Genomic DNA, 57,671 nt, shown 5'->3' with positions numbered 1-57,671 from the left:
AGAACCGTTGCCACTTCGCTACTCTTAATCAAAGGTTTAAAGAAACAGGTATCAGGATCGGGATTGCGGTAACCGGCAGATGCCACCCCATAAATATCAATCCTAAACGATTCCCTAAAGAATGGATCATTCAGCTCACGAATGGCCTTATATATCAAATCTAATCCTTCTGGCTGTCCCCCCAACAGCGATCCAAAATAGACCAGTTTTAGTTGCTTGTCATTTCGTCCAGCCTGCTGCCAATCTACTTTATAATCGTCAGCATCATACCCATTATGAATGGTGATATACTTTGATGCACACGTTTTGTAAATGGATGAAAAATTATGCCTGATGGTATTGGTTGTTACAATAATCTTATCCGCCATCAACATGGTTTGGAGTTCCATCTGAACCGATTTCTCCTTCCGCTTAAACGATTTAATAGCTGTGCCATAAGCATACTGCGGTTCATCGTTCCATTTATCCCTGAAATCAACAATAAAGTTAATCTCCGGATTCTCGACCTTAATAATGCTGGTCATATACGCCACCGAACATGGCGCGGCTGTTACCACCACATTTCTAATCCCATTTTTCCTGATTAGGTTCCGCACATAAGGAATCAGCTCTTTCTCCCAACCTTGCGCATTATCCATCCAATTACTGGTGTTTCGGTAATAAAGATTCACCAGTTCGAACCACTTTTTTGCTATAAACCCACGCTTACGATGACGCAATAACCAGTTAGGATAAGCACTCTTCAGGCGATGCACCACAATATTTGGATGGTCCACATCGTGGCTCCAGTTAACCGTGTCTTTGTATTTATAATCGATGGTAATAACATGTACCAAATAGCCTTTATTGGCCAGGTATTTGGCAAACTTACTCCATCGTCGGGTACCAACACCTCCCAAAGGCGGGAAGTTGCGGGAGATAACAATTATTTCCTTCTGTTGATTAGTCACTATGCAGGTTTTGTTATTTTGTAGTTGCCGGTTTGATAAGGTTCTGTTCTTTCGCAATAGACAGCATATACACTTGGATAGAAATAGCGCAATAAGGGCCTGATGCCAAGAGGCACTCGTGGAGCCGACTTCCATTTCTCATCGTAAATAATCTTCCACCCGGTTTTATCCAGCACCATATGCAGTTGCTCTATCACAAATTCATGAAAATGACCATATGCCACGTGTCCGCCATCCTTAATTGGAACATGCATGTAGGGTTTACTAAACCATAATTGCAGAGGCACGGTTAGTATGAGTTTATCGGTTGGTATTTTATTCAGGAAGTTCATCGGATCAAACAGATGCTCCAACACTTCAAAGGCTGTGGTCACTTCCTTCTGTTCATATGCTTTGAGCTCATCATTCAGCATATCAAAATCAATTCCTTCATGGGTGCTTTCCACCTTAAAGTCTTTGCTAAGCAGGTATTCCGACATACGGTTTCTGGCGCCTATATCTAATATTTCACAACTGGCATTCCCCAGTGTTTTATGTAAGAATTGTTCGGTTAGTCTGAACCTGTCCTCAATCCGGTGAATCATCATAGTTTCTTTCTGAATAAGGTTAAAATCCAATAGGGCGATTTTGGTGCAATCACTCTATTGAGTCCATTGCAAACCTTCGAAATCAGGTTTCCTTTTTTAAGCGGAAAGCTGTCGTTGTTGCAGTGAGGGCACATGGTATAATTGGGTGGATTAAAGTATCGGTTGCCGTAATTCTGGCGGATGTGCATCAGCGCCGGATGATAACCTCGATGGAGATTACCTCCCAAATCATGATGGACCAGTTCATACTCATCACCAAACAGTTGTTTCAATCTATGAATATCAAAAGTTTGATAATGCCCGTTAGTATTGAATACGTGGCCACAAGAAGGGCATTTCGCTTCGCAGATTTTTAAAAACTCCTTATGTGGCACCGTGATGAGCAGATATTTTGCAGCCAAACGCTTAAATTCCTTAACAGTGCCCGTCAATTGTTCATTGGTCAAGTGCTCCAGCAGTTGGCTCGAAAACACCATATCGGCACTCTCCGATTCCAAAGGAATATTGTCTGAACTACTCTGTACTGTTGGACAATTCACCTGCTTCAGTGCTGCCTCTGACAAGTCGACACCTTTCACCTGGTAACTTTCATTCAGAACATTGGTGATGATGCCATTGCCACAGCCTACATCCAATATACTTTTTACATCCGGCGGAATGTTACGAAGCACCCATGGAATCTTCTTATCTGCAATAGTACCGGTACTATCGTAATCGTTCCATAATTGGTCTTTCGAAAAATGTATATTGGAATTTAAACTCATCAATTTTTGATTTACAAGGGTGCAATATAAGGATTAAACAATTTCCTTGAACTTAACCCTTTTAAATAATCCCGTAACTTTTAAAGCCAAGCCCCACACAGCCAGCGTAATTACTGTTCGGATGATAATATTAATGCCGCCATTAACAAACTTCTGTTCAACAAATTGGCCAACTGGCAGGTAAAGAGCTCCAGCAATAACCAGTGATGAAATAAGTACTACCAACGCACTATCGGCAAACAACACCCTGAAATGAAAACGCTTATGAAGCACAAAAAGGAATAAAATAACCAACAGCACCTTTGAGGCAAGCGTTGCCGAAGCTGCACCCGTAATGCCCCAGATTGGTATAAACAACGCATTGAGTACAACCACTGCGATACCTGCAATTAGATTAAAATAGGTGATTAACTTATAATGCTTTGATAACTGTATAACCTGAATGCCTATGCCCAAAAAGCACGTTACCAAAAACGAGAGCGAGATGTAAAAGACAACCATCTTTCCTTCGAGGTACGATGGTGGTAACAATGCCAGAAAAATATCAATATTAATCCAGATGGGAATAAATATCAGCAGCCCAACAATGACCTGCGACAGCACCGATAGCCGGAAAAACTTCTCAAGAGATTTATAATCGCCATCGTTTAACGCCTGTGCAATAATAGGTGTCGAAATCTTGCCCATGGCCAAACGCGGAATTCGCACCACGGTACCGATAAAGTTGGTGATGGAATAAATACCTGTTTCTTTTAGGCCCAGGTAGTATGTAATCATAAGTTTATCGATGTAGATAGCCAATGAATTACTCAAGCCATTTAAAATAAAGAAAATACCAATACTCGCCATTGTTTTTAGGTGTGGCAGATACTTGGTTTTCGATGGCCAACATAATGATATTTCACGCTTTCTGAAAAGATGTACGGTTATGGCGACAACAGGTATAGCAAAGTTGGCAACATACAACCACATAAAAAGTCGGAAATCAATCAGCTCAAAATAAAATAGTACAATCAAAGCCGTATTGACCAGACGCATCACCAATTCTTTGTAGAATGAGCCGATGGTAGCATTAAGCGTTGAAGATGCAAACGTATCCACCAGCAAAAACGCGAGGGTGAAAAAGGTAAGCGGAAACAGCATCACGCTGTATTCCCTCAATGTCTGAGCATCGGCCGATTTACCAGCTAACAAATGATCACCAAACAACAAAAATAAGCTATAGAACACTGCAAAACCAAGCATGGAATAAATCCACACAAACGAAAAGAAATCCTTTTGCACGCTGGCTTTATCGTGAAAACGCGGAAAGAAATAGCTAATGATGCCGTTACCGCCCAAACAGCTGATTTGTGCTAAAATGGCGGAGACGGAAACCAGGATGTTAACCAATCCAATCTGGGCTTCAGAAAATAACAGCGGCAGTAAAATCGCTACATTAACGCCTCCAATAATTACCCCCAGATAGGCGTAAAACGATCCTTTAATTGTTTGTTTAATGACTATGCCCAAAGCCTGATTTACTATGATTTCATAACAAAGAAACGTAATTTCTCTTAATGGTTAATTGATTTTGCATATTTTTGGAATCAGGTCAATCAAATCTATCATCAAACCAAAACAGCAATGGAACTTGCTCCCGTCATTCTTTTTTGTTTCAACCGTCCCAAACACACCACTGCAACCATTGAAGCCCTGAAAGCTTGTCGCCTGGCATCAGAGACTAACTTATACGTTTTTAGCGATGGCCCCAGAAACGAAGAAGAAGCCTGCCTGGTAAATGAGGTGCGTTCGGTACTACAAGGGGTGAAAGGTTTTAAATCAGTCACTATCTCTCAGCGGAAATTTAACATGGGGCTGGCCAGTTCCATCATCTCGGGTGTAACGGAGGTTATTCAGAAGCATGGTAAAGTCATCGTTTTGGAAGATGATCTGGTTTGCGCCGATAGTTTTCTGGAGAACCAAAACAAAATGCTGGACTATTTCGAGGACCATCAACAAATATTCTCAACCAGTGCCTATAGTCCGCCCATTAAATACCCGGCACACTTTGCAGACGATCTGTATCTGTTTCCCCGAACCAGTTCCTATGGCTGGGGCACCTGGCGCGATCGCTGGGAAAGTGTAGACTGGTCGATGGAAGGTTTTAACGAGTTTATCCAATCCAAACCACAACGCAAGCATTTTAACAAAGGTGGCATAGATTTAACACCCATGCTTCTGCATCAGAAAGTGGGCAAAATCGACTCATGGTCTATCAGGTTTTCCTACGCGGCCTCTTTACAGAACAGTTTATGCGTTTATCCGAAAGAATCGATGTTGCAACACATCGGCACTGACGGCTCAGGAACACATTCTACCTCCTCTTCCTATTACGGGCATACCAGCAATAACAAAGTCATTCACATTGAGCATTTTCCTAAAGAGCATGAAGCAATCGCCAAACGCGTGAGGAAATTTTGGGCCAACTCGCTCATCCGCCAGCTGATTAATTTTTACAAACGGATGGCATACATCTCACTACTTAAACTATAAGCTCTTTGAGGTGACTGGCCTATTAATTTTTGTTAATTCAAAGATTAATTGCCATCTTTTCTCACTCATCCAAAGGCATTTTATATTTTTGCACTAATTCAAGCAAATGGCAAATACAAATCACATAACAAGCGGACGTAAGCTGCGAAGTTCGTATATCACAACAACCATTAGTATAGCCTTGGTTCTATTTCTGCTGGGCATCATTGGTTTGTTGCTGCTCAACGCCCAGCGCCTGTCTACATACGTAAAAGAAAACATTGGCTTTACAGTACTCATTAAAGACAATGCCCGTGAGGCTGAAGTCAAACGTCTGGAGAAATTACTTAGCACCTCCCCTTTTATCAAACAAACACAATACATTGATAAAGATCGTGCAGCTGATGAGTTAAAAAACGAGCTGGGTGAGGATTTTGTGGAGTTTTTAGGTTACAACCCACTTCTATCCTCTATTGACGTTAAGCTTTTTGCCGAATATGCCAACCCCGACAGCCTGGTGAAAGTGGAAGAGGTAATTATGGAGTTTCCGCAAGTGAAGGAAGTCATCTACCAGAAAAACCTTATCCACCTGGTACATCAGAATGTGCGACGCATTGCACTGATTCTTTCAGGTTTTGCCCTGATGCTTTTATTAATAGCCGTTGCTCTTATCAACAACACCATCCGACTATCAGTCTATTCCAAACGTTTTATTATAAGGACGATGCAACTGGTTGGCGCTACTAAGAGTTTTATCAGGCGACCTATCCTCTGGGGAAGTGTATTGCACGGGTTTGTTGGTGCTGTACTGGCCATATCTCTATTAGCCATACTCATCTATTTTAGCAGTCAGGAATTGGCCGGTGTCATTGGCTTCAATAACATGGATCTTATCCTCGTTCTATTTGGAATAGTTATTGCATTGGGCATTTTCATAACACTTATTTCAACATTTTTTGCCGTTAACAAGTATTTAAATTTACGTACCGATGATTTGTATTTTTAGCATTCCAGAGGTCAAAGACATTTTATATTAAACACATTAGCATGTCACAAAAAGAACAGGATAAGAAATTTCAATTTGCCTTGGCAAAAGAAAATTACATACTACTGGCCATTGGTTTTGGCATTATCATTTTAGGTTTTGTATTAATGATTGGAGGCAGAAGTGAAGATCCAACCGTTTTTAATGAAGAAATCTTCAGCTTCAGACGCATCACACTGGCACCAATTGTTGTGCTATTTGGTTTTCTGTTTGAGATCTATGCCATCATGAAAAAACCTAAAACCGACAACTAATATTACTGATTGATTTATGGGAATTTTTGAAGCTTTAATCCTTGGAATCATCCAAGGGCTTACTGAGTTTTTGCCGGTAAGCAGCAGCGGCCACCTCGAAATAGCCAAGGCCATATTTGGAGCCAATGCCGTAGCCAAAGAGAGTATGTTTATGACAGTTATGCTGCATGGCGCCACTGCCATCAGTACCATTGTTGTTTTTCGAAAAGAAATTGCAGAGATTTTGAAGGGATTGTTCCAGTTTAAGTGGAATGAACAAACGATTTTCTCACTCAAGATTATTGTATCAATGATTCCGGCAGCTTTTGTTGGAGTTGCTTTTAACGATCAAATTGAAGCCCTTTTTGAAAGCCAGATCCTTTTAGTGGGTATGATGTTATTGGTTACCTCTGCCCTTTTATTTTTGGCCGATAAAGCCAAAACAACCGAAAAGGGCGTTTCTTATATGCACGCTATCATTATCGGTATTGCTCAAGCCATTGCTATTCTGCCAGGTATATCACGCTCAGGAGCCACCATCTCCACTTCGGTTATTCTGGGTATTGACCGTACCAGGGCTACCCGCTTTTCATTCTTGATGGTGGTGCCATTAATTTTGGGCAAAATGGCTAAAGATTTGCTTTCAAGTGACTTTACCACGTCCGATGTATCAGTTATCCCCGTCATAGTTGGTTTTATAGCGGCATTTATAACTGGACTGTTAGCTTGCACATGGATGATTAAGTTGGTGAGAAACAGCAAACTTAGTTACTTCTCTATCTACTGTGCCATAGTTGGCCTAATTGCCATTGTGCACCAATTATTCTTTTAATAATATTTTTAGCTGATTACAATGCATATCGAATATAGTGAAGAGCGATTTCGTGAAGGACAGGTTTTATTAATCAATAAACCTTTAGAATGGACATCATTTGACATTGTTAATAAAATCAGACTCTCATTAAAGCGTTACCTGGGCATCAAGAAAATAAAAGTAGGCCATGCCGGCACGCTTGATCCCCTGGCAACAGGATTAGTGATTGTTTGTACCGGTAAAGCCACTAAACAAATTGACCAGTTTCTCGGCATGGATAAGCAATACACTGCCGACGTGCGCCTTGGAGCAACAACCCCTTCTTTCGATTTGGAGATGGAGCCCGACAAGCATTATCCTTACGAGCATATTACAGATGAGATGGTGCATGAAACCATCGCCAGGTTTACTGGTGAGATTGAGCAAATCCCGCCCATGTTCTCGGCGTTGAAGGTAAACGGACAAAAAGCCTATGAGCTGGCCCGTAAAGGTAAAGAAATAGAGCTGAAAGCCCGAAAAATTAATATTAGTGAACTAAACATACTGAGCTGGAGTAATCCGGATTTAAAGCTGGACGTCTCGTGCAGCAAGGGCACCTACATACGCTCCTTAGCCAGAGATATTGGTTTTGATTTAAATTCCGGCGCTCACCTGACCGGCCTCATCCGAACGCGTATTGGCCCTTATCAACTTGTTGATTCTATCACAATTGAGGATTTTGAAAAAAATCTTGCTACTTTTGCAACAAAATGAAAAATGCCTCGTATAAGGTAGGCCTGATTGGCATTAATTTTCTACTATTGCATTACAAAGAACAAACAATAATTAATTATCATCTTGCGTAAGCGTGAGGTGATTTTCTTTGTGTTTATTTATTAGCGTACAGCAAATTAGTAAAACGAACATATATGAAGTTATCAAAGTTTAAGTATAAACTACCGGAAGAGCTAATTGCACTGCATCCTGCAGAAAACCGTGATGAATCACGTTTAATGGTGCTTAACACCCAAACCAAAGAGGTTGAGCATCGCATTTTTAAAGATGTTATTGACTATTTCGACGATCAGGACGTAATGGTTTTTAATAACACCAAAGTGTTTCCGGCCAGATTATATGGTAACAAAGAAAAAACCGGCGCTGAAATCGAGGTATTCCTGTTACGCGAACTTAACCGTGAGCAACGCTTATGGGATGTACTGGTAGATCCGGCCCGTAAAATTCGAATTGGTAACAAACTGTATTTTGGCGATGATGATAATCTGGTAGCCGAAGTAATTGATAATACTACATCTCGCGGTCGTACCCTGCGTTTCCTATACGACGGTTCATACGAAGAATTCAAAGAAACACTCTATGGTATGGGTGAAACACCACTGCCAAAGATTATTAATCGCGAAGTAGTTCCTGAGGACAAAGAGCGCTATCAGACCATTTATGCCAAGCACGAAGGAGCTGTAGCTGCACCAACAGCAGGTATGCACTTTAGCCGCGAGCTGATGAAGCGACTTGAAATCAAAGGCATCGACTTCTCTGAAATTACATTACATGTTGGCTTAGGTAACTTCCGCCAGGTGGATGTTGAGGATCTGACCAAGCACAAAATGGACTCAGAGCAAATTTTCATTACCGAAAAAGCTACAGAAATAATCAACCAGGGTAAAGACCGTAAAAAGCGTGTTTGCGCCGTTGGAACAACGGTTATGCGCACACTGGAAAGCTCTGTATCAACTTATGGACATGTGAAGCCATTTGAGGGCTGGACCAATAAATTTATCTTCCCGCCTTACGAATTTCAGGTGGCCAATGCCATGATAACCAATCTTCACCTGCCTCTCTCCACTTTACTAATGATGGTGGCAGCATTTGGTGGTTATGATTTTGTAATGGATGCCTACAACATTGCTGTGAAAGAGAAGTACCGCTTCGGAACCTATGGTGATGCCATGTTAATCATCTAATTAACTCATATATTACTAATAAAGCCGGTTGCAATACCGGCTTTTTGTTTTTATAGCCTTTCATTCGTAACTTGTGATATGCACATTTAAAAACTCGTTACAATGGTACGCATTTTTGTTCCGGTCAATTTCTCAGACTATTCGCTCAACGCCGTTGACTACGCTATTAATCTGGGGCAAAAAATTCCTTCGGTCATCAGTCTGGTCAGCTGCCAACCGCCTCTAAATGATTCGTCTGAAACACCAACAAAAATAAGCGAACAGGCCCTTCAGGAATTAGGCGCAAAAGTATCATCGCAATTTAATGAGGAACAAAAAAACAACATTACAATTACAACAAGGCTGGAGGCCGGATACCCTGAAGATGTACTTATAAACATCAGCACAAAAGAAGAACCTGATGCTATAATAATGGGCACCTGCAGCAAGGGCGATACCATTAAGGAGCTACTGGGCAGTGTTACCAGCGATGTCATTAAAAATGCTAAAGTGCCTGTTTTGGCTGTTCCTTCTACCTCAACGGTTGATATCAACCGCTTGAGTAACATTTTATTTGTTAGTGACTTTGGCGACAGCGATTACCGCTCGTTACATAAACTCATCAGATTAATTACACCATTTCAAACACAAATATTCGCCGTACACTTTAAGGCATCAGCTCCCGACAAATGGGATAAGAAACGACTTGAAGAGATGCGCTTATACTGCTACCAAACCTATCGAAATTACCAAATCAATTTTAGCTTTATTACTGGTGAAGATTTTATCAAAGAACTGGATGAGTTTATCAACTCAAATGCCATCGATTTAATAGCTATGACGAGGCACAAAAGAAATATGATATCAAAATTATTACACCCAAGTATCACACGTAAAATACTGTTTCACACCGATGTTCCATTATTGGTATTTCACGAATAAGGCAGACACCTGTCATTAACAAATGGATATTCTATATAAAAACTGTAATTTAAGAGCTTGCAAGCAAATATTTGGATACTAACTGGCTGGTCTTTAAAGACGGCAGAAAACATCATTTAAACTATGGGAACAGGTAAAAAAAGGATTGGCATATTAACTGCTGGTGGCGACTGCCCTGGTATTAATGCTGCCATTAGAGGTGTTGGCAAAACCGCCATTGTTAAATATGGCATGGAAGTAGTCGGAATTGCCAATGGATTTAGTGGCCTCATGAACATGGAAGCAACTCCAATGGAAGAAAAAGCCCTATCGGGAATAATTACTGTTGGCGGAACCATCTTGGGCACATCGCGCTTTAAACCCTTCAAGGTTGAGGAAGGCGAATCGGAAAACAAACCTCAAATAATTAAAGAAAACTACGATAAACTTGGACTTGACGCGTTGGTATGCATCGGAGGCAATGGCACCCAAAAAACGGCTAATTTACTTGCCCAGGAGGGGCTTAATATCGTTGGTATACCCAAAACCATCGACAACGATGTGTACGGTACGGATGTAACATTTGGCTTTGACTCGGCAGTTAATATCGCTACAGAAGCCATCGACCGCCTGCACACCACTGCCAACTCACACAAGCGTGTAATGGTGATAGAGCTTATGGGACATAATGCTGGATGGATTGCTCTCCATTCGGGCATTGCAGCGGGTGGTGATGTGATTCTTTTACCGGAACTTGAGTTTGATCTGGATAATGTGTGCAATTGCCTTATGGAGCGAAGTAACGTTGGAAAACCCTATTCCATTGTAGCCGTTGCCGAAGGCATTGACAAGCCTAAAAAGAAATCGGCTGCCAGCTATATTGGTAAAAAAATACAGAAAATGACCGGCCTGGAAACCCGTGAAACCATTTTAGGATACATCCAGCGCGGAGGCACCCCTAGTCCGCAAGACCGCATTTTGGCCACTCGGTATGGTGCGCATGCCGCTGAGTTAATCCACCATGGTCAATATGGCACCATGGTTTCTTTAAAGAACGATGTCATCACATCTGTGCCGCTGGAAGAAGTGGGCGGCAAGCTGAGACTGGTGAATCCCGATCACTACCTCATTGATCAAGGCAAGAGCATGGGGGTTTGTTTTGGTTAAGTAAACAAGAGATATTTCTTCATAGAGGTGACTGATATAATAACTCAGCTCACCTCTTTTTTATGGACATTTTTATCACAGAAAAGCCCGTAACTGTTTAATTTAGCGCTATAATTATAGCCTAAAAACGATATTACTATCTTTGCACAAAACATTGGATTATGCAAGCAGAAGAAATCAAACAACTGAATGAGCAATTAGCCAATTCAACACCTCAAGAAATATTGACTTATTTTATCGAACGTTATGGCGAGAAGATAGGTTTAGCCTCAAGCCTGGGTGCTGAAGACCAGGTGCTCACCGAGATGGTGGTTAATATTAATCCCGCAACCAAAATTTTCACGCTGGATACTGGCCGTCTGTTTCCCGAAACATATGATTTGATTGACCGTACATCGCGCAAATACAAAAAGAACCTGGAAATTTACTTCCCTAAGAAGAAGAAAGTTCAGAAGATGGTCAACGCCAAAGGCATCAACCTGTTTTTTGAAAGCGTTGAAAACCGCAAAGAGTGCTGTTTTGTAAGAAAGATTGAACCACTTCAGCGTGCCTTTAAAGGTTTGGACGTTTGGATTTGTGGCTTAAGAGCTGAACAATCAGTTACACGTACAGACATTTCTAAGGTTGAGTGGGATGCCAATAATAATCTTTTAAAGATTAACCCACTTGCAGACTGGAGCGAAGAGCAGGTGTGGGCCTACATCAACGAAAAAGGCATACCGTACAACACCCTGCACGATAAAGATTACCCAAGCATTGGTTGTCAGCCATGTACACGGGCCATTATGGAAGGCGAAGATGTTAGAGCCGGCCGTTGGTGGTGGGAAAACCCGGACACAAAAGAATGTGGACTACACAAACGATAACAACTGTTACAACAAAAAAACCGCCCGGTACACTAGATGTATCGGGCGGTTATATTTTAATACCCGTACCGTGGCTAGAAACGCACAATAAGACCGCCTGAGAAATCCCCCTGAACAGTCAATACGCCCGTACTAATACCAACACCAGTACTTGGTCCACCTGAGCCTATACCCAGAAACAATCCGCCGCCGGAGAAGTACATCGGTAATAATAAGCGCCCCTGCAGGCGTATACCAACTCTATCGCTGAAGAAGAATTTTACACCTCCACCGAGGGCAGCAGAAAATGATACATGATCAGACACGCCATGCGTTTGCATATTAAACCAGGTTACACCAAGTGAGGCCATACCAAAAGGCACAACCGGCCCTTGCTTTAAAGCCTTAAGAGCTCCCAGCTGAAAATAGTCAATGGCCATATCGTAATTGGTACGGTCACCCGCAACAAAATCATCATACCTGGCAGTTGTTTTAGAGCGCGTATAGGAAAACTCACCCATTAATCCGGGCATTACTTCAACTGATAAAATGCCACCATAATGCGCAGCATTATCCATTTTAAATTTTGCCCTGTATAAATTAACATGGCCGTTTAATGAATAACCGGAAATTGGAGTTAATTCAAATCGTGGCCCAGCCGCTGTAGTGCGCTTTACCGGTTCCTCAACTTTATAAGTTTGCTGTACCGTACCCCTTGAACTGGTAGGATTTTGAGCAAATGCACCAGCAGGCAACAACATCACTGTAGCCAGCAACATCATTGCTTTCAGGTTAATTATTCTCATAGCTTTAAGTTTAAGTAGTTATTTGCTTGTGAATATAACAAATAACTACTGGTTTGGTTAAGTCAGAAACTATGACAGTTAAAATAATCCTAGAATCTGCACGCAAATAACAAGCAGCACCATTGCCACCGGATAAACGGTTGCATAAGCAATGGCGGCAGCATTGCTATCTGTCATACTATCGACAGCAGCCAACCCAGGTGTACTGGTCATTGAGCCGGTTATTGTTCCCAACAGAGTAAGAATATTAAGCGACTTCATAAAGTAGGCCGCTACAACAGCCATCACCATGGGAAAAAGCGTTAATATACCACCTACCACAAATAACTGCGCCCCATAGCTTTCATAGGTACTAACCAGCGTAGCACCGGCTTTGGTACCCACAGAGGCCAAAAACAACATTAAACCCAGCTGGCGGAGCAATTGGTTGGCAGCCCCTGACATACTCCAAATAACCGGTCCTGTGCGCCCTAAACGAGCTAATATCATTGCCACTGCCAATACTCCTCCGGTTAATCCTAAACTGAACGAAAAGGAGCCTCCAAATGACAATGACATCTTACCAAATAGTATACCTAAAACAATGCCGGCGGCCACCGGAAAGAAGTCGGTATCCGACAATTTTTTATCGTTATTCCCAAATATACGTATTACCTGCTTCATGTTTTCACGACTGCAGGCCACCATCACCTTATCACCCATCTGTAGCTTGATAGATGGCGTAGGTGTGATATCAATTCCGCTTCGACGAATGCGTGTCACCGTTGCCTGATAGTTCGTCCAGAGGTTAAACACACTCAATGCCTTATTAACCGCTTCGGTATTGGTCACTAATATGGATTGCACCTCATAACCTGCATCCAACGGTATTTTCTCATCCGTTTTTGAACCAATGAGAAGTGTTATTTTATCTAAGGCATCTTTTGTACCTACAGCTCGAACCAAATCACCTTTACTTAATACCGTCATGTTGTTGGGAGTGGTAGCTAATCCATCGTGCATCACACGCGAAATCACCGCCTGTGTCATGGTTCTGACACGAAGATTTCCGATGGTTTTACCAAAAATATTTTCATTCTCCACAACCAGGTTAACATGCGTAATCTCCGGAAAACCAGCTTCTGCATTTTTCTCATAATCCTTTTCAGCTTTTCGGATATCGGCCTTAATCAGCTTAGGGTAAAACTTGGCAAATAATATCACGCCAATTACACCAAACGGATAAGCAACCCCATAACCAATGGAAACCAAGGGTGAGTTGGTCACTTCAATGGCAGCCGCCAAACCTGGCGTAGAAGTAAGAGCTCCAGTTAATAAGCCAGTGATAATAGGCATGTCGAGTCCAAACAATTGATAAAGCAAGAATGCCATAAAACTGGCGGATAAAATCACCACAGTAGCCAACAAGGCCAGATTTCGGCCATTCTTTTGGAAAGAATCAAAAAAACCAGGCCCTGCCTGTACCCCAATGGTATAAATAAACAGAATAAGTCCAATCTTTTCTAATATACCTGGCATAACCACTCCAAAGTGGCCAAACACCAAGGCCACAAAAATGATGGCCGAGATATCGAGCGATACGCCTTTAACTTTGATGTTACCAATAATAAAACCCAGGCAAATAATAACAAAAAGGGCAAAATAGCTGGTCTGTAATAGTTCCATTTCTCTTAAGAATATAACGTTAGTAACGACTCACATGTATTTAATGTTGTCGAAGCTGGAGAATGAGCTGAAAGTGGATTTTTTAATTATTGTTCAAAGATACACTTTCCATCTCAACAATACTTTCCTAATTTTAATCTTTGTAATAGCATTTGATAAGCGCACTATGAAAAGAGTCAGAATTATTGTAGACGGAAGGGTGCAAGGAGTAGGCTTTCGGTACTTTGTGGCCAACGGGGCCAAAACACACAACATTAATGGCTATGTACAAAACCTGCCCGATGGCAAGGTAGAGATTGATGCAGAAGGCGAATCGGAGAATATTTATCATTTTATGTCTGAGTGCAAAAAAGGACCGGCATTATCAAGAGTAGATACTTTTATGGTAAGTGACATTCCGTTTTACGGCTATAAACAATTTAAAATCAGGCAACGCTAAAAAAAATCACATTTTTGCTGTAACATCCGGCGACAACCATGCGTCCTACCAAAGTCATTCAGAAAAAACATGACAGTAGAAGAATTTAACCAAGCCGTCAATCAGTATTCAGATAGTGTCTATCGATTCATCTTAAAGAATATTAAAGATGAAGACAAAGCGAAAGACATTATACAGGATACCTATGAGAAATTGTGGAAAAAGCACGACGAGGTTAACTTTCTGAAAGTGAAAAGCTATTTGTTTTCGGCCGCCTATCATACACTGATTGACCTGACCCGACGCGAAAAGAAACAGGCCCTGTGGGATGATGTTGACTTTAAGAACCACTCGCACACCGATGGCTATACCGATCTTAATGAAGTGTTGCACCAGGCGGTTGAGCGCCTGCCCGAAACTCAGCGAATGGTTGTGATGATGCGCGATTATGAAGGCTATTCTTACAAAGAGATTAGTGAAATAACTAAGCTTTCGGAAGCACAGGTTAAAGTTTATATTTTCAGAGCCAGGAAGTTTTTGAAGGAGTACATTGGTAACATCGAAGTTTTAGTCTGATGAGAATTGATAAAAATAATTACGAAGCATATTTGCTCGATTATCTTGAAGGAAGCATTTCCGAGCAAGATAAGCAGCTGCTGTTTTTATTTTTGGATGAACATCCGGAACTAAAAGGAGATTTAGACACAGATATTAACATCAGCCTTGAGCCAGAACAAGTGGGGATGGCCTGTCATTTCAAAGATGAACTGCTGAAACACGAGGCTCAAAACTATGATTTACCGGTTAAAGATTATTTATTCATCAAAAAGGCCGAGGAAGGGCTCACCGTTTCAGAAGAGGCTGAATTACTATTAGCTGAGCCAGATGAATTGGCCAGAGAAAAGGAGAGCGCCTCATATCAGCAGCTGCGTTTACAATCTGATAGTCAAATCACTTTCGACGAAAAAAACAAACTCCGCCGGTTTACCTTGCTACCTGTACTTAATCAAACTATAGCCAGCAGAGGTATTGCCGCAGTGGCAAGCATTGCTGTTATTCTTACAGTATGGATAAACCTGAACAGAACAGCAATAGTTGAACCAACAACCGCCATTAACGACAAAAACAACACCCAAAAGATAGAAGCGCCAGCCATTGCGCGTAACAAAATCCTGGAAAAGCCTGTTGTCAATCAAACTCAACCATCAAAAGACAGTTTGCTTGAGTTATCTAAAAACCCAATGAATAAGGCCCAAACCAAGGCTGACAGTACCCAAAAAGTGACAATAGTTCCTGAAAGTGCACAATACCTGGCAAGCATTAACCAAATAAAGAGACTTGAAAGCGCACCCATAAATGCCTATGAGCACGGACTGAATGTTATGATGCCCCAGTATATGAATAACAATCTGTTGCGTGCCGAACTGGCATCAATTTATCAACAAATTGAGCAAGAAGAAGCAACTCCCTCGTTATCACTAGCCCTGGTTGAAGGAGGGGTCAAAGTAATGAACTTCTTATCGAAAGAATCGGTTAAAATGAATAAGTATTATAATGCTGATGGAAAAGTAGTTGGATACAAACTAAAAGGCGACAACCTGGAGGTAAACCGACGCGTAAAGTAGCATTTTAGGCCCGAAGCGTATTAATAGGCAGTGAGAAATAAAACTTCGACCCCGCTCCTACTTCTGACTCCAGCCAGATTTGACCACCCAATAACTTCATCATCTCTTTGCAAATCGAAAGGCCAAGCCCTGTGCCTCCGGTACGCTTGGAGAGTTCTATTTCGGCCTGTTTAAAGCGATCGAATATGGATTGATGAAAAGCCGGATCAATGCCAACACCCGTATCTTTTACAAAAAACACCACGTCTTTAGAACCAATCCTGTAGCCAATTTCTATTCGCCCGCGATGCGTAAATTTTATGGCATTATTAACCAGGTTATGAAAAATACGCGTCATCTTTTCCCGATCGGTACAAACCATAAAACTCTCTCCCTCGGTATGAGTTAATAAGCTAACATTATCCTTCATCACAGGAGAAAAATAGGCATGCACATTTTCTATCAGGTTCTGAAGAGTAAACTGCTCGTTTTTCAGCACAACATTGCCCGATTCAAGCAAAGACGTATCCATTACATCATTAACAATAGACAACAACTGTTTGGAACTGTTCAGAATAATGTCAAGGTACTGCCTCATCTCAGGCATAGAAACACCTTCGGTGCGGGCAATTTCGGTAAAACCAACAATCGCATTCATTGGTGTTCGCAACTCATGCGACATATTTTCAATAAATGCCGTTTTAAGCTGCTCGTTTTCCTTGGCCAGGTTTTCGGCATATCTAAGGCGCTTAAGATGCTCTTTAACAAACAGCAGCAGTGCAATAGCAGTTATTAACACGTAAAACCACCCTTTGTAAAGTTGAATAATTCTTAGCGTCTCTTCATCGTTTGACAGTTGACCTGCCAGTTGATCGGAAAACAATATCCAAAGGCAGCCAACTATCAGGTAAATTACTGATAATCTGTATTCAAATGGGATGCGTTTGTAACTCAGTTTAATTTTGATTAGTTTACTCATGGTTATACCGGATTCTAACCGTAAGTATATGACATATTCATAAATATGTCCAAATAATTGCAGGGTATTTTTGATGAATCATGTTCAAATTTACTTAAAAATCATCTGGCACTATGGGAAATATCACCAAGCTTAACAACTCTATAGACTTGCAAATAGCACATTTTGATTAGTCGTCTATAAATCGCACTAAACAAAAAGCAACTAAACATCTTATATTACATTGATATAATGCACCTTTACCATCATCACTTAATGCTATATATTAATTAAGTATACTAAAATCTATTTCATAACCTTCTATCGTAATTTCAGGAGAAGACTCGCCTGGGCCTTTAAATTCATAGTTAAACTCCAGCTTGCTATTGTCGCCAATCTTCTTTCGAATTGTGTAGTCCGATTCATTAATGCTGAAAGAAGGGTATTGCACATTCCCCTTAAAGATATAGGCCGGAGGGTTGGACATGCCAAGTGTAATCTCAAGGTATTTACCATTAAAAATCAATGCTTTAAAGCCAGTTTCCAAGGCATTAATTTCAATTTCATCTTCGTACCCCGAGTGAATGAATCGATCACTTAAATAGCCAATAGTAAACTCATTGTATTTACCATCTTTAGATTCAACGGCGTTCACTTTGCTGAGCTTAATCTCATTCTCGTATGCTTCATTTAAATATAGCACATCGACAAAATCACCTTTTAACTCCATATACTTGGCATTAAGCTTAAGGTTTGAAATCCTGTCAAAGGTTAAACTTCCCTCATAAACCGATAAATCAAGTGCATTGCCTTCCTTAATGGTAATATGAGCATATTTATTGCTTATCTCACCACGCAGCACATTGCCAAAACCAGCAGTTCCCTCATACATATCGAGGTTTAACACCTGTAAATCATTCGTATTGATGGTTGAGTATTTGGCTTTGATAGTGGCCTCTTTCACTTCGCCTGCTTTAAATTTACATTCATATAAGTTCACATCAGCCATAGCTACATCGCCCAATGACAGGCTTGAGTATTTCGCTTCTCCCAACAATGATTTTGATACACTATTTAAGTATACTTTTGAATCATATATATCTATTTTACATATACCATAAACATCTTCATTGATATTAATAGTTGAATACTTTATTTGTAAATCAACATCACTTTGTTTTGGCACCCAGATACGACATTTTTTCACCTTAAATTCTTTCAACTTTATGGTTTCCTTCGTAGCCGACTTAAAAGTGAGCTTACTCCATTTCATTCCCATAATTTCTAACTCAAAGTTGTTTTGAAAAGATAAATCTACGTTTGCAACTTCCTGATGGTCGCTTTGGATGACAGTCTTTTCAAACATATCTTTTAACCTTTGTACCTCTTCTGGCTTGCCATCAACCATATACTCCATTTCAATCTTTAGCTCCTGTTTATCAGTTACTATTACCTCCGCCGACACATCGTATAAACGATAGCTAATGGTTGGATGCCCGCTAAGCTGAATGGTTTTAGTGAATACATTGCTTATGGGTTCAGCCACTGACGCCATACTAGCAAACAAAAGCATCATCAGTATTAAGTATATACTCTTCTTATATCCGGATATGATTTGACTTTTTTTCATCTTTGTTTTGTTTTCGTTTCTCATTAATCAGACGTTCTAACACGCGTAAACGCTTTTCATAGGTATCAAGCATGATTAACACAGCACGCTCATTGTAACCATGCGCTTTAATATCATCTAAACATTTACTATATATATCATCCAATATCTTTATCTCTTCCTGCAACATAGCATCAAAATCAATCTCAACAGATGGCAACGATCTGAATTCATCCCATTTTTGATTCACCCGCATGATGTAATCATGCTCTTTTGCGGCCAGCTCTTTGTTGATGGCTGCCAATGTATCCAGTTGCTGCTGCATCATTAGTTCATGACGAACAAATACACCTACTGCCAGCACAACAGCAATGGCAACAGCTATTCTAAATCCCCAGTGTTTTACTACACTTCCTGACTTCTGACGTTCGGCAATGGCTTGCCACATGCGTTCCTCATCAGGCTGATGAATATCCAGCTGAGCCCTGTTTTCCTTAAAATATTGTTCCCAACTATTCGGCATAAATATTACTTTTCAATTGATTGTTTAAAAGCTTTCTCGAGCGATGAAACTGCACTTTGCAGTTATTTTCAGTCAGTCCTGTCATTTGCGCAATTTCACTAAACTTGTAGCCTTCAATCACTCGTAACGTAAAGACCACCCGTGCGCCCTCTGGCAACTCCATAACAGCTTTCATCACCAGTTCAATCGGCAAATCCGGCGACACATTATCATGCTCGGGTTCTGGTAACTCGTCGTTGAGATGGAGTTTAATTTTTAATCGCTTTTGCTTTCTGATTAAAGAAATAGATTGATTAATAACCATCTGTTTTAACCAGGAACCGAACGCTTTTGGCTCCTTTAATGCCCCAATTTTATCAAAGGCTTTTACGAAAGCATCCTGAATGACATCTTCGGCATCAAACTGATTGCCAACAATACGATACGCCACATTGTACATAGCTTTCACATACTGCTTGTACAAAGCCAGGCTGGCCCGCTCATCGCCACGCACACACCTGGCTACCAGTTGTTCTGTCAGATTAATTGCTTTACTCAAGATTTGGTACTTTCTAACTTAAGGATGCACGAATAAGCAAAAGGTTAAAAGAGAAATAAAAATAATATATGCAGCTCATGAGATAAGCTGTTGATACAGGGAATAGTTTTCTTCATCGAAGCACACAAAAACCACTTGCCTGATGATATTGCTCTGATAGCTTCTGACAGCATCAATGGCTATTTCTGCCGCCAGATGTTTTGGATAGCCATATACACCAGTGCTAATATTAGGAAAAGCTAAAGAGATGATGTTCAATTCATCTGTTAACTTTAACGAATTGATATAACAAGCTTTTAATAATTCAGGCTCTCCATCAGCACCACCTCTCCAAACAGGACCAACCGTATGAATAACATAGCGATACGGCATGTTGCCCGCCGAGGTAACAACAGCCTGACCTGTTGGGCAACCACCCTGTTTGGATCTTATAATTTTACACTCCTCCATAATGGCACTGCCTCCTGCCCTATGAATAGCTCCGTCGACACCTCCTCCGCCCAAGAGGCCTGAATTAGCTGCATTAACAATAGCCTCTGCCTCAACGCGCGTTATATCACCTCTCAATAACTGTATATCCATAGCTAATTATTTTATCTTTTGCTGCAGGTAATCAATCACCTTATTGATTCTGCGCGCTTTAGTTTCATCTTTTTTAGCAGCGTATATCCAATCAATAATTTCCTGCTGCTGATTGGCACTTTGCTTTACAAATTCATCAAACAATTTACTGTTTTCCAAAGCTAAACAATCAATCAAATCTTGCGGTACTTCAACTGGTATGTTATCAGGATACAAAATAATATGCACCCAATCACCAGCTTCCTTGCCTATAGCTTTTCGAATAGCTGCCTTTACCGGCAAAAACAATTGCCCGTTGCCCAAAGGCATTAATCGAGCATGTTTAAGTGAGAAGCCATTAATAGAACCATGCACCTTTACCCAGTTAAACCAGGCATGCTTATCTGGTGCCACTTCCGGGATCTCGGCATAAGTCCAACCTCCCTTCCCGGGAAATTTATTAAGGAGGTACTTTTTATCAACCAACGCTGTTTTATTCGACAAACTCATCATCCAAAGTTCTCAAACAAAAAAGAGAAGCACAACGACTTCTCTAAATAATAAACAACCATTACAATAACCTTACCTTCTCATATTGGCGGAAAAGATATACTTAAAAGAAAACTGAACTTTAACTAAATCAGATGTAAAGCCATCAGAATAGTTTTTCCGTTTTCCATATTGCAATTCAACACCTGTCACCACATTCTCAACAGGATGATAAAGTAGATTAGCCAGAGCATATTGCCCTTGTGCATACGTATCGGGTGCCTGGGCATCGGCATGGTCAATATCCAAAAGTGAAAAACCTGCTGATGATGTAAATTTCTCCGTCCATTGTTGATCTACAAACGCCACAACACCTAAAACTGGTTGAGCAACTCCTTTAATCGGTTTCGATTCATCATCAATGTTATGTGCGATACCTATATCTGTGCCTCCATCATTCATATAGTTTTGTATTCCTTTGCCATAGACCACTTGAAATCGACCAGTTGTTGAAGCAGAAAAATGCACGTTAGAACTAAGATTAACGCCCCATCCAATGGCATTATCAGACAAGTTGATATTATCGTCCGGTTCAATATCTTCCCACTCAATGTACCGGAGCATAGTGGCCATTTCGAGATATCCCCATGAGAATTTCTTGCGAAATTCGGCAGAGAAATCGGGCACAGGAAATCGGAAATGCACATTGCGCAGCTGTATTTTATCGGCATATATACCACCATCAGCGCTAGCCCCAGGCCGCTCCAATGCAAAAGTCAGTTTATTTTTCCCCTTTAATGGCATCCAGCGAAACTGGATATTTCTAAAAAACACCATGCCAGAAGGCCCCCAGTATTCGAGTGTATTTGGAAATACGTCAATATCCATAAAAGGACTCCAGTATTGTCCGGCGCCAAACTGCCCCAACTCCCCATAGGCATGCCTGAGTCGAAAAGTTGTTTGTCCGGCATCCACGCCCGTTCCCATCAACTCAAACTCAAACAAAACCTTAAGTTTACCCATAGAATTGGGAACAACACTTTCAACACCAAAGCGAGTTTGCCGCACCCCAAAGTATGTATTACCATTCGCTCCGTATTCATTTTTAAAAGAAGGCAGCTGAGAAGGTCGAACCACGTCACTCCAATCAGGATTAATCTGATGAAAGTTATAACCCATATCCAGCATAGCATGGCCATACATCCTCAGCGTTAATGCATCATCCTGACCATTGGCAAACATAGGTGCAAGAGACAATAGAACAACCGATGCGTAACGGACTATCATTTTTATTTTATCCATAGCTTATTCTACACCTACCGATTGTGGATCAAAAATATTAATATTCAGCTGCTGAGAAATATAGGCTATTGCCTTTTGTGCACGAATACTATTACCAGCTGTATCTAACCGAGGTGAAAAAGCAGCAATGGCACCTTTCCCGGGTACAACAGCCACAATACCACCTCCCACTCCGCTTTTAGCAGGCAAACCTGTCAGGTACGACCATGTTCCGGAATAATCATACATACCACACGACAGCATGATTGATAATATCTGAGGGATATTTTCGGCATTCATCACCTCAACACCAGTAAACGGATTAATTCCACCGGCAGCTAACGTTGCCCCCATAGCAGCCAGCTGCTTAGTCGTTATTCCAACAGAGCACTGGCGCGTATATACATCTACAGCCTTCTCCGGATCGTCATACATTACTCCATAGGCATCCAGCAGGCGGGCTATTGCTTGATTTCTACCATTAGTGGCAGCTTCAGAGTTATAAATATCTTTGAGTAGCTCCAACTCTTCGCCTGCACAAGCACTATAAAAAGCAAGAATACTCTTCCATTTGACAGCTTGAGATTTACCTTCCAATAGACTGGTGGTGGCAATCGCACCCGCATTAACCAATGGATTTCCAACCCTTGTGGCCTGTTGCTCAATAGCCGTAACGGAATTAAAAGGCAAGCCAGTAGGTTCAGCACCTAGCTTTTCTAAAATAGCCTGTTGACCGAGTTGTTCCATTACCATGGCGAGGGTAAACACCTTAGAAATAGACTGAATAGAAAAATAATGCTCAACATCACCTGCACTAAATACACGCCCATCAACAGTGACCACACTAATGCCAAACAAGTCAGGTTCAACTCTCGCCAATTCAGGTATATAATCGGCCGGAGCACCGGCTGAATCATTCTCGAACAGCTCATACGCTTCATCAATAATCTGTTGCAGCTTATTATAATCGGGCACAACAGGGCTTTTTTCAACCTGTGCATTTACCAGTGTCAAAGACAAACATAACACTAGTAGTCCCAGGTAAGTTCTCTTCATCATAATAATTAAGATAGGGAATTATTTTACTACAATTTTCCGGAAAGGTATTGAAACAATCACTCACGCGCAAGACTTCACAGCGCACATACTGGGCATAAACAAAGTCTGAAGTAGCTAAAATCGGATTTATTTTATCTTTGCAACATGTTGAAAAAGCACACAAAACAAGAGCAGGCATTTATACAAAAAGTCAGACAAACTGCAGGGAAAGCCATTAATCAATATCAAATGATAGAGGCCGATGATAAAGTGATGGTAGCCGTTTCGGGTGGCAAAGACAGTCTGGCCCTTTTAGAGATCCTATCCAACAGACGTAAGGGACTGCCCATTGATTACAAATTACACGCAGCACATATCATTACAGAAGACGTGCCTTACCAGATTGATGTTGACTGGTTGCAATCATTCTGCACTGAACTGAATGTTACCCTACACCTGGTTACAACAAGGGCCAACCTGGAAACAGCTGGCAAGAAGAAGCCTTGTTTTGCTTGTTCAAGAAATCGCAGAAAAGAACTTTTTAAGCTTACTCATTCCCTTGGCATTAAAACTCTCGCATTTGGTCATCACCTGGATGATGCTGTTGAGACTTTGGTAATGAACATGGCTCAGCATGCCAACATTTCTTCCATCCCGGCCAGTCTTGATATGTTTGAAAATAAACTTAAGGTAATCCGCCCCTTAACCCTGTTAACCAATGAAGAAATGAAATACTATGCTACCCTTCAGGGATTTCAGTCATTAAAACGTGAATGCCCATATGAAGATCATACTATCCGGCTTAAGGCACGCAGAATAATTGATCAAATGACCAGCATTAATCCTAAAGCGCGCATTAACATCTTTAACTCGATGAAGAAAATTGATTTTGAGTACCTGCCCTAGGTTGGACAAGCAATTCACATGGGTAAAATGCCTTTCAATATCATTTGTATAAAGTTATCCATCTTATCCTTTTCACCAAGATAGATATGAAAATAGGACGCCCAAATATTGTCTGTACGATAGATGGCCATGTCTGCCGTTGCACCTCTGGCAGTTTGAACCAAGGCATCAGCCTTGTCATCACAGTCGTTGCTGACTGTTGAATAGTGAAACTCATGCCCCTTAAACACCTGCCCATCAAACTCAACAGATCGATACCCCAACTTTAGCTTCATGTTTCTTAATGAAGTTTCATAGCCAATTAGGCCAAGCATTGGATAAACCGAGCAATCTTTTACTTCAACTGATTTACCCAAGTACATCATCCCTCCGCACTCAGCTACAATCCTGCCGCCCGACTTCTCAAATCGTCTGATGGCATTCAACATATCAGTATTTGCTGCCAATTGGGGTGCATATAACTCAGGGTAACCACCCGGAAACCAAAGCAATTCACATTCTGGTATATTATTGTCATACAATGGACTAAAATATATAACCTCACCTATTTCTTTTAGTCGATCAATATTGGCCGGATACATAAAATTAAATGCCTCATCTCGGGCAATAGCAATCCTAATCCTTTTTTTACGCACGGGTCTTTCTTCGTTGCTAACTGAAACAGTTTCCTTTTTAGTGATCTGTAACAAACGCTCCAGGCTGACGTGTTGCTCAATTAGCTTTGCCGCTTCATCAACCGCCAAAAGCAACTGATCATTCTCGGTTAACGACAAGCCCAAATGGCGCGATTCCAGCGTCAACTTATCATTTTTTGGTATATATCCTAAAGCAACAACACCAGCATCGTCTGCTGCTTCCTTTAAAAACTGATAATGAGAATCGCCCGACACCTTATTAAAGATAACGCCCTCAACCCTAATGTTTTTATTGAAATTTTTAAAACCATACAGCAAAGGTGCAACAGAATAAGCTGTTGCTGCGGCATTAACCACTAACACTACCGGCAAATCAAGAATACGTGCTATTTCTGCTGAACTACCTGCATCCTTTTTAGCACCATCAAACAATCCCATAACACCTTCAACAATGCCTATGTCGGACTTTTGCATTTGCTCACCATACACAGCATTTATATGCGCTTCATCCGACATCCAAACATCTAAATTATAGGATTGGGCGCCAGCGACCTGGCTATGGTGCAAAGGATCAATATAGTCAGGACCACATTTGAAGGGTTGGATATTGAAGTTAAGATTCCGAAGAGCCTTAATAAGGCCAAGTGTCACCATGGTTTTTCCAGAATTACTGGATGGTGCCGCTATTAAAAAAGAATGCTTCATTAGTTAGGTATTTGTTACAGCTTCTACGCACCAAAGATAGAGAAATCCGCTACGAATCATTCTCAATATTTAAAACCTTCATGTCTTTTTTAACATCGTATGATGCTGTATCCCAAAAAATAGCAGTACCTTTGCGGCTCATTTGGATTTTAGCTATGCAAGAGATTAGAAACGTAGCCATCATCGCACACGTTGACCACGGCAAAACTACACTGGTTGACAAGATGTTAATGGCCGGTAAGCTGTTTAAAGAGCACCAGGAAGTTGGTGAGCTCATAATGGACAATAATGATTTGGAGCGTGAGCGCGGCATCACGATTCTATCTAAAAACGTGTCGGTAATGTGGAATGATGTTAAAATTAACATCATTGACACCCCTGGTCACTCCGATTTTGGAGGCGAGGTTGAACGAGTATTAAACATGGCCGATGGTGTACTGCTACTGGTTGATGCCTTTGAAGGTCCTATGCCTCAGACCCGATTTGTACTACAAAAAGCCATTGCACTTGGCTTGAAACCAATTGTGGTTATCAACAAGGTAGATAAGCCCAACTGCCGTCCAGAAGAAGTTCACGAAGATGTATTTGATTTAATGTTTTCACTGGATGCCACTGAAGACCAGCTGGATTTTCCATCGGTTTATGGTTCAGCCAAAGAAAACTGGATGAGCACCGACTGGAAAAAGAAAACTGACAATATTGAAGCCATTTTTGATGCAATTATTGAGCACATACCGGCACCGGAATACAATAAAGGAACACCTCAACTTCAAATTACTTCACTTGATCACAGTAAGTATTTAGGTCGTATCGCTATTGGCCGCTTGCACCGTGGCGAGCTAAAAGTAAACCAGGATGTGAGCCTTGTAAAGCGTGATGGCAGCATCACGCGCACGCGCATTAAAGAACTGAATGTATTTGATGGCTTAGGGCGGACTAAAGTTGAACAGGTTACATGTGGTGAGCTTTGCGCACTGATTGGAGTTGAAGGATTCGACATTGGTGATACCATTGCTGATTTTGAGAATCCGGAGCCACTGGAACCAATCGCAATTGACGAGCCAACGATGAGTATGCTGTTCACCATTAACAACTCACCTTTCTTTGGTAAGGATGGTAAATACGTTACCTCGCGCCACATTAAAGAGCGTTTGGATAAAGAGCTGGAAAAAAACCTGGCTTTGCGTGTGGAAGAAACAGAATCTGCTGATGCGTGGAATGTGTATGGCCGTGGCGTGCTTCACTTATCAGTGCTGATTGAAACCATGCGTCGCGAAGGCTACGAATTACAAGTTGGTCAGCCACGTGTAATCATCAAAGAAGAATTTGGTGAAAAACTGGAACCGGTTGAAGATTTAACCATTGACTTACCTGAAGAGCACTCTGGTAAAGCCATTGAAATGGTTTCGCAGCGCAAAGGTGATTTAAAATCGATGGAGAAAAAAGGCGATCGTGTTCATTTAGAATTCAATATTCCATCACGAGGCATCATTGGCTTGCGTAGCAATATGCTGACTGCCACACAAGGTGAGGCCATTATGGCACACCGCTTTATCGAATTCCAACCTTGGAAAGGTCCAATTGAGAAACGCATCAATGGATCATTAATTGTTATTGAATCAGGTACTTCAATAGCCTATGGAATGGATAAACTGCAAGATAGAGGTAAATTCTTTATTGCGCCTCAGGAAGAAGTTTACATGGGACAGGTTGTTGGTGAAAACAATCGCGAAGGCGATTTAACCATCAACGTAACAAAGGCCAAAAAGATGAGCAACATGCGTTCATCTGGTGCTGATGATAAAGTCAAGCTAGCTCCTCCGATTCGCTTCAGTTTGGAAGAAGCGCTGGAATATATTCAGGGAGACGAGTACGTTGAAGTAACTCCTTCTAACATTCGTTTAAGAAAAATATTACTTTTGGAACACGAACGTAAAAGAGCTACTAAATAATAACCGGTAATTTTTGGATTATCGGGTTAGCAACCCTATGGAGATGGCTGTTTAGTCATCTCCTTTTTTATGAAATTATCTTTGGTAAAAAAATTAACAAGCCAACCACAAAAGCCACTAATGCAGCGACCAAAACCGCAGCTGCAGCCATATCCTTGGCCTTTTTAATCAATGCCTGATGTTCGACACTTACAAAATCAGCCAAAGCCTCAATGGCTGAATTTAAGAGTTCCATGGCAAAAACAAATCCGATACAAAGCAAAACAGCCACCCATTCTAGTGACGAAAGGGAAAAATAAAACCCTAGCAACACCACACCCACAGCTGCCAAAAGATGAATACGTGCATTATGCTCTTCCTTAAGCAGGTTTTATGCCATTGAGGGCAAACTTAAAACTTCTAAAACGCTTAGCAATGGAGAACCGCGCACCCATTTCTATTGAATCAAGCTATTAATAAATTGAGGTCGTAAACGCTTCTTGCTCACCTTCTCATACAAATGAGCTATCTGAATTAAACGACTTTCGGTATAAGGCAAGCCAAAGAAGGACACCCCAATGGGCAAGCCTTTAATATTGCCGGCCGGCACCGTTATGCTCGGATAGCCCGAAACAGCTGCTAACTGCGAGCTACCACCACCAAAGTTATCGCCATTCACATAATCAATACACCATGCCGCCCCATTGGTGGGAGCCATAATAGCATCCAGCTTATGCTCTGCCATCAATTTATCAATGCCTTTATCACGCGAAAGCTCAAGGCACTTTTCTTTTGCTTCTTTGTATTTGGGATCATCTAAACCCTTAGTTGCATTAGCCGCTTCAAATATCTCTTGATCAAACCATGACATCACATCATTAGCATTCTTTCTATTGAACTCTATCAGTTCGCCCAACGACCTAAAACCACATTCAGGATGCGAGTTCAGATACTTCTCCAGGCCACCTTTGAATTCGCACAGCAGTAAGGTCCATTCATACTGCCCCAGTTCATTTACCTCCTCAGCCAACTCCACTTCAATCACATCAGCTCCTTTTTCTTTTAAGAGGTTAATCACTTCATTCATAATATCTGAAACCCGCTTATCAAAAACTGAGCTTTTACTTAAATAACCAATGCGCGCACCCGACAGTACATTATCATCAAAATTAAGATAGATACCTGCCTGTGCAGGCTGTTTGGCGGTGGCTGCATCCGCCTCATCCTCTCCCACCATGGCCATTAAAAGTAAGGCAGCATCTCTTACGGAACAAGCCATTGGCCCTGCTGTGTCCTGACTATCAGAAATTGGAATAATGCCTGAGCGTGACAGCAAACCAACTGTTGGCTTAATACCCACTACACCATTAATACCTGATGGACATACAATGGAGCCATCCGTTTCTGTGCCTACGGCCAAAGGTACCAAGTTAGCTGCTACGGCCACCGCCGAACCTGATGAAGAGCCACATGGCGTGCGATCCAGTACGTATGGATTGCGGGTTTGACCACCTCGGCTGCTCCACCCGCTGCTTGAGTTGGTAGAGCGAAAATTGGCCCATTCGCTTAAATTTGTTTTACCTAGAATAACAGCTCCTGCCTGCCTGAGCTTTGATACGATATACGCATCTTTCTTGGCCCGATGATTGTTTAAAGCCAAGGAACCGGCGGAGGTTATCATCTGGTCGCCTGTATCAATATTTTCTTTTATTAAAACAGGTATGCCGTGTAAAGGACCACGTATATTCCCTAATTTACGTTCGTCATCTAACTTTCTGGCAATGTTGGTAGCATCCGGGTTTATCTCAACTACTGCATTAATACCTGGCCCCTTTTTATCTATCTGCTCAATGCGGTTCAGGTACAATTGCACTATGCCTTCCGATGTCAATTCGCCGGATTTCATCTTTTCCTGTAGTTCAACAACACTTATATCTGATAGTGGAAAATCCTCAGCATGAACCCGCTTGGCTTGATCGGTATGACCAGGTTTACTACAGGCAGACAGGCTTATTCCGACTGCGCTTAATACAGAGCTCAAGAGAAAATCACGACGTTTCATAGTGGGTAGATTTTTTTAATAATTGTGAAAAATAATGATTTGTCAAATGCCAGCAAAACCGAATGACATATTTCACTAGAATATCACAATGCTATTAAATGGCTAATTCTCATAAACTAAGAAAAACAACTTAAAACATTTGGAAATTAAAAAAATCCATTTACATTTGTAGTGTACTATTTCACTATAACAGTAAAACAACTCTAAATGATTACAATCAATAACCTAAGTTTTGCTTACAAAAAACAAGCTCCACTCTTCAAGGATCTATCACTTGAAGAAGGAGCTGGTCAAATCATTGGTTTGCTAGGGAAGAACGGCGCGGGAAAAACCACTTTACTACAACTGATTAGCGGATTACTCACTCCTAACTCAGGAGAAATATCTGTCAATGGTCAAATCCCCATCAAGCGATCTCCAGAATTTCTGGAGCAGATTTACTTTGTGCCCGAGGAATTTATAATGCCAACGGTAAAAATATTCAAATACGTTGAGGCGCACGCAGGTTTCTATCCGCGATTCGACCGCAATTTGTTTAATGATCTGATTAAGCAGTTTGAGTTAGATCAAAACAAAGTGCTCTCTAAAATGAGTCACGGACAGAAAAAGAAATTCCGAATAGCCTTTGCTCTATCCACTAAGTGCCAGGTGATTATTTTAGATGAACCAACGAACGGCCTCGATATTCCATCAAAAGCTATCTTCAGACAGATGGTAGCAGGCGCATTGGAAGATGATCAAACAGTACTTATTTCAACACACCAGGTAAAGGATGTTGAAACATTGATTGACAAGATATTATTGGTTGATAATGGGCGAATTATTTTTAACAACACCATCATTGATCTATCTGAGAAATACGATTTTAAAATTGTGAGTCACCTGCCCGAACAGGTCCTTTACAGCGAACTTAATCCTATGGGCTATAAAGTTGTAACAGCGGCTAACGGCAGCACATCAGAAGTGGACATCGAACTATTGTTTAATGCCATCAACGATGGTGTTAAGTTTAACTAAGAAAACCCTTAATCATGAATAACACGTTTAATATTAACAGATTTGGCAAGCTACTAAAACAGCAATACCAACTCGCAGGTAAAACTCTGGCATTGGCATTGACTTCTATCTTTATTGGCTACACGCTTATTTTATTAATATTTACTTTCAACAATGCCTATATTGCTAGGATGGAATGGCTACCGTTTTTTATCATACTTAATTCAGCCATTGCCCTGCCATTTGCCGCATATGCATTTCCGGCCTTTAGGAGTAAGGAGAAAACGTTTGACTTCTTGCTTTTACCCTGTTCTGTTACTGAGAAATTTACTTTAAACCTCATCATTAGAATTATTGCACCATGGATTGTGCTACCCGTAATTTTCTACATCAGCTCGCACCTGGCAACGGAATTAGCCTTATGGTATTTTCCACAATCTAACATTGAAGGGTTTAGGCTTTGGGCCATTTTTAGCCAAATAGATCACGACGACCTGTTTTTTGCAATTGTAAGCATCCTACTTACAGGACTGATACACCAATCAGTATTGTTTACCGGTGCAACAGTTTTTCGAAAACAGCCATTGATCAAAACCCTGCTGATACTAGGTGCTGTTGCCAGCATCATTATTTTTTATTTCTACATCATAATAGGATGGGTTGAAATTTACAAGAATGGCAGAATGCCATGGTTTGCAGTATTTGAGAATAACGAAACAACCGTGTACTACCTGATAGGAGTTGAAATAGCATTATTACTCACCACATTGGCTTATGCCTTTTATAGGGTGAAAGAAAAAGAGATAGCATGATGGAGTTTAAGAACAACAAAGGCATCTTTCAACAGATAGCCGACAATATATGTGAGCGCATTTTGTCGGGAGACTATGCGCCCGGAGATAAAGTACAATCAGTTAGACAACTGGCCACGCAACTAGGCGTTAACCAAAACACTATTATGAGAACATTTTTAGAATTACAACATAGCAACATTGTGGAAAACCGAAGAGGCATTGGGTATTTTGTAACCGAAAATGCACCGGATACAATCAGAGAATTTCGCAAAGAAGAATTCACAAAAGAAATACTTCCTACCTTCATACAGCAGGTTAAATTACTGCGCATTACTAAGACTGAATTAGAGCCTTTGTTTAACCAACTTAAAGAGAACGAAGATGAAAACAAGTAAGATAATTCTAATCAGCTTTCTGTCGGTTGTGATAGCATTTCTTCTCTCATTTATGATAACTATTGAAAGACCAAACCATTTTAACAGCAATGAGCAGCTCGAAACCATAGAGTCTGCGTTAAGCAACATTCACGTAGTTTTAATTCAGTCAGGAAACAGTGTTAATTTGAGAACGGATTCCATTGGCAAGTTGCAATACACCTATGAAAAAGACTCAGCTGTTGGCAAACCGTTTGAAATTGTTGCTGACACCCTGATTTTAAAGTCATCAGCATCAAGCAAATCAAGATTGAGTTATAACATAAATGTCAGCAACATCAATACCATCATCAACAATGGCGGCTCGGTTAATATTGATATACAACAAGATAGCATTCAGATAACCAATCTTCAACAGGGTCAATTTCAGATACAGAGAAGTAGCGCCATCAATTTCGTGCAACTTACTTCACATGAAAAATCAAGAACTATTGTATCTTCGAAACAAATACAAGAACTTGATGCACAGATAAGCGGTGCAACTTTAATTGTCAACAAGCCAATAGAACGCGTAAAGCTTACGGCTAAAGATAAAGCAGATGTAACCTTACACAAAGTTAATTTATTAGCTGCCGAATGCGACACATCATCAAGATACAGAATCTATTAACGGTAAGTATGGCAATAACAAAGAATGTATATTAACATACATACGCATCACCCAACTAAAAGCATCCATATTAAAGAAGTGGTTAATATGGATGCTTCTTCAATATACCACAAACAGGAGTCAACCCTCTTACACTCCACAGGCCTGCATCCGTGGCACATCAATCAATCATCGAAAGAACTACTGAACAGAATTAAGCCACACGAAAACCTGCTGGCTATTGGCGAATGTGGATTAGATAAACTCAGAGGTCCTGATTTATCAATACAGAAAGAGGTATTTATTGCACAAATTGAACTATCGGAACACTTGCGCTTACCCCTTATTATCCATTGCGTAAAAGCCTATTCCGAAATCATTAAGATCAGAAAAGATATCTGCCCGGCGCAAGCCTGGATATTTCATGGCTTTAATGCTTCAAAAGAAACAATGGAACAAGCCCTGAAACATGGTTTTTACTTTTCTGTTGGCGCATCACTATTAAAAAAGCACTCAAAGGTGTCCCAATCCTTGCCATTTATTCCACACAATCGACTATTTTTGGAGACAGATGACAATCCTCAGCTTTGCATTGAATCCATTTATGAAAAAGCTTCACATGTATTAAATCTTGAATTAATTCAATTACAAGAAATTATTCAGGATAATTTTAAGCACTTATTCAATGTCGATACACGAAATCATCAATCCATTAAATAGCGACTGGACCACCTGGAGCATTACCATTCTGGCAGCATTTTTCATTGGCGCTTCAAAAGCCGGACTTAAGGGCCTGTCCATGTTTGTTATTCCATTATTTGCGCATTTCTATGGCGGCAAAGCATCGGTAGGCATCATTTTACCCTGCTTGCTGGCCGGCGATCTAATGGCGCTTCGTTTCTTTTACAAGAGTGCAAATATCAAACTGATTTTAAAACTTATCCCGCCGGCTGTTATCGGCATAATAATAGCTGTTTTTGTAGGATCGAAAATTAGCGATGCCCAATTTAAACAAACCATGGGCACAGCCATCCTGGTGTGTGTTGGCCTACTCCTTTACAACGAATTCAAGGGAAAAGTAAACATATCTAAATCAAAAATCTTTTCAAACGGACTGGGCTTGTCCGGTGGCTTTGCCACCATGATTGGCAACGCTGCCGGCCCAATTTTTAATTTGTACCTACTATCAATGCGTTTACCCAAAGCCGCATATATTGGTACAGGCGCCTGGTTCTATCTGCTGCTTAATTCATTCAAAGTACCTTTTCATATTGTTAGCTGGCAAACCATTAACTGGCAAACACTTCACCTCAACCTGATTATGATTCCGGTATTAATAACCGGCACCTTCGTTGGTAAAAAAATTGTTGGATATATTCCCGAGAAACCATACCGCTATTTCATATACACTATCACATTGTTATCGGCTATCTTTTTGTTTTTCAGATAGTGACATCACAATAGTTACAACAGATGCCTTTTATCATTTAAATTATAAGTTGAATATTGTACCTTTACCATCCTTAAATATAAAATAACACAAGTACTAAATCATACCGAAATGAACGATATCAATTGGAGCGACTTGTCTTTCAGCTACATGAAGACAGATTACAACGTAAGATGCTACTACCGCGATGGCAAATGGGGCGAACTGGAAGTACACTCTTCTGATCAGGTAAGCATTCACATGGCAGCCACTGGTTTACACTACGGACAGGAAGCATTTGAAGGATTGAAAGCCTTTAAAGGGAAAGATGGCAACACACGCCTGTTCCGCATTGAAGAGAATGCCAAACGTATGTACAACTCTGCCGTTGGTACCATGATGGCTCCAATTCCTGAAGATATATTTGTTAATGCAGTACTGAAAGCGGTTGAGCTAAACAAACGATTTGTTCCACCATACGAATCAGGCGCATCATTATATATTCGCCCATTATTGGTTGGTACAGGAGCCAAAATTGGTGTAGCACCAACCGATGAATATTTATTCATGGTATTTGTAATGCCTGTTGGTCCATACTTCAAGGCCGGCTTTAAACCGACCAACATGATGATTTCGCGCAAGTACGACCGTGCTGCACCACTGGGCACAGGAAACATTAAAGTGGGTGGTAACTACGCTGCCAGTTTACGAGCCGGTCATGAGGCCCATGAGAATGGTTATTCGGCCGTTTTGTTCCTTGATAGCAAAGAAAAGAAATACATTGACGAGTGTGGACCAGCCAACTTCTTTGGCATTAAAAACAATACTTATGTGACGCCAAAGTCAGAATCCATCCTGCCGTCAATTACCAACATGAGCCTTTGCCAGTTGGCAGAAGACATGGGCATGACCGTAGAACGTCGTCAGGTTCCATTGGAAGAACTATCAACTTTCGAAGAAGCAGGTGCATGTGGTACAGCTGCAGTTATCAGCCCAATTGGTAAAATTGATGATGTTGAAACAGGCCATTCATATGTGTTTAGCAAAGATGGCAAGCCGGGTGTTATTTCAGAAAAATTATACAACAAGTTGCGAGCTATACAATATGGCGATGAGCCAGATACGCATAACTGGGTAACAGTTGTTGAATAAGCTATTTTTAAACATCTATAAGAACCGCGGTGCATACTGCGGTTTTTTTATATCCGCTACCAAACAATCTGCAGGCCCTTCAGTTTCATAATTCTAAGTAACTGTATTACCTTTGCTTTCCAATACATTGCTATTATGACTGACTTACGTATCGAAAACCTGAATATAATTGCCGAAGAACAGATTATCACACCTGATAAACTGAAGCAACTATATCCTCTCACCGACCTTACCACCAAAACCATATTAGACGGACAAAATACCGTAAAGCGGATTCTTCACCGCAAAGACCATCGCCTGCTTGTAGTAGTTGGCCCCTGCTCTATTCATGATATTGATGCAGCCAAAGAATATGCCCGTCGCTTAAAAAAGCTGGCAGACAAATTAAGTGAAAAGCTTTACCTGGTGATGCGCGTGTATTTTGAAAAACCCCGCACAACGGTAGGCTGGCAAGGTTTGATTAACGATCCGCACCTTGACGATAGTTGCCAGGTGGAAGACGGATTGAAAATGGCCCGCGAACTGCTTTTATATGTAGCAGAACTTGGCCTGCCTGCAGCCGGCGAAGCTTTAGATATTGTGACGCCTCAATACATCCAGGATTTATTCTCATGGACGGCAATAGGCGCACGCACAACAGAGTCACAAAGTCACCGTAACATGGCTAGTGGTTTATCATCAGCTGTTGGCTTTAAAAATGGCACCAATGGCAGCATAGATATCGCCATTAACGCGCGGGAATCGGTGGCAGCACCACACAACTTTGTCAGCATTAATCCAGAAGGTAAAGTAGCGGTTGTAAAGACAAAAGGTAACCCTAACTCCCACATCATTTTAAGAGGTGGGAAAACTCCTAATTATTCAGCCAAACACATTGCCGAATACGAGCAAAAACTGAAAGCAGCCGGACTTGAGCCCAGAATAATGGTAGACTGCAGCCATGCAAACAGCGGTAAAAAAGCTGTCAACCAGGCCAGAGTAGCAAAAGATATCGCAGGGCAAATCAAAGCCGGTAATAAATCCATTATGGGCGTAATGATTGAAAGCAATCTACATTTTGGCTGTCAGAAACTATCAAATACTTCTGAATTACAATATGGTGTTTCCATCACCGATGAGTGCATTGGTTGGGACGAAACGGAAGATCTACTGAAGGAATTAGCGAATACAATCTAGTCTTTTCTCTCCTGATTGGAAATACAGCTAGAAACGCCTGTTTAAGGCAACATATTTTAAAAAACGCAGTCCGATGGGAATATGCCTTATTACGGTTGGTAATAGTCCAAAATATCGCCGCATAATGTCGAATCGTTCTTTTAAACCTGGCACAATGTTTTGCTTGGTTAACCCACCATCCAGAAAACGCGAAAGGATTTGATTAGAATTATGTACTGAATTGGCAGCCTTCAGCGCTTTCAGGCACCACTCATAATCAGCTGAAAACCGATACTTTGTATTGTATTTAGCAGCTATTTTTGTTGATACCAAAATGGATTGATGACTGACCAACATCCCATTACGGAAATCTTCCCAAGTGAGTTTTACGGGCGGTTTAAGCCGACGCTCGCCAATCTCATTTCCTTCAGCATCAATCATCACCGTATCACCATAGACAACATCCGGGAATACACTTCCAAACCCATCAACTAACTGACTTACCGTATGCTTATCGTATATCTCATCACCCGAATTTATAAACCAGACATAATCTCCGGTGGCCATCGTCAGCCCTTTATTCATGGCATCATACAGGCCATCATCAGGCTCAGCAACCCACTTTGATATAATCGTTTGATTAGCTTTAATTAAATTAATAGTTCCATCATTGGAGCAGCCATCAACAACAATATATTCGATGTTCTCATAGTCCTGACACGCAATGCTGTTGATCGTCTTCTGAAGCGTATCAATACCATTATAAACTATTGTAATAATGCTAATAAGAGGCTTCTTCATCAACTTCTACTTTAATAATGATTTGTACAAGTCAATATACTGCCCGGCCACTACCTTTTCGGCATAACAGTCAAGGGCTTTTTGGCGCGCATGGCTCCTAAGCATTTCCTGATCGGCAATAAAAAGCGCTTCATAAATGCCTGTTGCCAGACTGAGCGAGTTCTTCACTTCAGCCAGATAGCCCGATTGATTATGCGTAACCATTTCTGGCACGCCACCAATACTAAAACCAACAACTGGTGTACCACATGCCAATGACTCCATCACCGTATTGGGTAAATTATCCTGCAACGATGGCAACACATAACAGTCTGAAGCGCTGTACAAATCAACCAAGGTATCAGGATTAGAAACAAACTTAAACGAGTGCGTTTTAAACGGAAACAACTTGGCTGTTTCAGCATTCATTTTGCCAAATACCACCAGCTCAGTCTCTTCCTTAACCAGGGGAAAGTTCTCGGCCAAAATGCTGAGTGCCTCAATGAAATAGCGCATCCCTTTGCGGGGATCATTAACGTTGGCAGCACCAAATAACAATAGCTTTTTATCCTGTGGCAGTTGTAATCGCTCTCGTGCTTCCTGTCTATTGCGAGGTGCATAAAAGCTGGTGTCTATGGGATTAGGAATATTGTAGAAACTCTTTCTTCTTAACAATTTACTTTCCTGTGAAAGAGTTCTTAACCACTTACTACATGCAACAATACTTAAAGGGGCTTCATTGTATATTTTCCGTTTCTTTGCAAAGAGTTGTGCTGATAAATCTTTTTTACCAGGCTTTTTCAGAAACGGACAATAGGAGCAGAATTCTAAAAATTCAAGGCAGGTACCGGCATAATGACATCCTCCTGTGAAACTCCACATATCGTGTTGAGTCCAAACGACCGGCTTCCCTGATGACAGCAACTTCCCTAAAGTCTCAATGGACAAAAACCCCTGATTGACCCAATGTAAATGAATAACATCAGCCTCCTGAACCAGTGGATGTTGTGAAATGTCAATGCCGGTATTAGCTGGCGAGAAGGCAAAACGGACAGATGCATTGCGCTCATATGGAAGAAATGTCAAGCGTTCCCAGGTAAATCGAGCAAAGGCTTTTTGCCTGTAGGCAAAGCCCTTATCAACAGCATACACACCTTCTTCGTCGCGTCGTAAATCCTGAACCAACAACTTTGATTCAACACCATTATTACGAAGCGCCCGATTGAGTCGATTGGCGGCCACTGCGGCACCACCGCCTGCATCTGTTTTATTTATTTGAAGAATTTTCAATTTAGTAGTTCTGGTTTTCAGCCCATAAAAGTAGTAATTCTGACAAACCAACCAAACCTATTAATCTTCAAGCTTATCAGGAAAATCAATATTATAATGTAAGCCCCGGCTTTCCTTTCGTTTACGTGCCATTTTTATAATCAGGTAACCCACATTAATTTTATTGCGTAAATGGCATATCTTCTCCGACACCTTGGATGACTGGTACAGAGCCTCCGTCTCGCGATACAACACCTCAAGACGATCGTAAGCACGGTTTAGCCGGATTTTTGAGCGGACAATCCCCACGTACTTACTCATAATTTGCTGCACCTCTTTGTTAGACTGCGTTATGAGTATCATCTCCTCAGGGTGTGAAGTTCCTTCATCGTTCCAGTCGGGTATACGCTGATTAAATTCTATATGTTTGATGTTTTTAGCAGCATCAATTGCGGCAGCATTAGAGAAAACCAATGCTTCAATGAGTGAATTACTGGCCAAACGATTAGCCCCATGCAAACCGGTACAAGAGCACTCTCCTGCAGCATAAAGGTTATTGATAGAGCTGCGTCCCTTCAAATCCACCTTAATACCGCCACACAGATAGTGAGCTGCTGGCACAACAGGTATCATATCTTTGGTAATATCAATGCCCTGCGATAAACACTTTTGGTAGATATTCGGAAAATGTTCACGCGTTTCTTCCGCCGGTTTATGGGTTACATCCAGGTAAACAAACTCTTCGCCACGGTTTTTAAGTTCATTATCGATGGCCCGGGCAACGATGTCGCGGGGTGCCAGGCAACCACGCTCATCATAGTTTTGCATAAACTCTTCACCATTCTGTCGACGCAGGATACCGCCATAGCCACGCATGGCTTCGGTAATTAAAAAGGATGGTCGCTCCGACAAATTATAAAGAGCTGTTGGATGAAACTGCACAAACTCCATGTTTTCAATAATACCCTTGGCCCTAAACACCATGGCAATGCCATCGCCGGTAGCAATAAGCGGGTTGGTGGTTGTTTGGTACACACTGCCAATACCGCCTGTTGCCATCATTGTTGTTTTGGCCAGAAAAGTTTCAATGCTGCCTTTATCCTTATTGAGCACATAGGCGCCATAACACTCAATATCACGCATCCAGGGCTCAGTTACTTTACCCAGGTGATGCTGCGTAATCACATCGACAGCAAAATGATTTTCGAAAACAGCAATGGACGGGTGATTCTTTACCTCATCGATTAAGGCTCGCTGAATTTCAGCACCCGTATTATCTTTATGATGAAGAATGCGAAACTCGGAGTGTCCACCTTCCCGATGCAAATCAAAACGTCCTTCTTCATTCTTATCGAAGTTAGTTCCCCATTTAAGTAGCTGATTGATTTGTTCCGGCGCTTCTTCCACCACCTTTTTAACGGCTTCAAAGTCGCACACGCCGTCTCCGGCAATCAAGGTATCCTCAATGTGTTTCTCAAATGAATCGGGCGCATAGGTTACAGAAGAAATACCTCCCTGAGCATAAGCAGTATTGGTCTCTTTAAGTTCAGTTTTACTAATAACAGCCACCGAACCATGTTTTGCCACTTTTAGCGCATAGCTAAGACCTGCAATACCCGAACCAATCACCAAAAAATCATATTGTCTTCTCATCAGAAATTCTTTGTACTGACTACAAATGTAGAAAGAATAAAGAATCTTTTTAATGATTGCTTTTACTATTCCACTCTGAATGATTCGTAAACGGTTTCTTTTTGGCCGTTCTCGTTAATCCCGGTTATTATAATTGTATAATCTGAAACATCATCACCTGTAGTGAATTCAAAATCCACTTGCCTGGTGTTATTTTTAAATCCTGACAAGCATAAAAACATATATGGATGTGACTTTGTTAATACGAGCAAAGCACATCCATTTTTTTTGAAGTACAGCATTGACATATTACTCGTTCTGGTTAGCCTCATTGCCACTATGCAGGACAGCTTTACCCTGCTGGTGTTTAAAATCAACCAGGATTACATCGCCCAAAACCTGTGTGTTCAAAAAGAGGTTGAAAACAATACCTGCCAGGGTTGTTGCCATTTGAAAAAACAAATGGAGCAGCAGAATGAGCAAGAGGAAAGCAACCCCAATCAATCAAGAGAAAAGCTACTGATTGACTTGTTCCCGCTCGAAAACATCAAAACTCAACTTAAGTCAGTCCACACAACTATTCGCTATAAAGAGCTGCCATGTCAGCTTGTCAACTCATTTATCAGTGATGTATTTCATCCGCCACAAAAACGAATGATGTAAACATCTTTTTGTACCTGCCAATCCTCATCAGCGAGTAACATTGGCTTGTACACCAACATTACATTCGTTTAATCACAAGTAAATTCACACATGAAGCAATTCATTTTATTCGTGGTGGTACTGCTGTGTACCATCTCCTCTCAGTCCTATGCCCAATCCATTCAGCTTATTGATAAGCAGCAAAATATACCTGTTAACAACGCTACCTATCAATATGGCCGGCAGCAAGGCATCAGTGATATCAATGGTACAATTACCATTAACAATGACCATCAATCGAGCCTGACTCTATCTCACCTGCAGTATGGTGTTTTAGTATTGGATGCACAGCAAATGGCATCCATATTCCAATCAGGACAATTGGTTTTATCAAAGCAGCAATTCGAACTGCAACCAGTCAGTATCATCGCTTTACACCGGCCGGCTGCTGATTCATTGTCCATATCCTTTAATAATCAAAATCGTCTGGCACATGATGCCGCCGATGTGCTCTCTCAAATACCAGAGATAGCACTCATCCGTAAAAGTGGCAATTACGGCTTCGTTCCCGTGTTACGGGGTTTTAAATACGAACAATTAAACATTGTGCTGGATGGCGCCCAGAGTGCCAATGCGGCATGTCCTAACCGGATGGACCCGCCCAGCAGCCAGATGCCGGTTAATATGCTGTCGCAAATAACTGTGCTGAAAGGCCCTTACTCACTGCGCTACGGTAGCGCTTTAGGCGGCACTATCAACTTTCAGACAGAAGCCCCCAATTACACAGACGAAACAGCCGTCACAGGTCGACTTTCGGGCAGTTACGAATCCAATGGCACCATTTACAGAAGCGAGGCCTTGGTTGGACTATCCGGTAAATCCTACGACATTAAACTGTTTGGTTCTCTTTCCGACGGCGGAAATTATGAAGATGGCGATGGCAACGAAGTACTTTCATCCTTTTACCGCAATAATTTTGGGTCATTAATGAGTTTCAAATTGAGCGATGCGCAAAATATTCGCGTTAATGTCAGTCGCAACTATGCCAAGGATGTAGATTTTCCGGCATTGCCAATGGACCTGCGTGAAGATGACACCTGGTTAACCAGCTTACAACACAGCATCCTTTTCGACAAAAAGCTAAAAGCATGGCGCACTAACCTGTATGCCACCTATGTGGATCACCTGATGGATAATTACGATAAAATGATTGAGCCACGCAATGTGGATGCGGTTACGGCAGCCAAAACCTACAATTACGGCGGCCGAACAGAAGGTCACTGGCTCTTTGGCAGCAATCAGCTGTATGCGGGTATGGACTTCAGAGCAGATAAAGCCGAAGGCGAGCGCAGCCGTCATTTTTTAATGGGGCCCAGCACGGGTAATACAGTCTACGATAATGTTTGGCAGGATGCTTACATCAATAAGCTGGCGGCTTTTGCAGAGTTCCAAAATACTTATAAGCAGTGGCAACTCACCTACTCGGCCCGATTGGAATACAACCAGGCCGATGCAGATAAGCCGGATGCAAACTTTGCATCCCATTACACAGAGATGGATGCCACGGCATTCAATACCTCTTTAAGTTTTGGTGTGAGCCGACAGTTACTGCCGCACCTGACAGGGGAGCTATGGATTGGCCATGCCGAGCGAAGTGGCAGCATCACTGAACGCTACATTAACTTTTTACCCGTTGGTGTAGACCCATACGAGATGATTGGCAACCCGGAATTGTCTTCCGAAAAAAACAACCAGGTGGATCTCAATCTGAAGTACCAAAACAAAGGCACTCAGCTTCAGTTGACTGGTTTTATGGCCATTATTAAAGATTATATCTCCTCAGAAATTCGTGATGATATATCGCCTAAAATGCCGAGCAGTCCGGGCGTGCGCCAGTTCATCAACATCGACCAGGCACAACTGATGGGCTTTGAGGCGGTATGGCTACAGCAACTGCCAGCGAATTTGCAGCATCGCTTGAGCCTGGCTTATACTTATGGTAAAAACAAAGACACGGAAGAGGCACTCCCTGAAATTGCTCCGATGGATATCCGTTACAAGCTGTCTGGTAACTATCTCAACAATCAACTGCGTCCGGAAATCAGTTTCCGCCACGTACTGAAGCAAGATCGCATTGCTGAAAGTTTTGGTGAAACAGCAACACCAGCCTTCAGTTTGATAGATGTTTCACTGAATTACCAGATCAATAAGTATCTTGAGGTCAATGTAGCTGTCAATAATTTGCTGGATGAGACCTACTACGAACACCTCACCCGCTCAGTAAAAGGCACCAACAATGCCATAAATGCACCTTGTAGAAGCATGATAGTCACACTTGTAGCAAGGTTATAGTTAATTATTTGCAAAACAATACAGGAACGGATGTTATCATCATTTGGTAACATCTGTTTCTTAATAATTCCTGTACTGTGGCTAATTCATTATAATAGCAACTACTCCAATGTTAAAATGGTCTAAGTTTTATAATTTTGGATGCCATGACAAAGGCCTTCAACATCCGCAAAAAACACCTCTGGGCATTAGTGCCTATCCTGCTTATTAGCTATTATTTTTGTTTGCCACAGCAATTGTTTGATGAGCCATACTCCAAAATCATCAACTCACACGACGGTCAGCTACTATCTGCACACATCGCCAGGGATGGTCAGTGGCGCTTTGAAGCGGGCGATTCGGTACCGACGAAGTTTGCACAGTCCATTATCCTTTTCGAAGATGAATATTTCCATTACCACCCGGGCTTTAATCCCGTCTCCATCCTGCGGGCAACCTGGCAGAACATACGTGCCGGTGAGGTTAAAAGTGGCGGAAGTACCCTGACGATGCAGGTGATTCGTCTGGCGTTTGATCGGAATCGCACCCTGTGGAATAAGTTGATTGAGACCATACAGGCCACACGACTGGAATGTCGTTATTCAAAAAAAGAAATACTTTCTTTATATGCTGCTCATGCCCCCTTTGGAGGCAATGTGGTGGGTATTGAAGCAGCCGCCTGGCGCTACTTTGGCCGTTCGGCACACCACCTATCCTGGAGCGAATCGGCCTTACTGGCCGTATTACCCAACGCACCGGCTCTAATTCATCCGGGTCGTAACAGGGATGCGCTCCTGCAAAAGCGTAACAGGCTACTCAATAAACTACTGTCTAACAACATTATTGACTCCACCGAATACCTGCTGGCCTGCGACGAGCCACTCCCTGATAAACCACTGGCTTTGCCCCAGGAGGCGCCTCATCTACTCAATACGCTTTGTTATCGATATGGTCAGAGCAGCTACAGAAGCACGCTTGACCAACAAATTCAGAAAACTTCAAACCAGATAGTTGAGAATTTCTACAGTATATACCGGCACAACGAAATACATAACCTGGCAGCTATTGTTATCGATAATAAAAGCGGAGATGTGCTGGCATACGTTGGCAATTCATCGTTTAACACCAGCATCAGCGGGCACGATGTCGATATCATTCAAGCTAAACGCAGCAGTGGCAGCACTCTTAAGCCCTTTTTATATGCCGGGGCATTAGACAATGGTCAGCTCTTGCCACACATGCTGATGGCCGATATCCCCACCTACTACAGCGACTTCTCACCCAAAAACTACAGCCGGCAGTTTGATGGCGCCGTGCCAGCTCATACGGCCCTCTCCCGCTCACTAAACGTTCCCTTTGTTCGCCTGCAAAAAGAATATGGCACCGATAAATTTCATGACCTTCTAAAGAAACTGGGAATCAACACCATTAATAAAGCCCCGTCACACTACGGTTTATCCTTGATACTGGGTGGCGCCGAAACAACTCTGTACGAACTCTCATCGGTATATTCGTCCATGGCCAGGAGCCTGCTCACCTTCAGCTCTGCATCAAGCCAATACAATGTATCCGATTTACGTCTGGCTCGCCTAAAAACAAACGAAAAGCATCCTGATGATAGTTATAGCTTTCAGGCAACGGTACTATCAGCCTCATCTATCTACTACACTTTTGAAGCATTAACCAACGTGCAACGACCCGAAGAAGAAACCGGCTGGGAGAACTTTTCGTCGGGCCGTAAAATTGCCTGGAAAACCGGCACCAGCTTTGGGTTTCGTGATGCATGGGCGGTAGGTGTTACACCTGAATACACAGTTGGAGTCTGGGTTGGTAATGCCAGTGGCGAAGGTCGACCTGGCATAATTGGCGGTAGCGCAGCCGCCCCGGTGATGTTTGAATTGTATCGTCAGCTACCTGCCACATCATGGTTTAAGATACCTTATGACGATATGCAACCAGCCCTGGTTTGTAAACAAAGTGGTTTTAAAGCCTCGCAGCATTGTGCCGATGTTGATACAATGTACCTGCCAGACATTGAGCACGAAGTGCCTGTGTGTCCATACCATCACTTAGTACATTTAAGTGCCGATGAAAAATACCGTGTCAATGCTGATTGTTATCCGCCTCACCTGATGCAACATAAGAGCTGGTTTGTACTGCCGCCGGTGATGGCCTGGTACTATCAGTCACGCAATCCGCTATATAAACCACTGCCGCCATTTAAAGCGGACTGCCAAGAGCAACAGCATGCCATTGATATTATCTACCCGCGAAATAACGCTCAGTTATATGCCCCTCTTGAGCTGGATGGTCAACTGGGCCGCATCATCTGCAAAGCCACACATCGCAAGGCCTCATCACGTTTGTTCTGGCATTTGGATAACGAATACATTGGTGAAACACAGTTCCATCACCAGGTGGCCATTGCACCTGAGAAAGGCTGGCACACATTGTTGATCACCGATGAAGACGGTAACTCAAGTATTGTGCGCTTTGAATCGATGGGAAAAGGACAACATCAATAGCATTGCCAATCCCCTCCAAATGAACACTCAGGCACCCTATTTGGTTAATAATAAGTTAAAGTCCCATCGCACAGCAAGCAGACACCTTGCTTCTTTTGTATGAAATATTAACTTTGTGAACCTCACTAATAACAAGTTCCTTGCAGAGTTCAGTCATTCGGTAAGGTCAACTAATTCAGGTAAAAACAATAACGACTGCATATGAATAATTTTTTAAGAACACGCAGAGTAAGATGGATCACTGGTGTATCACTGGTGATGGTGATGCTGTTGGGGCTGTATAGCTTCAACGATGATAAACGCAACTTCGAAGTCATTAAAAACCTCGATATCTTTTACACCCTGTTTCGTGAAGTAAACAGCTACTACGTGGATGAAACCAATCCAGAAGAGTTGATTACCGAAGGGATTAACAACATGCTTGAGTCGCTGGATCCTTATACTACTTACATTCCTGAATCGGACATGGAAGACTTTCGTTTTATGACCACCGGCGAGTATGCAGGTATTGGCTCATTAATATCGAAGAAAGGTGAATATGTGGTGATAGCTGAACCCTATGAAGGTTTCCCAGCTGCCAAAGCAGGCCTTAAGACAGGCGATAAAATCCTGGAAATTGATGGCAAGAGCATGGTGGGTAAAAACACGCCTGATGTGAGCGAAATGCTGAAAGGCCCTGCCAAAACTACTTTAAAAATTAAAGTGGAGCGCCCTGGTGAGAAGAAGCCCATTAATATCGAGCTGGAGCGTCAGAAGATACAAATTAACCCCGTGCCTTACTATGGCATGGTGAACGACGAAACGGGTATCATCCAGCTAAATAACTTTACCCAGGACTGTGCCCGTGAAGTTGAAAAAGCCTTTTTGGACCTGCGCGATAAGCAGGGTGCCAAAAGTGTGGTGCTTGACCTGAGAGCTAATCCAGGTGGCCTATTGGACGAAGCGGTAAAGATTGTCAACCTCTTTGTACCATCGGGCTCTGAAGTGGTGAGTACACGCGGTAAAGTGAAACAGTGGGACAAAACCTACAACGCCATGCGCGAACCGATTGATACCGTTATGCCTTTGGCCGTATTAATAAGTCGCGGTTCTGCTTCTGCTTCCGAGATTGTATCGGGCGCATTACAAGACCTAGACCGCGCAGTAGTATTAGGTCAGCGTTCATTTGGTAAAGGCCTGGTACAAACCACCCGAAACCTGTCATACAATGCCAAGCTAAAGGTAACCACAGCCAAATACTACATCCCATCGGGCCGTTGTATCCAGGCATTGGACTACACACACCGCGACGAAGATGGAGCGGTTGGTTTAGTAGCCGACTCGCTGATTAGCGAATACAAAACTAAGAATGGGCGCTCGGTATTTGATGGCGGTGGTATCTCACCTGATATCAAAGTAGAATCGCACAAGTATGCCAATGTAACCTTTGCACTGGTCGTACAGCAAATGATATTTGACTATGCTACAGAATTTGTACTGCGCAACAAAAGTATAGATGCTCCTGAAGCATTTGCTATCTCCGATGACGAATACAATCGCTTCATTGAGTTTGTAAAAGCCAAAGAGGACTTCAAATACGAGTCACTTTCGCAAGAAAAATTTAAGGAGCTGGTGAAGACGGCCAAGCGCGAAGGCTATTACGAAAAAGCTGAAGAGGACTTTACAACCATGGAAGAGCTATTGAAGCTCGACGTAGAAAAGGATATGCGCCAGTTTGAGGACGAAATCAGGGAGTTAATGGTGCTGGAGATAACCAAGCGTTACTACTACCAAAAAGGAGCTATTAAAGCCGGTTTACAGAACGATGCCGAATTAGAGGAAGCGAAGAAGTTACTGAAAGATATGAATCAGTACAACGGCCTGCTTGATGGAACGGTTGCCAGCCATGCCGGCGACAGGCGTGCCACTACCAAGAAAAGCTAACAATCAGGAAAGATAGATAATGCAAAAAGCGCTTGCCGGTTGGTAAGCGCTTTTTTAATGCTCAATATTTAACAAGTATTATTACTAGATTTAGACCCAAAGTATACATTCATAATTGTCAGCCATAGCGTCATCAATATTATCCTGTTCGCATTCATTAGAATTATCCGAAGAGCTGTCGCAGCTTAACAAAAGCGAAGCTAAGGCCCAAAGTATCACATACAGTTTTAGCGTTTTCATAGTTTGTTGTTTACCATACAAGCTATTAGATGCTAAACGCGTTTGAAGGTTGCGTTTGAGGTTAAATTAAGACTTCCAAAAAAATTAACGCACCTACCAAATAGATAAGTGCTTTAATATTTTCAAATAGGATTAGGTTTCGAAATATACTCCTACTCTATCTATGCAGTACTAAAGCAACAAATGCTTAAAGGCTGATCGTACCAATAGAAACGCGATTCCCTTCATATACCTTAAATACTACCGCGCGAAAGGAGTCGCGAGAGAGCCAGGGGAGTCTGTACCGCTAAGAAAATAAAGGATACCTATTGCAATTTTTTGATCAGATTTCAATTGCTTTAATTACAACTTATAAAAATATCAACAATTGAACCATGATAAAATGGATGATCTACAGGCATTAAATGAGGTAATTGAGGCAGGCAGACATCAGCTGCTTTAAGTATTTCTTGATGCAACGGATGGGCGTCATTATTCGGATGCAAAACACTGTATGCATCCAACTGACCATCTATTGTAAATGAAACTACCAAATGGGCGTATGATTCTCTATCTGTTTTATCTGCCCATATTTTTTTATTCATCCGGCGTTGAATCATAGAGGCAATAGTATCTCTGATAAAATCCTGACCAGGATATAATAACCCTTCTTTATATTCAACATTCTTCTTCTCAACAGTATCAATAATAGCACCTTCATCAACCTGGTAATACACCTCCTTTTCATACACTGAGGCATAAGGTGCATGCTGATATTGTATTAAATCACCTTGAGGGCTATGTAACTCTCCACTAAACCAGACAGCACGTACTTTATCCGTCATAAATTCATCTTCGAGCTTGAATGGCTTACCATTGGCAAGCCTTAAATCCACCAGATATAAATCACTCCCTTCAATGCGCCAGATAGCCATGTAACCGCGCGACCAAGGCCAACCTTCAACCAATTCATCATCACCTAGCTTATGATCTCCTTTCATAACAAAATAATCTTCCAATGGAAAGGTATAAAGATTAAATGTATCTGTGTCAACAATTAGCACGTCTGTGATAACCGGTGTAGCATAAAGTGCATTTATACAAAAAAATTGTAAAAATAGAAATCTACATAGTATATTTAGTTTCATAGTAGTTGAGTCGTTTTTTATAAGTAATCAGACTGTTATCCAACGCTTCTGTCATGTTCATATCACACTTCTTCAGATACATGATGTTATATGTTTACATTTGTGTTCATTAATATTACTTGCAAGGGTATGCCGTTTATTAAATGATAAAAATAAAAGGCATTAGAAATAATTATGCATAAAATAAGCCCTGCAGCTTTAGCTTTAAATCTGATTTTGTGAAACTCTAACTTCTGAATAATAACTCATTACCAATTGCCACAGATATGGTGTAGTATCACTTTCATTCGCTGGAGAATAATTATTTCCAATATTGATAACCAGTAAAATTTTTGACTCAATAGTCCTACCATCCTTAACTGCTGCAATCCACTTATTATCTAGGTTTTTAAGCTGCTTGATAACCATTTCATCAAACTCTTTACTAATGGTTTGCTCAACTTCTATATTGGCCAACTCACCATTTTTATCAATTACCATTGAGTACAAACACACCCCCGACTGACCTGATTTAACAATATCAAAGGGCAATTTTACTGAAGTGGCCAATTGTACAATAGCTTCGTTTTCAAACCCCATATATAATTGAGGATTATCCACTTTATCCAGAACAAATTCTTTGCCTTTTTTAATGTAGGTTGAGTCCTCTGTTTCATTCCTAAAAAAATTACACAATACCTTGTTATCGAAATCATACTCAAAATAAGGAGCACCATTTTTTCTTTGGTATTTCCAAACACCTGTTTGTGCATCATTTGCGTATGTGCCATATACCAATGTATCTCTAGTATTTACATTAAGGATATAATAAAATCCATCCTTTTGTTTGCTCTTCTTTTCAAAGGAATACACCTCTTTGTGGTTTAAAGACAGTGTACGTTTAACAGTTTTGTATTTCTTCTGTCCAAAGCAAGTAGCTGACGCAAATAGTAAGGTATAGATTAACAGTTTTTTCATATTCAACTAGTTAAGATTGTAGGTTAAAGATAACTAAATGATTCTAAGTCCAGAGTATATAAATAGCTTTAGAATATCTACGATTAATCATGTGATAGCATGCGATCCCTGTGTTTTAAAAACTACCACACGAAAGGATTCGTGCGGTAGCATTTTAGCACTAATTGCTATCAGGCATCTGCCATCAGCTATTTTACCTACTCCTCTTCCACTAACTGTTTACCGGCACGCAGGTCAACAATGATGCGGGCTGCTTTGTAGGTGTTATATGCCTTAGGCTGACTGTCTACGAACAGCTCCATCAGCTTATCGGCTTTGTGGCGCAGCAGATTATTGGCTGTGTCAATCAGCTCTTCCAGCTCCTGGCGGGCTTGCGAGCGGGTAACAATGGCGGCACGGGGCGCACTAATAAGGGCAGCAAATTCATCTATCTCAGTCTTGAGGTGCGATACATCTTCGGCCGATTTACCAAAGTCGAGCAGTGCATCGCCCAATAGTGAGGCCTCAGCTTGTACAATAGAACAAGTGGTTTTCAGCTTTTCGGCCGATAGAGTGCTCAACATCGATGGTGATACTTTGCACTTCTCCATCAGGTCGGGCTTGTTTTCAATTTGTGCATACACATACATGGCGGCTGCCAATTGCACTGTGGCATCAATCATTTCCTTTTCGGCCTGTTGTTTAAGCAGAGTAGTACCGGTGGTATTACCCAACTGAATTTGCTGGGCCTTATCAATGAGCGTTAGCAGCTCCTCAAATTGGTCAATGGCACTACTAAATACCGGAATGGTCTTTAGTTCAGTGGCAAACTGAGAAAATACATTTTTTACGGCCAAAAACATGGCTAACAGGTTACGCTGTCTTGCAGTCATAGTATAGTTACATTTTGTTGGTTACGAGTAATCACTATTGATACTCAATAGTTAATTGCAAAAACCAGAAAACGTAACACCTCAATTATCCGCCATTTATACAAAAACAGGACAAATGAATAGATTTCTTATGTAAACATCAGCAATTCTTTGATAAATTTACAAAGTATTGGCATCCATAATATTTTTCTTGTATTATTTATTAATAATGAAAACTAAGGAAGTAAGACTGATAATTACCCTATTAAGAACGATACTTGGTAAATAAAGACTTCAACATGGCGTATTCATATCGCTACTTGCCAATGTTTGTTCCATACTTGCCAACGTCAGCATCCTACTTGCAAGATAAAGACCTCTGCTTGTCACTGTTAGCATCGTACTTGATAGGTTGAGATTGATACTTGACACATGAAGGCAAATGCTAGCGACTTTTATATCGATACTTATCGATGGATGAACGCTACCAGACACTTTGAGATTAGTAATTGGTATTGTCATATTGATGCTGGTCGATGCTTCAAACGCCCTGCTTATCATCAGCACTTATCTGACGACAGCGAGCCTTATAGTCACTATCTCATTTGCAGGCAGATGGTGCAAGCACATTATGGCCGTTGCCATATGGCTCCGTTTTTGGTAAAGAATGGCTTTAGAAGCCTCTGTTCGCTCAGCTGTTCCAAAAGATCTTCTGCCTCTCTCCTATCCAGACCCGACAGCTCTGCAAATTCTCTGGCAGTAAGGGAATGGTAAAGATCGAAAAGAGCTTCCCAGGAGGTGTCGTAAGCTTGCTTCTGAAGGGTATCATTCACCGCCATAATGGCGGTTTCATAATCTGAATAGGGTCTTGAGCCATACACTATCTGCGTATCTCCTACCTCGTTTTCAAAGTACATACTCGGAAAGCCTCGCACCCGATAGGCCCGAGCCAGCTGCAAATCCTCTTCAAACAAAGCCTTCGCCTGGCCATCGTAGTCGCTTTTAAGACGTTTCGCATCCAACCCAACATGCGTAGCGGCTGCTTCCAGGTGCTCCCACCTCGTAATGTTCATCTTCTTCAGAAACACCAGCTCTCTGATTTCGCGAAGAAAGCGGATGGCTTTTTCTGCATCCTGTAGCTGGGCCGCCTTAAAGGCGATGGATGGCGGATAGGACGACGACAGCGGATCTTCCAACCAAAGGTCGCCGTCGATGGGCATATCATAGTACACACTCACCTCGTCCCAATGTTGCGCCACATCCGAGGGATTACTGATGCCACCACTGTTATAGCTCCAGTCGGGCAATAGTCCACCCATGCGATAGTCTATCTCAATTTGTGCCCCATACTCCAGCTTTAGTTTTCTTAGCTGTGGTTCAATGCCCCAGCACGATGAACAAATCGGATCGGTAAAATAAATCACCTTCACCATATTTTGCGCTGGAACTGCTTTTTCTGTATCTGTATTCATATTGGCTACATCAGGTAATTCGCAGATGCCTGTGGCCGGGTCGCACAACAGCGGGTTTAATTGCTTGCTTTCCATATTTTGATTGTTATATGATTGTCCGTTTACATTAATGGCACCAGCGACTAAACTGATGCACAGGTATATTAAAGCTCGGTAAGATGGCATAGTGCTTTGGTTTAAATTGTTTTGATGCAAATCTATAGCGTGCCAGCTGAATAATTACTATGCCTTTCCTGGTGGAAAGTAGTTTCCAAAAGGAAACTATCTGTCCATTTGGTTGTTTTGTCGTAATACCTATAATGCTTTAATTATGAAGAAGAGGCCCACCATTAATAGTTCCCAGATATGTAAAACCAGGATGCAAGCCATTACAGATGCCATGAGCATGCTATCCGGCAAATGGAAATTTCACATCATCGGCACCCTGATTGAAGGTGACAGAATGGGATTTATGGACTTAATGCGCGAAGTAGATGGTATTGGCACAAAAATGCTATCAAAAGAACTTCAGGACCTGGAAATAAATCACTTAATAAACCGTATTGTGCTTAATACAAAACCGGTAACGGTTGAGTATAGTATCTCCGAGTATGGGAAAACTCTGCGACCCATTATCGACGAAATAGCGAACTGGGGCATTGCCTATCGTAAATCAATCATGGGCTAGGCATCTAAGACCTTGCTGCCGCCCGAATCCCTTAGTGTGGTTAAACACTACCGCGCGAGAGGATTAGCGGTAGCGCTAATAGCTATCAGCCAGCGGCCATCAGCTAATGGCTCTCCTCCCCAACACGCACAACGGGCAACTCTACATAAAAAATGGTGCCTTTGGGTTGGTTCGCTTCAAGCCACACACGGCCATTCATTACCTCCACAATCTTTTTTACGGTGGCCAATCCCAGTCCGGCTCCGCTTTCTATGTAGAGACGGTGCTTCTCCTGTCTGAAGGGCTTAAATATCGCTTCTTTGTCGGCCTCATCAACACCAATACCAGTATCTTTCACTACTATTTTGAGTGTTTGACCGCTGCATTCACCAATCAGCTGCACCTTTCCTTCGGGCGTGTATTTAATGGCATTGCTAATGAGGTTATTGAGCACCTGCTGCAACAGTACACGGTCGCTGTTAATGCGCTGATGCTGACTGGGCGTATTAAGCTGCAACTGAAACGACAGACCGGCTTTCTTTGCCAGTGGGAGCATTAGTTCATGGGTTTCGCGCAGCAGGTTAAGCACATCAAAAGGCTCATTGACTGGTTTAACTACTCCCGACTCCATTTTCGATAGTTGAATAATACTGTCGAGGATAGATAAGAGCTGTTTACCACCCTTTATCATCAGCGAGGCATAGTGCAGGGTGTCGGCCTTCGATACCTGATCCATTTCTATCAGCTGGGCAAAGCCGATGATGCTGTTCATGGGTGTACGCACCTCGTGACTGATATTGGTCAAAAAGGCCTTGGTCAGCCGCTCACTCTCGGTGGCCTTATCTCGTGCTGCCACCAGCTTCTCATTTAATTCCAATAGCTGATTTTGCTCTTCTTTAAGTGCTTTTGTTTTTTCCTTCACCACAGCGTTAAGGCGTTTATTAAAGATGAACATGATAACCAGCACTCCCAATACGCCGGCCAGCACCAGTAATATGCCATATATCAGCTCCTTACTCCAGTAGGCCGCTTTGTATTGGTGAAACAGCCAACGCTTGCTAATTGCCTCCCGTTCCTGCTCACTAATCTGTTCAATGCCTTTATTGATAATAGACACCAGTTCGGGCCAGTCCTTGCGCACTGCAATTGAGAATTGTACAGCATAATCGGTTTCGCCAGCCACCTTTAAATTGGTAAACCCCTCTTCTTCGATGTAATAAGATGCGGTGGCCATGCTCAGCACCATGGCATCACTCACCCCAAACGATACCTTACGCATGCCTACCAGTGGGTCGCTCACATAATCAATCTGCATATCGGGGTAATCGAGACTGATAAAATCATCCCATACATAGTCCTTCACCAATGTGAGTTTCATCCCTTTCAGGTCATCAAGACTCATTTCCCTGGTCACACCCACCCGGGTAATAATCACTCCACGGGTAGTAAGGTAAGGCGTTGTAAAAGCCATGTATTGCTGGCGCTGCTCCGTTATGGCTGCCACACCAAATACATCTACCTCCTGCTGTTTGGCAGCTTCCACAATACTTTCCCAGTCAGCCATTTTAACGATGGAAAACTGCAGCCCTGTTTTATCTTCAATCAGGCGGATGTATTCGGCACCCATACCAGCATACGCACCTTGATCATCAAAATACTCGAATGGTGCAAATTTAGGATCAGGTGCCAGGCGAATAGCGCCATTATGTTGTGTGAGCCACTCGGTCTCGCTGGCACTTAATCTATTCGATTCTTGCGCCATTAACTGACTGCTTGCCAGTATCGTTGTTAACAGGCCTATATGTACCAACAGTTTGGTTAGTATTTCCTTCAAGAGAATTTGATTTTTTGTTTTGTGATATTAAACCCAAATTTTACTTTACTCTCTTTATTATGATTTGATTATAGATATTTGCTGTATGTATAATTTATTCATCTCTTTTAGCTCAACTTGCCAAATGACTCCATAGCCATCTAAAGGTGATTTTGCCCGGTACATTTTATAATATCCTCTGTTTGCATGACACAACAGTAGCATTGTACAATTATCACCATAATATGATGACAAATAAAAATTTAACTCGTCTTCATTAGTTGGATCAATCATGAACACAGAATCGTAATTATTTTCAAGTTGAATATATTTCCTATTCGGAGACACGAGTGGATTTAAGGCATTATACAATGAAGAATCAGTTGATTCAATTCTAGATTTATTAAGATCCTCTGTTAGTTTATTAGCAAGCTTAGTATTCTTTATAACATCACTATCCATTTTCTTCAATTGAAGCAATTGAGAACCGGTAATTGAATCAATTTCGAATAGATTGAAGTTAATTATAACATTATGGGCTAATGGCTTATCGGATTCTAATAACGCAATAATTTCATTGGTTCTAATTTTTTGAATTTCTTGAGAATTAATTGAGACAACAAAAAAAAGTATCAATAAAGTTAGTAAAGTAGATTTCATAATGTCGAATTTTTCAACTACAGTAGGGGCTTGCAAACAATTACACCTTCAGGTATTTATAACTAAGAGCTAATCAAGAAAGCTGCCTATTCCAAACTATCTATAGCAAGACAAATTACACTATACCATCTTCAAAGGCAAACAACATGTTGTTTAGTTCGGTTTATACCATTCTTATTCCTAATCTTCTGACCTTTTCCAACCATTTCAACCTGGTTTGCTCAGCTGAGGCCTTAACGGGTCTAAAACTGGTTATTTTTACCGGTTTAACACCACAAAAATTTAAAACACATTTTCGCATAGCATTATGTCCCGGGCGTTGATACACCCAACGGTAATACCAACCTGGCGTATCCATTGTCACTATTAAACGAGCACTTTTGCCTTTTAGCAGTTTATCCCATAGCAATGAATTCTCACGGTATTGGAAAGCAAAACCGGGCAAAAACACCCGATCGATAAAACCTTTGAGCAAGGCTGGCTGAGTGCCCCACCAGGTAGGATAAACAAACACAAGGTGATCAGCTTCTTGAATACCTTTCCAGGCCATTTCTAAATCGGGTTCAAGCGTTGTTCGCTTACGATAGCCATACTTTAACACGGGTGAAAATTCTAATTCTCCTAAATTAATCAGCTTACATTGTGCTCCTGCTTCCTGTGCACCGGATTGATAATACCGGGCCAACTCTGTGCACATACTTTCCTTATCGGGATGGCCATTGATGATGAGAATTTTTTTCATGTGATATATTACTAAATTTTCCTTGCCAATACGTTGGCCTTAATTAACCTAACCACGACAGGCATTTATTTTAATATCAAGTAAAAATCGAAAGTTTGCCTCAGTGAAAAGCCAGACATCTTTTTATGCTTCCTCGCAAGAGATTTTTACAATTTTTTTTCGCTCTTCAAAGGCTTGAACAAGTTAAAAATACACATTAGTGTAACTATCTGCAAAATTTGTAACCTCTTGTGCAGCAATCATTTTTAACATTACTTCGCCACTCTAATCAAAAGCATAAAGTAATGAACAAAAGAATTATAGCCCTTGTTGCGCTTATAGGAATGATTGCATGGCAGGCTTATTCACAAAACACCACTATTATGAAAACGAACAATGAAATGGTAAAGCCCTATCCTAAAACATTTTCACACATCGGCATAACGGTGCCTGATATTGATGCGGCCGTTAAGTTTTACACCGAAGTAATGGGTTTTTACGTCATTATGGAACCCACTATTGTAGTTGAAGAAAACGAAACAGCCATAGGTCAAATGTGTATTGATGTGTTTGGTGAAGGCTGGGGAACTTTTAAGATTGCCCATCTTTCATCCGGCGATAAAATTGGTTTTGAATTATTTGAATTTGAACAGAGTAAGGAGCTCCAACCCCGGTTTGAACCTTTCAGAACAGGTCTGTTTCATTTCTCTGTGCAGGATCCTGATGTTGAAGGATTAGTTAAAAAAATTGTTGATGCCGGCGGTAAACAACGTATGCCAATCAGAGAATACTATCCGGGCGAAAAACCTTACCGTATGTGTTATGTCGAAGATCCGTTTGGAACCGTATTTGAGATATACTCCCACTCTTACGAGTTGCACTATTCGGCTGGCGCATACAAATGATGCTCATCAGCAAAATCCTGTCCCCATTTATTCAATTCCAGAATAATGGGGACCAATGACTTTCCTATATCCGTTAGTGCATATTCAACCTTAGGTGGCGTCACAGGGTACACTTTCCGTTCTACCAGATTATCATTCTCCAGGGCTCTTATTGAGTAGGTAAACATCCGGTTGGATATATCTGTAATACTCTTTTGTAATTCACCCGAACGCATGGGTCCATCCTTTAAATGATAAATGATCAAACTCTTGTATTTATCACCTATCAAATGTAGTGCAAAAGCCAAAGAACAAAAAAAGTCTTTGCCCTTATAGCTTATTTTTTTAGTATGAGCATCATCCTTTTTCATTGGTACATATGCTTTATCAAGTCTACCAAAATCCTTTTTATACAATTATTTGTCTGTCTTATATCCCTATATCAGGCTAATTGTCAGAACCATTAAAATTAATATTCAACCCCATAGAAAAACTAAAGCCGGTGGTGTTATTTTTTAGCTCATGTCCCACCCCAATACTGATAAATGGTGTTAATGTGTGATGAGCAAAAAACGCCTGATTAAAAGCAATACCCATTGCTGGTATTATCTCCGAATCTGTAGGTGTAAAATAAAAGTTACTTTCGGTTTGCTTAAGCTTAACGTGATTAATACCAAACACCCCGTTCAGCGAACTTGGAAACTGTTTTTGTCCATTCAGCAGATAGGATAAACCAAGATTAACACCCACAATACGGGCAAATGAGCTGCTGATATAGCTAAGCTGTGCATTAGCACGTGCATAAAAATTATCCGTTTTCGGCCTGGACATATAACCAAGATACAACTGAGGCTTCACCTGATCGGCAATTTGCTGATTGGAAACCCCAAAGGCTATTCCATTTTTAAACAGAACCCCAACACCAACTGAATTAAAATGTCCGGCTTCATTGGCATACGAATGGCCATAATGAAGGGTCATACCACCTTTATCGCGGTAAAACTCTTCCTGTGCGTAACTGGCAATATTGATGAGACACAAGCAACAGCAAATGAGAAGTTGTTTCATGAAAATTAGGTTTGGTTATCAATTTAAAGTCTGGTGCCAGTGCCCATTTCCCGGACACTTCACCAAGCACTGTGT

58 protein-coding genes (1 of these 58 only partly in view) are annotated in these 57,671 nt (G+C 41.5%); 28 read left to right on the top strand and 30 right to left on the bottom strand.

Annotated elements, in window-relative coordinates:
* The 4 genes in view from KEM09_RS14350 to KEM09_RS14335 are tightly spaced (at most 33 nt apart) and all read right to left on the bottom strand, a layout consistent with a single transcriptional unit that may run on beyond the window.
* A protein-coding gene (locus KEM09_RS14350) for a glycosyltransferase family protein (RefSeq protein WP_212229333.1) crosses the window boundary here: on the bottom strand, positions 1 to 950 show its 5' portion. It extends 298 nt beyond the left edge of the window; 950 of the gene's 1,248 nt are visible here — the first part of the coding sequence; the start codon lies at positions 948 to 950; its stop codon lies beyond the left edge, outside the window.
* A complete protein-coding gene (locus KEM09_RS14345; protein ID WP_212229332.1) occupies positions 950 to 1,537 on the bottom strand; it encodes a class I SAM-dependent methyltransferase in 588 nt (195 codons plus the stop codon). Before KEM09_RS14345 ends, KEM09_RS14350 begins: the two co-directional genes overlap by 1 nt.
* Entirely contained in the window at positions 1,534 to 2,301 is a 768-nt protein-coding gene (locus KEM09_RS14340) for a class I SAM-dependent methyltransferase (RefSeq protein ID WP_212229331.1), read from the bottom strand. The genes KEM09_RS14345 and KEM09_RS14340 overlap by 4 nt, the downstream gene beginning before the upstream one ends.
* A gap of 33 nt (positions 2,302 to 2,334) precedes the next feature.
* Positions 2,335 to 3,813, bottom strand: coding sequence for a polysaccharide biosynthesis C-terminal domain-containing protein (locus KEM09_RS14335; protein ID WP_212229330.1), 1,479 nt, complete (start codon positions 3,811 to 3,813; stop codon positions 2,335 to 2,337).
* A gap of 114 nt (positions 3,814 to 3,927) precedes the next feature.
* On the opposite strand from KEM09_RS14335, the gene KEM09_RS14330 reads away from it, so the two are divergent.
* The 9 genes from KEM09_RS14330 (at position 3,928) to KEM09_RS14290 (ending at position 11,798) form a co-directional block, all read left to right on the top strand.
* Complete coding sequence (locus tag KEM09_RS14330) at positions 3,928 to 4,836, top strand: glycosyltransferase family protein (RefSeq protein WP_212229329.1); 909 nt, start codon at positions 3,928 to 3,930, stop codon at positions 4,834 to 4,836.
* A gap of 106 nt (positions 4,837 to 4,942) precedes the next feature.
* The gene (locus KEM09_RS14325; RefSeq protein WP_212229327.1) at positions 4,943 to 5,821 is read left to right on the top strand and encodes a cell division protein FtsX; all 879 of its coding nucleotides are present in this window, start codon (positions 4,943 to 4,945) and stop codon (positions 5,819 to 5,821) included.
* Between the two features lie 41 nt (positions 5,822 to 5,862).
* Positions 5,863 to 6,114 (top strand): DUF3098 domain-containing protein, encoded by a 252-nt coding sequence (locus KEM09_RS14320; RefSeq protein WP_212191869.1) that lies wholly within the window; start codon positions 5,863 to 5,865, stop codon positions 6,112 to 6,114.
* Between the two features lie 16 nt (positions 6,115 to 6,130).
* Positions 6,131 to 6,925, top strand: a complete 795-nt coding sequence (locus KEM09_RS14315; protein WP_212229325.1) for an undecaprenyl-diphosphate phosphatase — start codon at positions 6,131 to 6,133, stop codon at positions 6,923 to 6,925.
* A 21-nt stretch (positions 6,926 to 6,946) separates the two neighbouring features.
* Complete coding sequence (truB, locus tag KEM09_RS14310; protein WP_212229323.1) at positions 6,947 to 7,660, top strand: tRNA pseudouridine(55) synthase TruB; 714 nt, start codon at positions 6,947 to 6,949, stop codon at positions 7,658 to 7,660.
* A 155-nt stretch (positions 7,661 to 7,815) separates the two neighbouring features.
* The gene (queA, locus tag KEM09_RS14305) at positions 7,816 to 8,865 is read left to right on the top strand and encodes a tRNA preQ1(34) S-adenosylmethionine ribosyltransferase-isomerase QueA (RefSeq protein WP_212229321.1); all 1,050 of its coding nucleotides are present in this window, start codon (positions 7,816 to 7,818) and stop codon (positions 8,863 to 8,865) included.
* Positions 8,866 to 8,967: 102 nt separating this feature from the next.
* Positions 8,968 to 9,786, top strand: coding sequence for a universal stress protein (locus tag KEM09_RS14300; RefSeq protein ID WP_212229319.1), 819 nt, complete (start codon positions 8,968 to 8,970; stop codon positions 9,784 to 9,786).
* 123 nt (positions 9,787 to 9,909) lie between these two features.
* On the top strand, positions 9,910 to 10,932 hold the full coding sequence (locus KEM09_RS14295; protein ID WP_212191864.1) for an ATP-dependent 6-phosphofructokinase: 1,023 nt from the start codon (positions 9,910 to 9,912) through the stop codon (positions 10,930 to 10,932).
* A 161-nt stretch (positions 10,933 to 11,093) separates the two neighbouring features.
* Positions 11,094 to 11,798 (top strand): phosphoadenylyl-sulfate reductase, encoded by a 705-nt coding sequence (locus KEM09_RS14290; RefSeq protein WP_212229317.1) that lies wholly within the window; start codon positions 11,094 to 11,096, stop codon positions 11,796 to 11,798.
* 74 nt (positions 11,799 to 11,872) lie between these two features.
* On the opposite strand, the gene KEM09_RS14285 is transcribed toward KEM09_RS14290, so the two are convergent.
* A complete protein-coding gene (locus tag KEM09_RS14285; RefSeq protein ID WP_212229315.1) occupies positions 11,873 to 12,583 on the bottom strand; it encodes a hypothetical protein in 711 nt (236 codons plus the stop codon).
* Positions 12,584 to 12,661: 78 nt separating this feature from the next.
* Positions 12,662 to 14,248, bottom strand: a complete 1,587-nt coding sequence (locus tag KEM09_RS14280; protein ID WP_212191861.1) for an aspartate:alanine exchanger family transporter — start codon at positions 14,246 to 14,248, stop codon at positions 12,662 to 12,664.
* A 166-nt stretch (positions 14,249 to 14,414) separates the two neighbouring features.
* Between KEM09_RS14280 and KEM09_RS14275 the strand changes: the two genes are divergently transcribed.
* From KEM09_RS14275 to KEM09_RS14265, 3 genes are all read left to right on the top strand, one after another.
* Positions 14,415 to 14,687 (top strand): acylphosphatase, encoded by a 273-nt coding sequence (locus KEM09_RS14275; protein ID WP_212229314.1) that lies wholly within the window; start codon positions 14,415 to 14,417, stop codon positions 14,685 to 14,687.
* Positions 14,688 to 14,756: 69 nt separating this feature from the next.
* Positions 14,757 to 15,242, top strand: a complete 486-nt coding sequence (locus KEM09_RS14270; RefSeq protein WP_212229313.1) for an RNA polymerase sigma factor — start codon at positions 14,757 to 14,759, stop codon at positions 15,240 to 15,242.
* Positions 15,242 to 16,291 carry a hypothetical protein gene (locus tag KEM09_RS14265; protein ID WP_212229312.1) on the top strand — a complete coding sequence of 350 codons (1,050 nt, stop codon included), beginning with the start codon at positions 15,242 to 15,244 and terminating at the stop codon, positions 16,289 to 16,291. Before KEM09_RS14270 ends, KEM09_RS14265 begins: the two co-directional genes overlap by 1 nt.
* Positions 16,292 to 16,295: 4 nt before the next feature.
* On the opposite strand, the gene KEM09_RS14260 is transcribed toward KEM09_RS14265, so the two are convergent.
* The 8 genes from KEM09_RS14260 to glsA all read right to left on the bottom strand — a co-directional run bounded on the left by KEM09_RS14260 (position 16,296) and on the right by glsA (position 23,288).
* Entirely contained in the window at positions 16,296 to 17,249 is a 954-nt protein-coding gene (locus tag KEM09_RS14260) for a sensor histidine kinase (protein ID WP_212229311.1), read from the bottom strand.
* Between the two features lie 265 nt (positions 17,250 to 17,514).
* Positions 17,515 to 18,858, bottom strand: coding sequence for a hypothetical protein (locus KEM09_RS14255; RefSeq protein WP_212229310.1), 1,344 nt, complete (start codon positions 18,856 to 18,858; stop codon positions 17,515 to 17,517).
* Complete coding sequence (locus KEM09_RS14250; RefSeq protein ID WP_212229309.1) at positions 18,827 to 19,360, bottom strand: hypothetical protein; 534 nt, start codon at positions 19,358 to 19,360, stop codon at positions 18,827 to 18,829. Before KEM09_RS14250 ends, KEM09_RS14255 begins: the two co-directional genes overlap by 32 nt.
* The gene (locus KEM09_RS14245) at positions 19,350 to 19,898 is read right to left on the bottom strand and encodes an RNA polymerase sigma factor (protein WP_212229308.1); all 549 of its coding nucleotides are present in this window, start codon (positions 19,896 to 19,898) and stop codon (positions 19,350 to 19,352) included. The genes KEM09_RS14250 and KEM09_RS14245 overlap by 11 nt, the downstream gene beginning before the upstream one ends.
* Before the next feature lie 75 nt (positions 19,899 to 19,973).
* Positions 19,974 to 20,480, bottom strand: coding sequence for an O-acetyl-ADP-ribose deacetylase (locus KEM09_RS14240; protein ID WP_212229306.1), 507 nt, complete (start codon positions 20,478 to 20,480; stop codon positions 19,974 to 19,976).
* Positions 20,481 to 20,486: 6 nt separating this feature from the next.
* On the bottom strand, positions 20,487 to 20,972 hold the full coding sequence (locus KEM09_RS14235; RefSeq protein ID WP_212229304.1) for a YdeI/OmpD-associated family protein: 486 nt from the start codon (positions 20,970 to 20,972) through the stop codon (positions 20,487 to 20,489).
* A gap of 69 nt (positions 20,973 to 21,041) precedes the next feature.
* Positions 21,042 to 22,250 carry a DcaP family trimeric outer membrane transporter gene (locus KEM09_RS14230; protein ID WP_212229302.1) on the bottom strand — a complete coding sequence of 403 codons (1,209 nt, stop codon included), beginning with the start codon at positions 22,248 to 22,250 and terminating at the stop codon, positions 21,042 to 21,044.
* A gap of 3 nt (positions 22,251 to 22,253) precedes the next feature.
* Complete coding sequence (glsA, locus tag KEM09_RS14225) at positions 22,254 to 23,288, bottom strand: glutaminase A (RefSeq protein ID WP_212229301.1); 1,035 nt, start codon at positions 23,286 to 23,288, stop codon at positions 22,254 to 22,256.
* A gap of 144 nt (positions 23,289 to 23,432) precedes the next feature.
* On the opposite strand from glsA, the gene KEM09_RS14220 reads away from it, so the two are divergent.
* The gene (locus KEM09_RS14220) at positions 23,433 to 24,173 is read left to right on the top strand and encodes a tRNA lysidine(34) synthetase (RefSeq protein WP_212229300.1); all 741 of its coding nucleotides are present in this window, start codon (positions 23,433 to 23,435) and stop codon (positions 24,171 to 24,173) included.
* 14 nt (positions 24,174 to 24,187) lie between these two features.
* Here KEM09_RS14220 and KEM09_RS14215 read toward each other — a convergent pair whose 3' ends face one another.
* Entirely contained in the window at positions 24,188 to 25,513 is a 1,326-nt protein-coding gene (locus KEM09_RS14215) for a cobyrinic acid a,c-diamide synthase CobB (protein WP_212229297.1), read from the bottom strand.
* Between the two features lie 155 nt (positions 25,514 to 25,668).
* Between KEM09_RS14215 and typA the strand changes: the two genes are divergently transcribed.
* Positions 25,669 to 27,465, top strand: coding sequence for a translational GTPase TypA (typA, locus tag KEM09_RS14210; protein ID WP_212229295.1), 1,797 nt, complete (start codon positions 25,669 to 25,671; stop codon positions 27,463 to 27,465).
* A gap of 67 nt (positions 27,466 to 27,532) precedes the next feature.
* Here typA and KEM09_RS14205 read toward each other — a convergent pair whose 3' ends face one another.
* Together KEM09_RS14205 and KEM09_RS14200 are read right to left on the bottom strand one after the other, a co-directional pair.
* Positions 27,533 to 27,832: a diacylglycerol kinase family protein gene (locus tag KEM09_RS14205; RefSeq protein WP_280516745.1), complete on the bottom strand. Its 300-nt coding sequence runs from the start codon at positions 27,830 to 27,832 to the stop codon at positions 27,533 to 27,535.
* A 69-nt stretch (positions 27,833 to 27,901) separates the two neighbouring features.
* The gene (locus tag KEM09_RS14200) at positions 27,902 to 29,506 is read right to left on the bottom strand and encodes an amidase (RefSeq protein ID WP_212229293.1); all 1,605 of its coding nucleotides are present in this window, start codon (positions 29,504 to 29,506) and stop codon (positions 27,902 to 27,904) included.
* 207 nt (positions 29,507 to 29,713) lie between these two features.
* Between KEM09_RS14200 and KEM09_RS14195 the strand changes: the two genes are divergently transcribed.
* The 8 genes from KEM09_RS14195 (at position 29,714) to KEM09_RS14160 (ending at position 36,076) form a co-directional block, all read left to right on the top strand.
* Positions 29,714 to 30,523, top strand: coding sequence for an ABC transporter ATP-binding protein (locus tag KEM09_RS14195; RefSeq protein WP_212229292.1), 810 nt, complete (start codon positions 29,714 to 29,716; stop codon positions 30,521 to 30,523).
* A 14-nt stretch (positions 30,524 to 30,537) separates the two neighbouring features.
* Entirely contained in the window at positions 30,538 to 31,314 is a 777-nt protein-coding gene (locus KEM09_RS14190) for a hypothetical protein (protein WP_212229291.1), read from the top strand.
* Positions 31,311 to 31,691: a GntR family transcriptional regulator gene (locus KEM09_RS14185; RefSeq protein WP_212191842.1), complete on the top strand. Its 381-nt coding sequence runs from the start codon at positions 31,311 to 31,313 to the stop codon at positions 31,689 to 31,691. The genes KEM09_RS14190 and KEM09_RS14185 overlap by 4 nt, the downstream gene beginning before the upstream one ends.
* A complete protein-coding gene (locus KEM09_RS14180; protein ID WP_212229290.1) occupies positions 31,678 to 32,340 on the top strand; it encodes a hypothetical protein in 663 nt (220 codons plus the stop codon). Before KEM09_RS14185 ends, KEM09_RS14180 begins: the two co-directional genes overlap by 14 nt.
* 24 nt (positions 32,341 to 32,364) lie before the next feature.
* The gene (locus KEM09_RS14175) at positions 32,365 to 33,039 is read left to right on the top strand and encodes a TatD family hydrolase (RefSeq protein WP_212229289.1); all 675 of its coding nucleotides are present in this window, start codon (positions 32,365 to 32,367) and stop codon (positions 33,037 to 33,039) included.
* Entirely contained in the window at positions 33,005 to 33,769 is a 765-nt protein-coding gene (locus KEM09_RS14170) for a sulfite exporter TauE/SafE family protein (protein WP_212229288.1), read from the top strand. The genes KEM09_RS14175 and KEM09_RS14170 overlap by 35 nt, the downstream gene beginning before the upstream one ends.
* 69 nt (positions 33,770 to 33,838) lie before the next feature.
* Positions 33,839 to 34,900 carry a branched-chain amino acid aminotransferase gene (locus KEM09_RS14165; protein WP_342344009.1) on the top strand — a complete coding sequence of 354 codons (1,062 nt, stop codon included), beginning with the start codon at positions 33,839 to 33,841 and terminating at the stop codon, positions 34,898 to 34,900.
* Positions 34,901 to 35,035: 135 nt separating this feature from the next.
* Positions 35,036 to 36,076, top strand: a complete 1,041-nt coding sequence (locus tag KEM09_RS14160) for a 3-deoxy-7-phosphoheptulonate synthase (protein ID WP_212229284.1) — start codon at positions 35,036 to 35,038, stop codon at positions 36,074 to 36,076.
* A gap of 27 nt (positions 36,077 to 36,103) precedes the next feature.
* On the opposite strand, the gene KEM09_RS14155 is transcribed toward KEM09_RS14160, so the two are convergent.
* From KEM09_RS14155 to nadB, 3 genes are read right to left on the bottom strand one after another with little or no spacing between them, the layout of a single operon-like run.
* Complete coding sequence (locus tag KEM09_RS14155) at positions 36,104 to 36,856, bottom strand: glycosyltransferase family 2 protein (protein WP_212229282.1); 753 nt, start codon at positions 36,854 to 36,856, stop codon at positions 36,104 to 36,106.
* A 6-nt stretch (positions 36,857 to 36,862) separates the two neighbouring features.
* The gene (locus KEM09_RS14150) at positions 36,863 to 38,125 is read right to left on the bottom strand and encodes a glycosyltransferase family 4 protein (RefSeq protein ID WP_212229280.1); all 1,263 of its coding nucleotides are present in this window, start codon (positions 38,123 to 38,125) and stop codon (positions 36,863 to 36,865) included.
* Positions 38,126 to 38,185: 60 nt separating this feature from the next.
* Positions 38,186 to 39,757, bottom strand: coding sequence for an L-aspartate oxidase (nadB, locus tag KEM09_RS14145; RefSeq protein ID WP_212229278.1), 1,572 nt, complete (start codon positions 39,755 to 39,757; stop codon positions 38,186 to 38,188).
* A gap of 267 nt (positions 39,758 to 40,024) precedes the next feature.
* On the opposite strand from nadB, the gene KEM09_RS14140 reads away from it, so the two are divergent.
* The 4 genes from KEM09_RS14140 to KEM09_RS14125 all read left to right on the top strand — a co-directional run bounded on the left by KEM09_RS14140 (position 40,025) and on the right by KEM09_RS14125 (position 47,157).
* Positions 40,025 to 40,399, top strand: a complete 375-nt coding sequence (locus KEM09_RS14140) for a hypothetical protein (RefSeq protein ID WP_212229276.1) — start codon at positions 40,025 to 40,027, stop codon at positions 40,397 to 40,399.
* Between the two features lie 90 nt (positions 40,400 to 40,489).
* Positions 40,490 to 42,730, top strand: coding sequence for a TonB-dependent receptor domain-containing protein (locus KEM09_RS14135; RefSeq protein ID WP_212229274.1), 2,241 nt, complete (start codon positions 40,490 to 40,492; stop codon positions 42,728 to 42,730).
* A 146-nt stretch (positions 42,731 to 42,876) separates the two neighbouring features.
* Positions 42,877 to 45,234: a penicillin-binding protein 1C gene (gene pbpC / locus KEM09_RS14130; RefSeq protein WP_212229272.1), complete on the top strand. Its 2,358-nt coding sequence runs from the start codon at positions 42,877 to 42,879 to the stop codon at positions 45,232 to 45,234.
* 201 nt (positions 45,235 to 45,435) lie between these two features.
* On the top strand, positions 45,436 to 47,157 hold the full coding sequence (locus KEM09_RS14125) for a S41 family peptidase (protein ID WP_212229269.1): 1,722 nt from the start codon (positions 45,436 to 45,438) through the stop codon (positions 47,155 to 47,157).
* A gap of 90 nt (positions 47,158 to 47,247) precedes the next feature.
* Here the strand turns inward: KEM09_RS14125 and KEM09_RS14120 are convergent, their stop codons facing one another.
* The 5 genes from KEM09_RS14120 to KEM09_RS14100 form a co-directional block, all read right to left on the bottom strand.
* Complete coding sequence (locus KEM09_RS14120) at positions 47,248 to 47,397, bottom strand: hypothetical protein (RefSeq protein ID WP_212229267.1); 150 nt, start codon at positions 47,395 to 47,397, stop codon at positions 47,248 to 47,250.
* A 338-nt stretch (positions 47,398 to 47,735) separates the two neighbouring features.
* On the bottom strand, positions 47,736 to 48,377 hold the full coding sequence (locus KEM09_RS14115) for a hypothetical protein (protein WP_212229265.1): 642 nt from the start codon (positions 48,375 to 48,377) through the stop codon (positions 47,736 to 47,738).
* Positions 48,378 to 48,728: 351 nt separating this feature from the next.
* Entirely contained in the window at positions 48,729 to 49,481 is a 753-nt protein-coding gene (locus tag KEM09_RS14110; protein ID WP_212229263.1) for an energy transducer TonB, read from the bottom strand.
* Positions 49,482 to 49,678: 197 nt separating this feature from the next.
* On the bottom strand, positions 49,679 to 50,353 hold the full coding sequence (locus KEM09_RS14105; RefSeq protein ID WP_212229261.1) for a hypothetical protein: 675 nt from the start codon (positions 50,351 to 50,353) through the stop codon (positions 49,679 to 49,681).
* 608 nt (positions 50,354 to 50,961) lie between these two features.
* Positions 50,962 to 51,969 carry a DsbA family protein gene (locus tag KEM09_RS14100; RefSeq protein ID WP_212229259.1) on the bottom strand — a complete coding sequence of 336 codons (1,008 nt, stop codon included), beginning with the start codon at positions 51,967 to 51,969 and terminating at the stop codon, positions 50,962 to 50,964.
* A gap of 145 nt (positions 51,970 to 52,114) precedes the next feature.
* On the opposite strand from KEM09_RS14100, the gene KEM09_RS14095 reads away from it, so the two are divergent.
* Positions 52,115 to 52,471, top strand: a complete 357-nt coding sequence (locus KEM09_RS14095; RefSeq protein WP_212229257.1) for a winged helix-turn-helix transcriptional regulator — start codon at positions 52,115 to 52,117, stop codon at positions 52,469 to 52,471.
* Between the two features lie 103 nt (positions 52,472 to 52,574).
* On the opposite strand, the gene KEM09_RS14090 is transcribed toward KEM09_RS14095, so the two are convergent.
* The 3 genes from KEM09_RS14090 to KEM09_RS14080 all read right to left on the bottom strand — a co-directional run bounded on the left by KEM09_RS14090 (position 52,575) and on the right by KEM09_RS14080 (position 55,665).
* A complete protein-coding gene (locus KEM09_RS14090; RefSeq protein WP_212229255.1) occupies positions 52,575 to 54,284 on the bottom strand; it encodes an ATP-binding protein in 1,710 nt (569 codons plus the stop codon).
* Positions 54,285 to 54,341: 57 nt separating this feature from the next.
* Positions 54,342 to 54,923: a hypothetical protein gene (locus KEM09_RS14085; RefSeq protein ID WP_212229253.1), complete on the bottom strand. Its 582-nt coding sequence runs from the start codon at positions 54,921 to 54,923 to the stop codon at positions 54,342 to 54,344.
* A 163-nt stretch (positions 54,924 to 55,086) separates the two neighbouring features.
* Positions 55,087 to 55,665 carry an NAD(P)H-dependent oxidoreductase gene (locus tag KEM09_RS14080; RefSeq protein WP_212229251.1) on the bottom strand — a complete coding sequence of 193 codons (579 nt, stop codon included), beginning with the start codon at positions 55,663 to 55,665 and terminating at the stop codon, positions 55,087 to 55,089.
* 284 nt (positions 55,666 to 55,949) lie between these two features.
* On the opposite strand from KEM09_RS14080, the gene KEM09_RS14075 reads away from it, so the two are divergent.
* Complete coding sequence (locus KEM09_RS14075; protein WP_212229249.1) at positions 55,950 to 56,549, top strand: lactoylglutathione lyase family protein; 600 nt, start codon at positions 55,950 to 55,952, stop codon at positions 56,547 to 56,549.
* Here the strand turns inward: KEM09_RS14075 and KEM09_RS14070 are convergent.
* Positions 56,525 to 56,899 (bottom strand): winged helix-turn-helix transcriptional regulator, encoded by a 375-nt coding sequence (locus tag KEM09_RS14070; protein WP_212229247.1) that lies wholly within the window; start codon positions 56,897 to 56,899, stop codon positions 56,525 to 56,527. The genes KEM09_RS14075 and KEM09_RS14070 overlap by 25 nt on opposite strands.
* A 76-nt stretch (positions 56,900 to 56,975) precedes the next feature.
* Complete coding sequence (locus KEM09_RS14065; RefSeq protein WP_212229245.1) at positions 56,976 to 57,596, bottom strand: hypothetical protein; 621 nt, start codon at positions 57,594 to 57,596, stop codon at positions 56,976 to 56,978.
* Positions 57,597 to 57,671 lie beyond the last annotated feature (75 nt).

The organism is Carboxylicivirga mesophila (genome assembly GCF_018271975.1).
Lineage (GTDB): Bacteria > Bacteroidota > Bacteroidia > Bacteroidales > Marinilabiliaceae > Carboxylicivirga > Carboxylicivirga mesophila.
Note: the sequence above shows the minus strand (reverse complement) of the source record. Positions and strands in the feature narration are given on the sequence as shown.

Excerpts from the sequence above, each read along its gene's own strand:
- KEM09_RS14220 (WP_212229300.1), top strand. The coding sequence starts at position 23,433 with ATGTTGAAAAAGCACACAAAACAAGAGCAGGCATTTATACAAAAAGTC.
- KEM09_RS14285 (WP_212229315.1), bottom strand. The coding sequence starts at position 12,583 with ATGAGAATAATTAACCTGAAAGCAATGATGTTGCTGGCTACAGTGATG.
- KEM09_RS14190 (WP_212229291.1), top strand. The coding sequence starts at position 30,538 with ATGAATAACACGTTTAATATTAACAGATTTGGCAAGCTACTAAAACAG.
- KEM09_RS14065 (WP_212229245.1), bottom strand. The coding sequence starts at position 57,596 with ATGAAACAACTTCTCATTTGCTGTTGCTTGTGTCTCATCAATATTGCC.
- KEM09_RS14155 (WP_212229282.1), bottom strand. The coding sequence starts at position 36,856 with ATGAAGAAGCCTCTTATTAGCATTATTACAATAGTTTATAATGGTATT.
- KEM09_RS14200 (WP_212229293.1), bottom strand. The coding sequence starts at position 29,506 with ATGAAACGTCGTGATTTTCTCTTGAGCTCTGTATTAAGCGCAGTCGGA.
- KEM09_RS14280 (WP_212191861.1), bottom strand. The coding sequence starts at position 14,248 with ATGGAACTATTACAGACCAGCTATTTTGCCCTTTTTGTTATTATTTGC.
- pbpC (WP_212229272.1), top strand. The coding sequence starts at position 42,877 with ATGACAAAGGCCTTCAACATCCGCAAAAAACACCTCTGGGCATTAGTG.
- KEM09_RS14270 (WP_212229313.1), top strand. The coding sequence starts at position 14,757 with ATGACAGTAGAAGAATTTAACCAAGCCGTCAATCAGTATTCAGATAGT.
- KEM09_RS14290 (WP_212229317.1), top strand. The coding sequence starts at position 11,094 with ATGCAAGCAGAAGAAATCAAACAACTGAATGAGCAATTAGCCAATTCA.
- queA (WP_212229321.1), top strand. The coding sequence starts at position 7,816 with ATGAAGTTATCAAAGTTTAAGTATAAACTACCGGAAGAGCTAATTGCA.
- KEM09_RS14175 (WP_212229289.1), top strand. The coding sequence starts at position 32,365 with ATGTATATTAACATACATACGCATCACCCAACTAAAAGCATCCATATT.
- KEM09_RS14195 (WP_212229292.1), top strand. The coding sequence starts at position 29,714 with ATGATTACAATCAATAACCTAAGTTTTGCTTACAAAAAACAAGCTCCA.
- KEM09_RS14230 (WP_212229302.1), bottom strand. The coding sequence starts at position 22,250 with ATGGATAAAATAAAAATGATAGTCCGTTACGCATCGGTTGTTCTATTG.
- glsA (WP_212229301.1), bottom strand. The coding sequence starts at position 23,288 with ATGATGAAGAGAACTTACCTGGGACTACTAGTGTTATGTTTGTCTTTG.
- truB (WP_212229323.1), top strand. The coding sequence starts at position 6,947 with ATGCATATCGAATATAGTGAAGAGCGATTTCGTGAAGGACAGGTTTTA.
- KEM09_RS14070 (WP_212229247.1), bottom strand. The coding sequence starts at position 56,899 with ATGAAAAAGGATGATGCTCATACTAAAAAAATAAGCTATAAGGGCAAA.
- KEM09_RS14180 (WP_212229290.1), top strand. The coding sequence starts at position 31,678 with ATGAAAACAAGTAAGATAATTCTAATCAGCTTTCTGTCGGTTGTGATA.
- KEM09_RS14315 (WP_212229325.1), top strand. The coding sequence starts at position 6,131 with ATGGGAATTTTTGAAGCTTTAATCCTTGGAATCATCCAAGGGCTTACT.
- KEM09_RS14295 (WP_212191864.1), top strand. The coding sequence starts at position 9,910 with ATGGGAACAGGTAAAAAAAGGATTGGCATATTAACTGCTGGTGGCGAC.
- KEM09_RS14320 (WP_212191869.1), top strand. The coding sequence starts at position 5,863 with ATGTCACAAAAAGAACAGGATAAGAAATTTCAATTTGCCTTGGCAAAA.
- KEM09_RS14085 (WP_212229253.1), bottom strand. The coding sequence starts at position 54,923 with ATGAAATCTACTTTACTAACTTTATTGATACTTTTTTTTGTTGTCTCA.
- KEM09_RS14250 (WP_212229309.1), bottom strand. The coding sequence starts at position 19,360 with ATGCCGAATAGTTGGGAACAATATTTTAAGGAAAACAGGGCTCAGCTG.
- KEM09_RS14345 (WP_212229332.1), bottom strand. The coding sequence starts at position 1,537 with ATGATGATTCACCGGATTGAGGACAGGTTCAGACTAACCGAACAATTC.
- KEM09_RS14215 (WP_212229297.1), bottom strand. The coding sequence starts at position 25,513 with ATGAAGCATTCTTTTTTAATAGCGGCACCATCCAGTAATTCTGGAAAA.
- KEM09_RS14105 (WP_212229261.1), bottom strand. The coding sequence starts at position 50,353 with ATGACTGCAAGACAGCGTAACCTGTTAGCCATGTTTTTGGCCGTAAAA.
- KEM09_RS14325 (WP_212229327.1), top strand. The coding sequence starts at position 4,943 with ATGGCAAATACAAATCACATAACAAGCGGACGTAAGCTGCGAAGTTCG.
- KEM09_RS14170 (WP_212229288.1), top strand. The coding sequence starts at position 33,005 with ATGTCGATACACGAAATCATCAATCCATTAAATAGCGACTGGACCACC.
- KEM09_RS14265 (WP_212229312.1), top strand. The coding sequence starts at position 15,242 with ATGAGAATTGATAAAAATAATTACGAAGCATATTTGCTCGATTATCTT.
- nadB (WP_212229278.1), bottom strand. The coding sequence starts at position 39,757 with ATGAGAAGACAATATGATTTTTTGGTGATTGGTTCGGGTATTGCAGGT.
- KEM09_RS14330 (WP_212229329.1), top strand. The coding sequence starts at position 3,928 with ATGGAACTTGCTCCCGTCATTCTTTTTTGTTTCAACCGTCCCAAACAC.
- KEM09_RS14185 (WP_212191842.1), top strand. The coding sequence starts at position 31,311 with ATGATGGAGTTTAAGAACAACAAAGGCATCTTTCAACAGATAGCCGAC.
- KEM09_RS14100 (WP_212229259.1), bottom strand. The coding sequence starts at position 51,969 with ATGCCATCTTACCGAGCTTTAATATACCTGTGCATCAGTTTAGTCGCT.
- KEM09_RS14300 (WP_212229319.1), top strand. The coding sequence starts at position 8,968 with ATGGTACGCATTTTTGTTCCGGTCAATTTCTCAGACTATTCGCTCAAC.
- KEM09_RS14135 (WP_212229274.1), top strand. The coding sequence starts at position 40,490 with ATGAAGCAATTCATTTTATTCGTGGTGGTACTGCTGTGTACCATCTCC.
- KEM09_RS14075 (WP_212229249.1), top strand. The coding sequence starts at position 55,950 with ATGAACAAAAGAATTATAGCCCTTGTTGCGCTTATAGGAATGATTGCA.
- KEM09_RS14255 (WP_212229310.1), bottom strand. The coding sequence starts at position 18,858 with ATGAAAAAAAGTCAAATCATATCCGGATATAAGAAGAGTATATACTTA.
- KEM09_RS14125 (WP_212229269.1), top strand. The coding sequence starts at position 45,436 with ATGAATAATTTTTTAAGAACACGCAGAGTAAGATGGATCACTGGTGTA.
- KEM09_RS14275 (WP_212229314.1), top strand. The coding sequence starts at position 14,415 with ATGAAAAGAGTCAGAATTATTGTAGACGGAAGGGTGCAAGGAGTAGGC.
- KEM09_RS14160 (WP_212229284.1), top strand. The coding sequence starts at position 35,036 with ATGACTGACTTACGTATCGAAAACCTGAATATAATTGCCGAAGAACAG.
- KEM09_RS14240 (WP_212229306.1), bottom strand. The coding sequence starts at position 20,480 with ATGGATATACAGTTATTGAGAGGTGATATAACGCGCGTTGAGGCAGAG.
- KEM09_RS14110 (WP_212229263.1), bottom strand. The coding sequence starts at position 49,481 with ATGAAAAAACTGTTAATCTATACCTTACTATTTGCGTCAGCTACTTGC.
- KEM09_RS14115 (WP_212229265.1), bottom strand. The coding sequence starts at position 48,377 with ATGAAAGGAGATCATAAGCTAGGTGATGATGAATTGGTTGAAGGTTGG.
- KEM09_RS14120 (WP_212229267.1), bottom strand. The coding sequence starts at position 47,397 with ATGAAAACGCTAAAACTGTATGTGATACTTTGGGCCTTAGCTTCGCTT.
- typA (WP_212229295.1), top strand. The coding sequence starts at position 25,669 with ATGCAAGAGATTAGAAACGTAGCCATCATCGCACACGTTGACCACGGC.
- KEM09_RS14095 (WP_212229257.1), top strand. The coding sequence starts at position 52,115 with ATGAAGAAGAGGCCCACCATTAATAGTTCCCAGATATGTAAAACCAGG.
- KEM09_RS14080 (WP_212229251.1), bottom strand. The coding sequence starts at position 55,665 with ATGAAAAAAATTCTCATCATCAATGGCCATCCCGATAAGGAAAGTATG.
- KEM09_RS14260 (WP_212229311.1), bottom strand. The coding sequence starts at position 17,249 with ATGAGTAAACTAATCAAAATTAAACTGAGTTACAAACGCATCCCATTT.
- KEM09_RS14340 (WP_212229331.1), bottom strand. The coding sequence starts at position 2,301 with ATGAGTTTAAATTCCAATATACATTTTTCGAAAGACCAATTATGGAAC.
- KEM09_RS14235 (WP_212229304.1), bottom strand. The coding sequence starts at position 20,972 with ATGATGAGTTTGTCGAATAAAACAGCGTTGGTTGATAAAAAGTACCTC.